The 57671-nt window shown below is 44.2% G+C and carries 42 protein-coding genes and 1 other RNA gene (2 of these 43 running past the window's edge); 15 read left to right on the top strand and 28 right to left on the bottom strand.

Annotated features, from left to right (window positions below):
* A protein-coding gene (locus tag ACXAGK_RS06870; protein WP_474855110.1) for a hypothetical protein crosses the window boundary here: on the top strand, positions 1-619 show its final stretch. Its footprint begins 755 nt before the window's first position; only the last 619 of its 1374 coding nucleotides appear in the window; its start codon lies beyond the left edge, outside the window; its stop codon occupies positions 617-619.
* Between the two features lie 1230 nt (positions 620-1849).
* On the opposite strand, the gene ACXAGK_RS06865 is transcribed toward ACXAGK_RS06870, so the two are convergent.
* The 7 genes from ACXAGK_RS06865 to ACXAGK_RS06835 form a co-directional block, all read right to left on the bottom strand.
* Entirely contained in the window at positions 1850-3538 is a 1689-nt protein-coding gene (locus ACXAGK_RS06865; RefSeq protein ID WP_474855108.1) for an AIPR family protein, read from the bottom strand.
* A gap of 679 nt (positions 3539-4217) precedes the next feature.
* Positions 4218-7115 carry an aminomethyl-transferring glycine dehydrogenase gene (gene gcvP / locus ACXAGK_RS06860; protein WP_474855106.1) on the bottom strand — a complete coding sequence of 966 codons (2898 nt, stop codon included), beginning with the start codon at positions 7113-7115 and terminating at the stop codon, positions 4218-4220.
* Positions 7116-7236: 121 nt separating this feature from the next.
* Positions 7237-7626 carry a glycine cleavage system protein GcvH gene (gcvH, locus tag ACXAGK_RS06855; RefSeq protein ID WP_014979989.1) on the bottom strand — a complete coding sequence of 130 codons (390 nt, stop codon included), beginning with the start codon at positions 7624-7626 and terminating at the stop codon, positions 7237-7239.
* Between the two features lie 26 nt (positions 7627-7652).
* The gene (gcvT, locus tag ACXAGK_RS06850) at positions 7653-8732 is read right to left on the bottom strand and encodes a glycine cleavage system aminomethyltransferase GcvT (RefSeq protein WP_474855105.1); all 1080 of its coding nucleotides are present in this window, start codon (positions 8730-8732) and stop codon (positions 7653-7655) included.
* A gap of 202 nt (positions 8733-8934) precedes the next feature.
* The gene (locus ACXAGK_RS06845; protein ID WP_474855103.1) at positions 8935-11157 is read right to left on the bottom strand and encodes an alpha-N-acetylglucosaminidase; all 2223 of its coding nucleotides are present in this window, start codon (positions 11155-11157) and stop codon (positions 8935-8937) included.
* Positions 11158-11216: 59 nt separating this feature from the next.
* Positions 11217-13862, bottom strand: a complete 2646-nt coding sequence (locus tag ACXAGK_RS06840) for a TonB-dependent receptor (protein ID WP_474855101.1) — start codon at positions 13860-13862, stop codon at positions 11217-11219.
* Between the two features lie 205 nt (positions 13863-14067).
* Entirely contained in the window at positions 14068-15102 is a 1035-nt protein-coding gene (locus ACXAGK_RS06835; RefSeq protein ID WP_474855100.1) for a LacI family DNA-binding transcriptional regulator, read from the bottom strand.
* Positions 15103-15303: 201 nt separating this feature from the next.
* Here ACXAGK_RS06835 and ACXAGK_RS06830 point away from each other — a divergent pair, with 201 nt between their 5' ends.
* From ACXAGK_RS06830 to ACXAGK_RS06805, 6 genes are all read left to right on the top strand, one after another.
* Positions 15304-16389: an acyltransferase family protein gene (locus tag ACXAGK_RS06830; RefSeq protein ID WP_474855098.1), complete on the top strand. Its 1086-nt coding sequence runs from the start codon at positions 15304-15306 to the stop codon at positions 16387-16389.
* Positions 16390-16399: 10 nt separating this feature from the next.
* On the top strand, positions 16400-17278 hold the full coding sequence (locus ACXAGK_RS06825; protein WP_474855096.1) for a glucosamine kinase nucleotide-binding domain-containing protein: 879 nt from the start codon (positions 16400-16402) through the stop codon (positions 17276-17278).
* A gap of 1 nt (position 17279) precedes the next feature.
* Positions 17280-18281 (top strand): glucosamine-6-phosphate deaminase NagB-II, encoded by a 1002-nt coding sequence (gene nagB-II, locus ACXAGK_RS06820; protein WP_474855094.1) that lies wholly within the window; start codon positions 17280-17282, stop codon positions 18279-18281.
* Between the two features lie 2 nt (positions 18282-18283).
* Entirely contained in the window at positions 18284-19411 is a 1128-nt protein-coding gene (gene nagA, locus ACXAGK_RS06815) for an N-acetylglucosamine-6-phosphate deacetylase (RefSeq protein ID WP_474855092.1), read from the top strand.
* A gap of 121 nt (positions 19412-19532) precedes the next feature.
* Positions 19533-20849 (top strand): sugar MFS transporter, encoded by a 1317-nt coding sequence (locus tag ACXAGK_RS06810; protein ID WP_474855091.1) that lies wholly within the window; start codon positions 19533-19535, stop codon positions 20847-20849.
* A 93-nt stretch (positions 20850-20942) separates the two neighbouring features.
* Positions 20943-21791, top strand: a complete 849-nt coding sequence (locus tag ACXAGK_RS06805) for a LysR family transcriptional regulator (protein WP_159117926.1) — start codon at positions 20943-20945, stop codon at positions 21789-21791.
* Positions 21792-21845: 54 nt separating this feature from the next.
* On the opposite strand, the gene ACXAGK_RS06800 is transcribed toward ACXAGK_RS06805, so the two are convergent.
* The 8 genes from ACXAGK_RS06800 to ACXAGK_RS06765 form a co-directional block, all read right to left on the bottom strand.
* Positions 21846-22778 carry an exopolyphosphatase gene (locus ACXAGK_RS06800; RefSeq protein WP_474855089.1) on the bottom strand — a complete coding sequence of 311 codons (933 nt, stop codon included), beginning with the start codon at positions 22776-22778 and terminating at the stop codon, positions 21846-21848.
* Positions 22779-22942: 164 nt separating this feature from the next.
* A complete protein-coding gene (locus ACXAGK_RS06795; protein WP_474855603.1) occupies positions 22943-23893 on the bottom strand; it encodes an MBL fold metallo-hydrolase in 951 nt (316 codons plus the stop codon).
* Positions 23894-24068: 175 nt separating this feature from the next.
* A complete protein-coding gene (locus ACXAGK_RS06790; protein WP_474855087.1) occupies positions 24069-24944 on the bottom strand; it encodes an EamA family transporter in 876 nt (291 codons plus the stop codon).
* Positions 24945-24996: 52 nt separating this feature from the next.
* Entirely contained in the window at positions 24997-26547 is a 1551-nt protein-coding gene (locus ACXAGK_RS06785; protein ID WP_474855601.1) for a M28 family metallopeptidase, read from the bottom strand.
* A 331-nt stretch (positions 26548-26878) separates the two neighbouring features.
* A complete protein-coding gene (locus tag ACXAGK_RS06780) occupies positions 26879-28051 on the bottom strand; it encodes an FAD-dependent monooxygenase (protein WP_474855085.1) in 1173 nt (390 codons plus the stop codon).
* Positions 28038-29429, bottom strand: coding sequence for an FAD-dependent monooxygenase (locus tag ACXAGK_RS06775; RefSeq protein WP_474855599.1), 1392 nt, complete (start codon positions 29427-29429; stop codon positions 28038-28040). The genes ACXAGK_RS06780 and ACXAGK_RS06775 overlap by 14 nt, the downstream gene beginning before the upstream one ends.
* Before the next feature lie 42 nt (positions 29430-29471).
* Positions 29472-30785 carry a Xaa-Pro aminopeptidase gene (gene pepP / locus ACXAGK_RS06770; protein ID WP_474855084.1) on the bottom strand — a complete coding sequence of 438 codons (1314 nt, stop codon included), beginning with the start codon at positions 30783-30785 and terminating at the stop codon, positions 29472-29474.
* A 75-nt stretch (positions 30786-30860) separates the two neighbouring features.
* Positions 30861-31427, bottom strand: coding sequence for a UPF0149 family protein (locus ACXAGK_RS06765; RefSeq protein WP_179984225.1), 567 nt, complete (start codon positions 31425-31427; stop codon positions 30861-30863).
* Positions 31428-31959: 532 nt separating this feature from the next.
* Here ACXAGK_RS06765 and ssrS point away from each other — a divergent pair.
* From ssrS to serA, 7 genes are all read left to right on the top strand, one after another.
* A non-coding RNA gene (ssrS, locus tag ACXAGK_RS06760) (6S RNA) lies at positions 31960-32142 on the top strand.
* A 21-nt stretch (positions 32143-32163) separates the two neighbouring features.
* Entirely contained in the window at positions 32164-33060 is an 897-nt protein-coding gene (locus ACXAGK_RS06755; RefSeq protein ID WP_179984226.1) for a ribokinase, read from the top strand.
* Between the two features lie 22 nt (positions 33061-33082).
* Positions 33083-34024: a nucleoside hydrolase gene (locus ACXAGK_RS06750; RefSeq protein ID WP_179984227.1), complete on the top strand. Its 942-nt coding sequence runs from the start codon at positions 33083-33085 to the stop codon at positions 34022-34024.
* 60 nt (positions 34025-34084) lie between these two features.
* Entirely contained in the window at positions 34085-35713 is a 1629-nt protein-coding gene (locus ACXAGK_RS06745) for an ATP-binding protein (protein WP_474855081.1), read from the top strand.
* A 31-nt stretch (positions 35714-35744) separates the two neighbouring features.
* Positions 35745-36389 (top strand): 5-formyltetrahydrofolate cyclo-ligase, encoded by a 645-nt coding sequence (locus tag ACXAGK_RS06740; RefSeq protein WP_474855080.1) that lies wholly within the window; start codon positions 35745-35747, stop codon positions 36387-36389.
* A gap of 89 nt (positions 36390-36478) precedes the next feature.
* A complete protein-coding gene (rpiA, locus tag ACXAGK_RS06735; protein WP_474855078.1) occupies positions 36479-37135 on the top strand; it encodes a ribose-5-phosphate isomerase RpiA in 657 nt (218 codons plus the stop codon).
* A gap of 336 nt (positions 37136-37471) precedes the next feature.
* The gene (gene serA / locus ACXAGK_RS06730) at positions 37472-38701 is read left to right on the top strand and encodes a phosphoglycerate dehydrogenase (protein WP_474855076.1); all 1230 of its coding nucleotides are present in this window, start codon (positions 37472-37474) and stop codon (positions 38699-38701) included.
* 219 nt (positions 38702-38920) lie between these two features.
* Here serA and ACXAGK_RS06725 read toward each other — a convergent pair whose 3' ends face one another.
* The 7 genes from ACXAGK_RS06725 to ACXAGK_RS06695 form a co-directional block, all read right to left on the bottom strand.
* Positions 38921-39667, bottom strand: a complete 747-nt coding sequence (locus ACXAGK_RS06725) for a DUF481 domain-containing protein (RefSeq protein ID WP_474855074.1) — start codon at positions 39665-39667, stop codon at positions 38921-38923.
* A 214-nt stretch (positions 39668-39881) separates the two neighbouring features.
* A complete protein-coding gene (locus tag ACXAGK_RS06720; RefSeq protein ID WP_474855072.1) occupies positions 39882-40685 on the bottom strand; it encodes a DUF481 domain-containing protein in 804 nt (267 codons plus the stop codon).
* A 124-nt stretch (positions 40686-40809) separates the two neighbouring features.
* Positions 40810-41634 (bottom strand): HDOD domain-containing protein, encoded by an 825-nt coding sequence (locus tag ACXAGK_RS06715; protein ID WP_474855070.1) that lies wholly within the window; start codon positions 41632-41634, stop codon positions 40810-40812.
* A gap of 21 nt (positions 41635-41655) precedes the next feature.
* On the bottom strand, positions 41656-41946 hold the full coding sequence (locus tag ACXAGK_RS06710) for a DUF1289 domain-containing protein (RefSeq protein ID WP_474805391.1): 291 nt from the start codon (positions 41944-41946) through the stop codon (positions 41656-41658).
* Positions 41947-42132: 186 nt separating this feature from the next.
* Positions 42133-42843 (bottom strand): SIMPL domain-containing protein, encoded by a 711-nt coding sequence (locus tag ACXAGK_RS06705; protein ID WP_474855068.1) that lies wholly within the window; start codon positions 42841-42843, stop codon positions 42133-42135.
* 176 nt (positions 42844-43019) lie between these two features.
* The gene (locus ACXAGK_RS06700; RefSeq protein WP_474855066.1) at positions 43020-46142 is read right to left on the bottom strand and encodes an efflux RND transporter permease subunit; all 3123 of its coding nucleotides are present in this window, start codon (positions 46140-46142) and stop codon (positions 43020-43022) included.
* The gene (locus ACXAGK_RS06695) at positions 46142-47419 is read right to left on the bottom strand and encodes an efflux RND transporter periplasmic adaptor subunit (protein ID WP_474855064.1); all 1278 of its coding nucleotides are present in this window, start codon (positions 47417-47419) and stop codon (positions 46142-46144) included. The genes ACXAGK_RS06700 and ACXAGK_RS06695 overlap by 1 nt, the downstream gene beginning before the upstream one ends.
* 392 nt (positions 47420-47811) lie before the next feature.
* Here ACXAGK_RS06695 and ACXAGK_RS06690 point away from each other — a divergent pair, with 392 nt between their 5' ends.
* Positions 47812-48882 (top strand): LysR family transcriptional regulator, encoded by a 1071-nt coding sequence (locus ACXAGK_RS06690; RefSeq protein ID WP_474855062.1) that lies wholly within the window; start codon positions 47812-47814, stop codon positions 48880-48882.
* A gap of 5 nt (positions 48883-48887) precedes the next feature.
* On the opposite strand, the gene ACXAGK_RS06685 is transcribed toward ACXAGK_RS06690, so the two are convergent.
* From ACXAGK_RS06685 to ampE, 6 genes are all read right to left on the bottom strand, one after another.
* Positions 48888-49325 (bottom strand): hypothetical protein, encoded by a 438-nt coding sequence (locus ACXAGK_RS06685; RefSeq protein WP_474855060.1) that lies wholly within the window; start codon positions 49323-49325, stop codon positions 48888-48890.
* A gap of 138 nt (positions 49326-49463) precedes the next feature.
* Complete coding sequence (gene lpdA, locus ACXAGK_RS06680; protein ID WP_474855058.1) at positions 49464-50885, bottom strand: dihydrolipoyl dehydrogenase; 1422 nt, start codon at positions 50883-50885, stop codon at positions 49464-49466.
* 132 nt (positions 50886-51017) lie between these two features.
* A complete protein-coding gene (gene aceF, locus ACXAGK_RS06675) occupies positions 51018-53057 on the bottom strand; it encodes a pyruvate dehydrogenase complex dihydrolipoyllysine-residue acetyltransferase (RefSeq protein ID WP_474855056.1) in 2040 nt (679 codons plus the stop codon).
* 21 nt (positions 53058-53078) lie between these two features.
* Positions 53079-55754: a pyruvate dehydrogenase (acetyl-transferring), homodimeric type gene (aceE, locus tag ACXAGK_RS06670; RefSeq protein ID WP_474855054.1), complete on the bottom strand. Its 2676-nt coding sequence runs from the start codon at positions 55752-55754 to the stop codon at positions 53079-53081.
* A gap of 206 nt (positions 55755-55960) precedes the next feature.
* Positions 55961-56707: a pyruvate dehydrogenase complex transcriptional repressor PdhR gene (pdhR, locus tag ACXAGK_RS06665; protein ID WP_474855052.1), complete on the bottom strand. Its 747-nt coding sequence runs from the start codon at positions 56705-56707 to the stop codon at positions 55961-55963.
* A gap of 351 nt (positions 56708-57058) precedes the next feature.
* Positions 57059-57671, bottom strand: the 3' portion of a protein-coding gene (gene ampE, locus ACXAGK_RS06660; protein ID WP_474855050.1) for a beta-lactamase regulator AmpE. 305 nt of this gene lie beyond the right edge of the window; only the last 613 of its 918 coding nucleotides appear in the window; its start codon lies beyond the right edge, outside the window; the stop codon is at positions 57059-57061.

The following is a 57671-nucleotide window of genomic DNA, read 5'->3' as shown; positions in this document are numbered from 1 at the left end:
CTCGGCATTTGAAGCGACATTTGGAAAAGAAATAATAGCTGTTGGGAGAAGAGAGCCGATTCAAGATGGGCATAGAATTTATTTAGGTGGCGGTCACTTTCAGCCTATTTTCCACATAGATATGTATATAACACCCACGGGTAAAAAAAGCATTAACGGGAAAGATATTGTCGTCGTTGGTAGCCCTAAGCTTGCACGAGAAGCAATAGGCGAACACTCCAAAGCAACGGATTTTGATTTTTACTTTGACGAATGCGCTGACCAAATGGCTCTGTATTTTGAAGTTGTGCGTATGCCGCTCCTCCCTACAAGAATTAAGTTTAGTGGTAACAAAGAGCGCTTTTATTATTTATCATTTAATAACGCACTTGTTGAAAACTATGGCGAAGTATCAAATGTATATCTTCCATCATTCTCGCAAGATGTAACTGAATATTTAGAAAGTAATAATGTTGAAAGTTATGAAGGCGACACAGTTAAACGAAAACTGCTCGATGATGCGGCTAGGTTAGCATGGGAAAACCTAGGCTATTGTGTTCATCAAATGGATGGATTAGAGGATTTAGCGATTGGATGGGGATCGGTTCACTGTATTACAAAAACTCTTAAACGTAACTAAAACAAGCATTAGAAGGATCTGTGAAGTTCCGAATTAAGACCAGAAGTGCGTGGCCACGACTATACTTATGTTACAAACGATTACAGTTATTAATTAAATCTATGATTAGAAGAACCAACATACCCGATAGCCAAGTTAATTCATTTTCTTCTTTGTTTAATGGAGCCAGCCTGAAGCCAGATTCAATATTTTCAGCGTGTATGAGTTTATTGCGAGCAAAATAAGCATATTTAATGCGTAACGTCGCTGCCAGGTGTGGATCATTTACCGTTCTTTCGTGCCTTTTCAAATGTTCAATGACATCTTCAAAATAGCCTTTTTCTTTGAGATTAGATTCGCGAACCCCGAGCGTGTCGCTAGCAATCTTAACAAGACGATGATCCTCATTCCACAGTACAAAATCTCTAAAAGCGTCAGTCTTTTTGATCGTCGAGAAGTTATTTTGAATGAATTTAATCCATCTAGTATTTTCCCGAATTTCGGATACTGAAGTCTTAGAAACTCTGTTTAGAATAAGTTAGTAGTAGGCCGAATTTTCGATTAAGTCCTTTTTGATGTATTTATGACATGAAAAGTCTGTCGTAGAACTACCAATCGCCTTATATATGGTATTAAAAGCCTTCCATTTATTTTCGAAAGTTGCATTTTTACTGCCAGCGTAAAGGGATTTGATAAGATACGTTATGCTGAAAAGATACCCGTGTGCTTTTTCTCCTTCAGAGAAAACCAGTTTAAGAGCCTCTAAATCTATCATTTTCAGCACAGACAAGTCTGCACTAGCGCTGACAGCCTGACGAATATCACTTTTCCGCAGAATTTTTCAGCTAACTTTTTTTACCAAATCTCTGTACTTTTATACTTTCAATCTGCCATGGCATTTGGGTGGCGCAGTAATAATACACAAGAGCCTTTGTTATTTGACGATACAGTGCACTTTGGGGATTAAGAAAAATCCCTTTCAAATCGATGATACTAGAACGTTTAGCAACGATCTCTATTTTGTTTTCTCTGATTGTAAGCTCATCAAAGTACGACCGAGATTGAGGATAAGGAACTTTTCCTTTTCCAACAGTAAATGTGATGAGTCAGAATTCATATCAATAGTAATCTGATAAATGTTGGTTCTTGTGTTTCTTACTGAAGTCATTTCCTATTCCGAAAGTCTTGACAATCTAAAAAACATAACTTTAAAAACCTGTCGACATAGTTCCCATTTAATAAATTTTATATTCAATGTTTTTTTTCAGGAAACAATGCTTTCAATTTCGCTATCATTTCTTGACCTTTTGCTAATTTATCGCCACCACCCATAGAATTGTACAAATCTAATACCTTTCTAAACGAATCTTGAATTGATTCTTGAGTTATGTCTTTCGGCTCAATATTTGAAAGTGCTCTAAATCCTGGATATTTATTGTCAGTTAACTCAGATGCAACTGCATAAGCTATGTAGAACTTTATATTATTTTTATCAGATGTAGTTAAATCGTCTTTAGACCTTAAAAAACTCTCAATCTTTTTACCCAGGAGCGCAGCAATGTAATATGCTTTTACATCGTTGGTTTTATTGTACAACTTTTCATACGAAGAATTATCCTCTAAAAGAGTTGAGGGTCTAGCACGAGCAAAGTCGGGCTTTTGCATAGTGATTGCCATTACACACTGAGCTAAAAACGGAAGACTGACTATATCAGCAGGCTTTTTACCATCGTTTTTGTAGAAGTTCTTTCGCCTATCATAAAATAGCCCTCTGGGCTTAAAATAGTCTTCTATATCACGATGAATCGCATCTGTAGCTCTTAAAGACGCTTTAGGTATTGGTGTCTGGCTGTTGGTTGCCCTAATAATTTTATCCCTACTCTCTTCATTTTCAGGAACAATCACACGAACCAGTAGACTTCTATTGTCATCATGAGATTTTTCACTGGCAAAAAATCTGTATAATTCTGTAGAAGTTTGTAAGCCGTTCACGATCTCTGGATTATGGATAATTAATTCCTTTCCACCAGGTGCTGAAACGTCATCGGCCAATATAGTTACTCCATTATTCAACCACCAAAAGTCTTCCTTTGAATCTTTAGTTTCTAAAGTCGACTTAATGTCTAAATTGACATTACTTTTTCCTTGGTAATCTCGAACATTAGCTTCAAATATATTGCGAATAATATTTCCTTCACTATCTGTAATAAATCTATTAAAGTCACTCAGTCTTACCAATGATATAAATACTTTCCCCTGAGATGATAGAGGGGTTTCTGCTAACTTAAGACTAAACACCTCATTTTCTTTTTTGCGATATATTTCTAATAACTCAGTCGCACCAACTGTTTCGAATGTTACTTCTGATTCAGTTAAGATTTCGGAAACATCAGATTTCAACTCATCTATCTGCGCTTGGACATTTGGGTGAACATCGACACCTTTTGAAGCATAAAAAAACTTAACTTTTAGCTTAGGCTTTTTTGTTATTAGTTGAAGATAAGTTTCCTTAAAATTCTGAAATTTTGACAATACCACGTCGTTGTAACGCCCTTTAAAACTTTCAGCTTTAAATTCTAGGTCTAGTAGGTTCTTGCTTAACTTAACGAGTTTCAAAATCACATCTTCTCGAAATGATTTCTCATTCTTACTTTGTATGATAACAAGTTCGATAACTGCATTTCTTTTATAATTATCTTCTATTTCGCTATCTTCATTTATTAAATCACCGTTAACAAATAAATATATAGAATCAGCGCCACCATCAAGAGATGAACCGCAAATACCATCCTCAATCTCATCATAGCTAAGATCATAATTCCTTAAAAGCTGAGAAGAGCTATAAAATTCAAAGAAACTATCTTCGGTCTTGTAATCAGCGTAATTCTTATGCTCTTGTTTAATGATTTGATCAATCAGTATTTGATCATTCTTTGACATGCTACGAATCCATCCCTTAAGTTGTAATATTGAAAGGTCGGCAACACCTTTATGGAAGACATTGTGGTTAACTATATTCTAATTTCCACATTTTCCACTCTCACATGAAAAGTTCTAAAAATCAAGTATCTACACAACAATAGAAGAAAGCTTGTACTAAAAGCAACTTTTCATTGCTCGTACTTAAATGTACTGATTACTAAGTTAAATAGTAAGAAGAATCAAATTCTAAGCCGAGAGTCTATCACCAGAAAAGACCTATAAAACCAAGCTAATTGAGGCGAATAAACTCGTTAACGAAGAAGAAGCCTCGGAAAAAGCGTTCAAAGTAGCGATATTTGCCCAGCATTTAAAATGCTAAAACAACAATCGCACGTTGAACCAATAAGCAAATCAATAAATTACCTCCCTAAGAATGGCTTGTGCCACTCAGAGCATATCTTAGTGCCATGCCAAGTGTCGTGACTCCTCAGGCGACCAGCCAAGAGCAAGAATTTGATAGGTAAGGCTTGAATGAACTCACAAATGATTAAACCTAGATCCCCTCAACTTCACCGATTTTAGGATAGATAGGAAATCAAAAAAGACTAGGCCTAGCGAAATAAAGTAACTAAAAGGCGAACCACTCGGTTCGCCTTTCAAATTAATAAAGCTCTAGCAGTAGCGCTGCTAACCCCCCCTACTCCTCAACATAGCTCTCAATGCTAGGGCAAGAACAGATCAGGTTACGGTCGCCGTAAACATCATCAATACGGTTAACCGTTGGCCAGAATTTGTTTCTGTGTACTTCTGGTGCTGGGTACGCCGCTAGCATGCGGTCGTAGCTGCGGTTCCAGTCGCTGTCACAGATGTCAGCCAATGTGTGCGGTGCATTGTGTAGCGGGTTGTCAGTGGCATCCCACTCACCGCTTTCTACTTTCGCAATTTCTTGGCGAATGCTAACCATGGCGTTGATGAAACGGTCTAGTTCGTACTTCGCTTCCGACTCGGTTGGCTCAATCATAAGCGTACCCGCTACTGGGAAGCTCATAGTTGGCGCGTGGAAACCGTAGTCGTTTAGGCGCTTCGCAATGTCTAGCTCTGTTACACCACTTGCTTCTTTAAGCGGGCGAAGGTCAATAATACACTCGTGGGCTACGCGGCCATTGTTGCCTTTGTAAAGCACTGGGAAGTGCCCTTCTAGTTTCTTAGCCACATAGTTAGCGTTAAGAATTGCTACTTCTGTTGCACGGCGAAGGCCAGCGCTACCCATCATTTTGATGTACATGTAGCTAATAGGCAGAATTGACGCACTGCCCCATGGCGCTGCCGATACTGCACCACAGTCTTTACCTGCGGTTTCTACGTTAACAACCGTGTGGTTTGGTAGGAATGGTGCAAGGTGCGATTTAACACCAATTGGCCCCATTCCTGGGCCACCGCCACCGTGTGGAATACAGAAGGTTTTGTGTAGGTTAAGGTGCGACACGTCTGAACCAATGAAGCCAGGTGACGTAATGCCCACCTGCGCGTTCATGTTCGCGCCGTCCATGTAAACCTGCCCGCCGTGTTCGTGAACAATGTCACAAATCTCGCGCACGGTTTCTTCATATACACCGTGGGTAGACGGATACGTGATCATGGCGCACGATAGGTTGTCACCCACTTCTTCTGCTTTCTTGCGAAGGTCGTCAAGATCTACGTTACCTTTGCTATCACACGCTACTACTACCACTTTAAGGCTAACCATTTGCGCAGACGCAGGGTTAGTACCGTGGGCAGAGCTTGGAATTAAGCACACGTTTCTGTGACCTTCGCCACGGCTTTCGTGGTAACGCTGAATAGCCAATAGGCCTGCGTATTCACCTTGAGCGCCTGAGTTAGGCTGCATTGAAAGCGCGTCGTAACCTGTTACGTTAATTAACCACTCGCTAAGCTCGGCAATCATTTCTTGATAGCCCGCTGCTTGGTCTAGTGGCGCAAACGGGTGAAGCTGACCGAATTCAGCCCATGTTACTGGGATCATTTCAGCCGTTGCGTTTAGCTTCATGGTGCACGAGCCCAATGAAATCATTGAGTGGTTAAGCGCCAAGTCTTTGTTTTCAAGGCTCTTGATGTAACGAAGCATCTCTGTTTCAGAGTGATACTTGTTAAACACTTCGTGGGTTAGGAAGTCGCTAGTACGTACTAAACCTTCTGGAATAGATTTTACGTCTTGCGTGGTTACTTCTGCATCTAAACCTTCAACAGTAAGGCCGTGCTCTTCACCAAGCAGTACGTCGAACAGCGCAACAATGTCTTCGCGTGTGGTGGTTTCGTCTAGCGACACACCTACCGCACCTTCAAGGTCAGCACGTAGGTTCATGCCTTTTGCGTAGGCTTTTGCTAGTACGTCTTCTTTGTTGTCTACCATTACGGTTAGCGTGTCGAAGTACGTGCTGTGCTTAAGGGCTACACCTTTCTGGTTCAAACCAGTAGCAAGAATGTCGGCGAAGCGGTGAATGCGCTCAGCAATAGTTTTAAGGCCTTGAGGGCCGTGGTACACCGCGTAGAAGCTTGCCATGTTGGCTAGCAGCACCTGCGCTGTACAAATGTTCGAGTTCGCTTTTTCACGGCGAATGTGCTGTTCACGGGTTTGTAGCGCCATGCGAAGTGCTGGGCGACCACGAGTGTCTTTACTTACACCAATAATACGGCCAGGTAGTGAACGCTTATAGCTGTCGCGTGTAGCAAAGAATGCCGCATGTGGGCCACCATAACCCATAGGTACACCAAAGCGCTGTGCACTACCAAGTGCAACGTCTGCACCTAGCTCGCCAGGCGACTTAAGCATTACTAAGCTCATTAGGTCAGCGGCTACTGCCACAATACCTTTTTTCGCTTGTACTGCAGCAATGATGTCGCTGATGTCTTTAACTTCACCGGTAGAGGTTGGATATTGAAGTAGCGCGCCGAAAACGTCGTGTTCAGCTGCTTCTTCTGCCGCACCTTTGATGATTTCAAAACCAAACATTTCAGCGCGAGTTTCAACCACATCAACCGTTTGCGGGTGAACGTCGTTAGCAACAAAGAACGCATTCGCTTTTTTGTTCTTAGATACACGCTTAGCAAGGCCCATGGCTTCTGCTGCCGCTGTACCTTCGTCAAGTAATGACGCCGAGGCTAGCTCTAAGCCAGTTAGGTCAATAGTTACTTGTTGGAAGTTAAGAATGGCTTCCAAACGACCTTGGGCAATTTCTGGCTGGTAAGGCGTGTACGCTGTGTACCAACCTGGATTTTCTAGTACGTTGCGAAGAATAACGTTTGGTACGTGAGTATCGTAGTAACCCATACCAATGAAAGAACGGTTAATTTTGTTCTTTTGTGCAACGGCTTTAAGTTCACTTAATGCTTCAACTTCTGTCGCCCCTTCACCACATTTTAGTGGCTCTGGTAGCGCAATACCTGCCGGTACAGTTTGCTCAATTAAGTCGTCTAGTGAGCTTGCACCAATAGCAGACAGCATTTCTTCAATTTCGCCTTTACCCGGGCCAATGTGACGGCGGATAAAAGTATCTTTTTGCTCTAGTTGAGCCAATGTAGGGGAAGTATTCGACATAACGTTGTTAAGCACTCGTAATGGTTGCCGCAAGGGCGCGTTAAATCTTTAAGTTAAAAAGGGGCTGAATTATCTTCATGCCCCTTTTCAAATTATGGTTCTTTTAAAACTGCGTAACGAATTACTCTTCGTCGATGCTGTTTTCGTAGCCTTCAGCGTCTAGTAGACCTTCTACTTCTGCCGCATCGTCAGCTTTAATTTTGAATAGCCAACCGTCGCCGTACGGGTCAGAATTAACTAGTTCAGGTGAATCTTCTAGGTCTTCGTTAATCGCTACAATTTCACCTGAAATTGGCGCGTAAACGTCAGACGCTGCTTTTACCGATTCAGCAACACATACGTCGTCGCCAGTGCTTACTGCGTCGCCAACATCTGGCAAATCAACGAAAACCATGTCGCCAAGTAAGCCTTGTGCGTGCTCAGAAATACCTACAGTGAAAACACCGTCTCCATCAGGGCGAACCCATTCGTGCGTAGCGGCATAGCGTAAATCAGTTGGGATGTTGCTCATAATCGTTCCTGTTATTCTCTGTTAACTTATAAAACACTTTTTCCATTGCGAACAAAGGAGGGCTTAACCACTTTTACTGTAACCCACTTTTTGCGCATTTCCACTTCTACTGTTTCACCAACATCACTTGGTACTCGTGCCATCGCAATCGAGTGACCTAGAGTTGGAGAGAACGTACCTGAAGTGATAACGCCTTCGCCGCTTTCTGTTTTCACTTTAAGACCGTGACGCAGCACGCCTTTTTCAGTCATCACCAAGCCTACTAGCTTGTCGGTACCCGCTTCGCGCTGCGCTTCTAGTGCTTTACGCCCTACGAAATCACGATCAGCCGGTTCCCATGTAATTGTCCAGCCCATGTTGGCGGCTAGTGGTGATACGGTTTCATCCATATCTTGGCCGTACAAGTTCATGCCTGCTTCTAGGCGAAGTGTGTCGCGAGCACCCAGGCCGCATGGCTTAACACCCGCGTCTAGTAGTGCTTGCCAGAAGCTTTCTGCTTGTTCAGTTGGCACCATAATTTCATAGCCTGCTTCACCGGTGTAACCTGTGGTAGCGATAAATAAATCTTCTGCTTGTACACCAAAGAATGGCTTCATGCCCGCTACCGCTTCTTTTTGCGCTGCGCTGAACAGGTTAGCGGCTTTTTCTTTTGCGTTAGGGCCTTGTACTGCAATCATGGCAAACTCAGGGCGCTCGGTGATGGTTACGTCAAAGCCTTCAGCTTTGCTCATTAACCAGTTCATGTCTTTTTCGCGCGTTGCTGAGTTAACCACTAAGCGATAGTTAGTTTCGTCGAAGTGATAAACGATAAGGTCGTCTACAACACCGCCTTCTTCGTTAAGCATGCCGCTGTATAGCGCTTTGCCTTTGTCTTTTAATTTTGACACGTCGTTGGCTAAAAGGTACTGAAGATACGCTTTGGCTTGTGCGCCTTTTACGTCAACAATGGTCATGTGAGACACATCAAACATACCGGCGTCTTGACGCACAGCGTGATGCTCTTCAATTTGTGAACCATAGTTAATTGGCATATCCCAGCCGAAGAAATCGACCATTTTCGCACCGGCTTCTAGGTGCTTTGCGTGTAGGGCGGTGGTACTAGACATTCCACTTACTCTTTTTAATTTGAAAGGTAGAAAACGAGATTGAGTATAGTGAGCTAGCGTTTATGCAACAAATTGGAAATTTTTATCAATACATTTAAAAAGCAAATGTATTAATGCAACTGGATTAGGAATACAAATATAAAAAGCCCCGTACACAAGTTGGTAACGGGGCTTCTGATAAGAGCGGAAACAACAATTTTTATTATAGCGAGATCGTATCCATAAGCGCTTGCGCATCTTCGATTGGTGTTTCTGGGGTATATTGCGTTGGAATTTCCGTTTGCTTTATCCAATCACGCTCCCAGTTTATCAGCGCTTCCTGCAGCGCAGCATCGTCAAACGGCGTTTGAGTTTCCTGGGAGATGCGGTACGCAGATAAGTACATTTTCCAGCGTGGCAGATAATAGTCTTTGTACATACCCTGCCAAGCTTTAGACGCATAATCTTTCAGCTTTGGTCCGCCCCATTGCGTTACTTGCAGGCGCGCATTATTTACGTAATAAGCAGACTCTTGCTCAGTCTCACCATAAGCTGAGGCGTCACTTAACCACGTGTGCAGGCTTTCTTGATGAAACCCTAGCAAGTTGTCTAGCTTAGTGATGGCAACGTCAATTGAGGCCATAAGTTCGTCGCCACGTTCGAAGTCTTTTGATGAATACGCGTTAACCACCTCTTGCAGCATAAGGTCAACATGCAAAGACACTGCATGCTTCACAAAATCGACAATATCGTACTGATATAGGTACGCATTATCCATCGACGGTGCCAGCTCAATTAGCTGTGAGATACCATCGTCTAAGGCCATTAAATTACCCGGGTGCCCATCAAAGTTTACAATGTCGATTGTTGGGCGCTTAAACAGCAAGTACGCGCCAGCTGAGCCTTCCCACCAGCGGCTTTTCCAATAGCTTACAGAGAACACTCCTTTTATCACCTTTTCCCATGCTGCGATAAGTTCGGGTGAAGTCTTTCCATAGCGCGCTTTAGTATAATTTGCTAGCCACTCTTTCATATCGGGCTTGGCGTTCCAAGGCAAATCGAACAGAAATTCATAGGCCACAGAATTGTTATGGAGCCCTTCGGGAAATACACCAAACCCGGTCAGCGCACCTTTTTTATCAGAGTTTGTCACCACGTCTAGCTGCTCGACATAGTCTGCGAAGTCAGCATAAACAGGATCTGAACCTCCATAGTTATGAATGAAGCCGAATACCCACGGCTTGCCTTTGAAACCTTCTGTTCGCTGCCATACATGATATCTATCGTTTCCGATATCGTGGATCATTGCTTTTTGATCAGGAACATCTTTTAAGAAGGCTTCGATAGATGCGAGGTCCCAGAATTCTTCGTCTGCGCCAAACATCCATCCTTGCATTACCCATACAGCATCTGGTGCAACCTGAGCAATAGATTCATAAATGCGTTTTCCATAAGATGCGAGCTCAGCGTGTCGGTTCTCTTCAGAAACCGGCGGTAGCATTTCATTAAATGCGTCTGATAGGTAATAGTCCTGTACACCATAAATTTCGGTATAAAGCTCAATAAATCGCTTAGCCACTGTTTTAAAGAGGGGGTCAGCAGGGTCTAACCAATAGGTAGCATTTTCAAATCCAGTCCAGCGTGGCATTTCATAAACCTTGGCGTCGGGAAAACGCTCAACAAACGCTTTAGGTACGTAGCCACTAAACGCAGGTACAACGGGCTGCATACCCAACGCTTTCATGCGCTTGAGGATTTGTTTTTGCAATTGATGTTTTTTGTTTATCCAACTTTGCGGGAGAGGCCCCTCGTGCCCTTCGATATTCCCCATGCGTTGCCATGGCGTGAATGCTGGGCCAGAAAAGTAATCGGCTAGTTCTTTATCGGTAACGTCGAAATCCTTCCATAATGCTTGCCATACAAATTCTTGCCCTTCCATTGCTACAGGATTGTTTACTCCGTGAAGCGCCATCCAGTCTATTTCTTTCTCCCAACGCTCCCAGTCCCACCACGGTGTTGTGTAGCCGTAAGCACAAACATTTAGGTAAGTGCGTTGTGCAAATGGGGTTGTTGTTTTTGCACCATCAAAGTCTTCAAACACGTCAGGGAACGCAACCCGCTTTCCTTCCCAACTTACTGACAAAGCGCCCTGTTCTCGTAAGTATTGATAAGCGCCATACGCTAGTGCAGTATGACTATTTGCCAGCACTTCCGCTTGCCCATCAATTACATTTACTTCAAACCACTCAGGCTCTTTATCAATTACTTTAATCGTTGATATATTTTTTACTTGTCCCTGTGTAACTCGCTCTAGAACAGCGCTCACCTGAGGGTCTAACGGTTTAGATGCAACTTCTGAGACTTCTTGCTGCTGTTCGCAGCCAGCTAATACAGCAGACAAGCATAGGCACAATGCGCTTATCGAGAGTGACCACGTTTTCTTCATTGCTTAATATCCTGATAAAATCGTAAAAAAATGCTGCGGTTGCCCGCAGCATAATTGACTTAAAATGAGTACATCGCACTCAGATAATAGCTAGTGCCTATAATACTTGTCGTTTGCCACACCGGCTTCTCTTCTGTGAAATAGGCTTCTTCGTTGTTACCATTGATATTCAGTGCTCCAAAACGAAGGTTAAGTGCTTCAGTAACGTTATAGCTCAATAGAATATCAACCTGATTTCTACCGTCGACTACCCTTCCCTCGCGTGCAAAGAATGCATCAGTGTTATCTTGAACGTAAGGGCTACGGTTGTTCACTGCGACCCTTGCACTAAAGGTGTCGTTTTCCCAGTATCCGATGAAATTCCAAGTCTCTTCTGACGAATTAGTTAGCACGAAGTCTTCGCTATCTTCTGCATCGATGAAAGTATAGTTTGCTGAGAAACCGAAACCATCGATAGGTAGCAGTGCATCAAGGCTCTGGTTCCAACCTAGTTCATACCCTTTGATAGTCGTACCACTATCATCGTTATAGGTGCTGGTGATTTCATAGATGTTACCTTCTGTGTCCACACAATCTTCCGGCGTTCCACTTAGCGCAACGTCATTGTAGCTATCAGGGCAAACAAACTCAGAAACCGAACCATTCTTAATTTCTTTCCAGAAAAGGGTAAGTGCTAAGCTATTACCCTCGCCGTAGTACCACTCTAGCCCTAAGTCGGCTTGATCGGCAGTCAGCGCTTTCATGTTAGGCTGGCCAAGATCTACAGTGTAAGTACGCGTACCGAAAGAATTATTTACCGACGTTTCAGAGGCAGCAATTTGTGTGCGCGATGTCAGTAATGGACGGACTAGCACCTTGGCAGCAGCAAATCGCGCTTGTACTTCGTCTGTCAATTCAAGCACAAGGTTTACGCTCGGTAAAAAATTGTTGTAATCGTAGTCAAATGCCGTTTCGCCAATCACCAAACTGATTTCAGAGTTAATCGGGTTATCTTCACCGGTCAGATAGGTATTGATCGTCCTGTCGGTAGTTTCATAACGACCACCAATATTTCCTCTCAACGTCATTTCACCGATGTAACTTTCGAAATCAACTTTTCCGTAAACCGATAGAATATCTCGCTCTATTGAATATGAAGATTGAGCAGCGAATAAAGTTGGAACTGTTACCCCTTCAGCCACAAGCGCATCTCGGTAAGCTTGAATATCTGGCGCGATCCAGCCATGCTCTATGGACATTTGGTTGTCCAAGAAGTCAGTTACCATATAGTTAAAGTCACTCATTAACGGAAGGTCACTTGGGTCAGCATCACCAATGGCGAATCTATCCGTACGAAAAACGTCTCTATTGAATTCTTCTTTACGGAATTTTCCTCCAAAAGCAAAACCAGTGAAGAAGTCGCCTTCAAGCACGCGAATTGCGTCAAATTGAAGTGCACTTTCAGAAGAGTCCATGTATCGAGTTGCTCCGTTTGGGTACTCGTTCCTTGGCATGTCAGCAGGGTATAAATACGGGTCGGTTAGATCTTCATCCACGTTGAAGATAACGTTATTGCGATCTGAAATATCCATGTTTGCAGATACCGTAGTCGCTAAGATTACCGCTTCTTCTGCATGCACAGCCTCGCCTTTCGTGTAATGAGCTACACCGACTAAAGTCCAGTTTTCTGTCTCGTACTTTGACTCAAGCGTAAACGCTTTACTGGTAGCCTGTTTGTCCTCAGCTTGGCGATTATTTTCAAGAGTAAAGTCGTCAATACGCACTTGGTTATAAACGCCATTTACCGGCTCACCAAGTAGCGTGATATCGTCGCGATCGAACAAGAAAACCTGCTGGTTCAAATCTTGTACCGTATCGTCATCAGCATAAATTGCGGTAAACGTTGTTTCGAAATTATCGCTAGGACGCCACTGTACTGCGCCGTTCATCAAATAGCGTTTGGTTTCGCGGTCAATACGGCGGTAACGCGGACGTCGAGGAATATCATTGCCTTCATCGTCGCTGAACCACCTACCCATCCAGAAGTTATCTACCCTGTCGTCAAGTTCCTGATAACCTGCGTTTAAAAATAATCCTACTGTGTCATCAGCAAATTGGTCGATATAGGTGATATTACCTTTGGGGGTCACATCATCTGTGGGTGAGAATTCCGAATATTGCCCCTTAACCGAAGCTACAACTTTACGCTCACTGTAGGAAAGTGGCTTCGTAGTATCGATATTAATAGTACCTGACAAACCACCAGTATCCATGTCTGCACTGGGAGATTTAATTACTGAAATACTTGAAGCTAGCTCAGACTGTATAATGTCGTAACGAAAGCCACCAGTAAAATCCGCACTCGCCATAGTTTGGCCATTCACGGTAGTTCTGGCATATTGCGAGCCTAAACCGCGAACACTGATTGTAGAACCTCTACCGTTAATATTTGATATCTGTACGCCAGGGATTCGCTGGATTGCTTCAGCAATGTTCTCTGTAGGAAACTTTCCGATATCTTCTGATGTAATAATGTCTGCAACTTTCGTTTCATCGCGTTTTAGTGCCGCAGCTTGGACCAAACTAGAACGATAAGTAATGTCAATACGTTCAACTTCACTGTCACTTACGTCTGGGGCAGCTTGAGCAAAAACCAGTGCAGGCGAGCTAAGAATGCCTACGATAGCACTGGCGAGTAACGTTTTCTTTGGACGAGCGTTATTCATGATGTGGTTCCCATCTTCTTTGTAGTGGTTGTTGTTCAGCTTTAGGCAACCAGCTGATTAATTTTATTTCTTATTATTAACGATGATTTTTTCATCACCTGCCATTGACGCTACCAACCAATGTCAACGTTGTCAACAAAAAATAAGGAATTATTACTACGATATTGGGTAGACCAAAATATGAACTTTCAGTAAGACGAAAACGCTAAACTACGCTTTCAAGCGAATAATTAGAAGCCGAGTCTCTTACAACCACATCAAGAGAAAACCCTTTTGAATCAACAGCATGAATATCATTGGATTTCATCATTTCAATAACCATTGCTGCAGCTGTTGCTGCAATATCAAAGTTAGGCTGGTCAATCGTAGTAAGATGAGGCCACGTTTGCATGGCGAAGGGACTGTTTTCGAAACCAACAATCGAGATGTCTTCTGGAACTTTAAGATTGTTAAGACGCGCCATAAATACAGCTCCCGCTGCAATTTCGTCGTTACATGCAAAAATGGCGGAAGGTCGTTTGGGCATGGCAAGTACTTGTTTAGTCATATCCATGCCGGATTCGAATGTAAACTCTCCATCAATGATAAAATTTTTATCAAAAGGTAATTTTGCTGCTTCATGTGCCTTTTTAAAACCTCTTACTCTCCCTAAACTAGACTCATGCGATGCATGAAAACCAAGAAAAGCAATATCTCTGTGGCCTAAATCCAGCAAATACTGCGTTATTTTAAATCCCGCATCCACGTCGTCTACATGCAACACCGGGGCTAGATTATCAGGGGGTTGCTCGCCAGATAAGATCCTGACTACTTTAGCATCTCTACTGAGTAAAAATGTAACAAGCTCTTTATTTTCGGACAATGGCGGGGTGAGAATAATTCCGCCAATCTGATTTGAACCAATCATAGCCGCAAGCTCATTGCCTACCTGATCAGAATGAGAATCGGTGGGATGAATAACTAATTCAAACCCTTTTTTTCTGCATTCAGAAATAATTCCATTTTGCATTTCAATCACATAATGGCTGTTGGGATTGTCATAAACAAACGCAAGAGAGAACGGTGCTTTACGCATTACCCTTGCTGTGTGGTTAGGCTGATAGTTCAACTGCTTTATTGACTCAAGCACTTTTTCCTTTACCGACTCACTAACATTTGGTTCTTGGTTAACCACTCGCGAAACCGTTTTAAACGATACTCCCGCTAATTTCGCGACATCCTTAATAGTTGGCTTTTTCATGAAACTCTTTTTCGGTGAAAGGTATTGAGTGTTAGAGAGAATAAAGTGAACCCCCTGTTTAAGCAAATTTCTTGGTCTTCGTAAACCAATGAATAACTAATACAATTTCATCAAGGTGCAAAAAAACAACAATGACAACGTTGACATAAGTTAAAGAAAAGGGTTAGGGTTAAACAACTGAATATAAAAAAAGCAAGAAACATGACAACAAACACGACATCTTCACGACTTCTGTCTCTCGATGTATTTCGAGGGCTCACCATAATCGCAATGATTGTAGTAAACAGTCCGAATACTTATGGAGAACTCGCGCACGCACATTGGATAGGCATCAACTTTGCCGATTTAGTGTTTCCTTTTTTCATTCTCATTGTGGGTGTAGCAATTAGTTTGGGGTTCAAGAATATTGATTCATCTTCACCACAATTGACCAGTATTTTGAAAAAAGTGTGGAGAAGAGGCTTTACGCTCATTGGGCTCGGGCTCGTTGTTAATTTGTTCTATACCCACTTCGAACAAATAAGGTTACTAGGCGTCTTACAGCGAATTGGCATTGTTTATATTGCCTGCTGTTATCTTGCAATTTACTGCAAACCAAAGAGCGTGGTTAAAGTGGGCATTGGTATCTTGCTTCTGTACTGGGTATTTATTCTATTGGTTCCTGCCCCGGGCCTCCCTAGCGGGCATCTTGCTCGTGGAGAAAACATTATAAACTGGTTCGATCAATTTGTACCGGGTATGCTGTGGCGTGGTACTTGGGATCCCGAAGGTCTGCTCAGTACTTTTCCTGCCATTGTTACCGGTATTATGGGTATGCTCATTGGCCAGATTATAGTTAAAGGCAAGGACAACTTACCTACCACGGTGATGAATTTATTTGTATTCGGCTTTGTTACTTTTTCTCTAGGATGTATTTGGAGCCTAGGTTTTCCTTTCATCAAACAGGCGTGGACCAGCTCATTTGTATTAGCCACCGGCGGCATAGGCGCCATGATATTGGCCTGTATGATGTGGTACACCGATATTAAAGGCTTCAGAAACGGTACTCAAATAGCCACCATCTTTGGGGCTAATGCGATCACCGCATATATCCTGCACGTAATCATAGAGAAGCTACTTGATTGGGAAATCGCCGGTGTATCCGTTCACAACAGCTACACCACATTTATGTCTGATATGGGAGCAAGTGATTTTATAAGTGCAACGTTGTGGGTCATTCTGTTTCTCAGCGTTTGTTTTATTCCTGTATATGTCCTCTATCGCAAACAAATTTTCGTAAAGATTTAAGGTGGAATCTGTGACTCAGAATTACTTTGTAGGCGTTGATGGCGGTGGCACTAAATGCAAAGCGCGACTTGAAAACGAACAAGGCGAATTGCTTGGCGAAGGATTGTCAGGTCCATGCAACCCTGCTCAATCAGCCGACACCGCGTTCGCATCAATTATCGAAGCTACGACACTGGCATTAGAGGCAGCCTCAATGTCAGCGACGAAAATAAGCAACCTTAATGTATGTCTAGGTCTTGCAGGTGTAAACGTTACGCGTTATCGAGAAATTGCACAGAGTTGGATATTTCCATTTAAACGTACACACATAACCACCGATCTACACATTGCTTGTTTAGGCGCTCATGCAGGTCAAGACGGCGCAATTATAATAACTGGAACCGGTAGTTCAGCACTTGCAAGCTTGAGTGGCAACTTAACAAGTATCGGTGGCCACGGTTTCCCTTTAGGCGACAAAGCGGGAGGCGCATGGCTTGGCCTGCAGGCCTTGCAATACACCCTTGAAGCACTCGATTCCTTAGTACCTTCGTCTCGGCTCGTTACTGATATGTGCGAAGCTCTTGGTACAGACGACCCTCAAGCGATAGTCGGTAAGTCGCTGCACTTCAAGTCGAGTGATTTCGGTAAGTTTGCGCCAATTGTTGTGAAGTGTGCTAATGGCAGTGACCCCATCGCTCTTAATATCGTGAACGGAGGAAAGCAATACCTTACAGGTGTCATTTCTCAACTTGAGGAACTCGGCGCTAAACGCATTTCAATGATTGGTGGCTTATCTTCGCAATGGGCAGAGTGGCTACCTGACAATATTCAGCAACGTTTACAACCCGCGAAGTGTTCACCTGAATTTGGTGCAATTTCATTAATAAAAGACCTGGTAAAGGAGTGTTAATATGGCTTATGTGACCAAAATGGCGTCTGAAGCAGCAGAAACGCCACAAGTGCTGAAACGACAGCTAGACAACAATAGCCATGTATATAACAAGTTATCTGAAGAGATAGAAAAGCACGATCCAGAATTTGTGTATATTATTGGCCGCGGTACCTCAGACCATGCCGGCGTGTTTGGAAAATATTTGATTGAAACTGAAATGGGGCTGCCTGTTGCTTCTGCCGCGCCATCGGTAAACAGCGTTTTCGGCAAGTCCCTTCGATTAAATAGAGCCCTGGTTTTTATCATTTCTCAATCGGGCAGAAGTCCAGATATACTTGCACAAGCCAAAATGGCAAAGGAAAAAGGTGCGCTTTGTGTTGCGCTGGTAAATGACGAGTCATCACCAGTTAAAGATATTGTAGACATATTTATACCACTTTGTGCCGGGCCAGAAATTGCCGTTGCCGCCACCAAAAGCTATCTGGCGACCTTGTATGCGTTATTAAGCATTGTTGCAAATTTCACTAAACGCAAAGATCTTCACGAAGCTTTACTTGCCCTACCTACACAATTAGAGTCGGTAATAACTTCCCCCTTTGTACTTACCGCAGAGCACTTAGCTCCGCTTGAACGATGCGTTGTACTAGGCCGCGCTTTCGGTTACGCCATATCCAGAGAAATAGCGCTTAAAATGAAAGAAGTCTGTGGAATACAGGCTGAGGCTTTCAGTAGCGCGGAATTTCTTCACGGGCCCATATCCCTTCTAAACCGCAAAACAGCTATTATCGATGCCCATATTCCTGACGCTTCAAGTGCTGTACATAAGTCACAAATTGAAGAAGTGATCCGCAGAGGAGCACAAGTTTTCCCTTTATTTGAGGTACCATTGGATGTGCATCCTCTCACATCGGCGCTCATTGTTATGCAACGTTTTTACTTAGATATTGAAAAAGCTGCGCGCGAGATGGATATGGACCCTGACAGTCCTATCGGACTTAAAAAAGTAACGGAAACCCTCTAGCAATGAAATCTTATTTTGCCAAACTCCTTTTTGACGGCTTTTCATTTCATTCGAACGTGCGCTTTGAAGTGATTAACAGCCGAGTGACCGCTATCTGTTCGAACAGTGTGGATGATAGCAATGCTGAGGTCATCCATGAGCTAGTCATACCCGCCATGGTAGATGTTCAAGTAAACGGTGGAGGCGGCGTTCAGTTTAACGAAACGCCCACACTGTCTACGCTTCAGCAAATGGCAGAGGCCTTTTTAAAAGTGGGTACGGGCAGCTTAATGCCAACCATTATCACTGACGACATCGACGTTATGAATAAAGGCGCTGATGCTATAGCGTTAGGTCACAAAAGGGATCCAGGCGCTATCCCAGGTGTCCACTTTGAAGGGCCTCACCTCAGCACAACCAAAAAGGGCATGCATAGTTCAAAGCACATCCGCTCACTGAGCGACAAAGAGTTGGCCTTATTTACTCGAAATGATCTTGGTAAAGTAATTGTCACGCTAGCACCAGAAACGGTCTCGCCCTCAGATATTGAGACGCTAACCAATGCAGGCGTAATTGTGTCTATAGGCCACACTAACGCCACCTCTGACGATTGCTTTGCCGCTTTTGATGCGGGGGCTACCGGTGCTACACATCTTTTCAATGCCATGTCACCGTTTACCAGCAGAGAGCCTGGTGTGGTTGGGGCCTCACTTTACAGAGATGACGTCTATTGCGGACTAATCGTTGACCATCATCACGTTCATCCTGTGTCAGCGTCATTAGCAATAAAGCTCAAAGGTGATGAACGCTTAATGTTGGTAACTGACGCTATGGCGCCGGCCGCGAGTGACGTCGACCACTTCGTCTACCAAGGCGTAAAAGTCATACGTAAAAATGATACGTTACGTCTTGATGACGGTACGTTAGCGGGTTCGCTATTAACGATGGAGAAAGCTATCCAGCATACGCATTTCGACCTAAGCATTGATCTGCAAGCAACACTGAAAATGGCAACGTCTACCCCTGCTTCATTTATAAAAAGCGAAGCGAACATTGGAACGTTACGCACAGGCTCTTTCGCTAATTTCATAACGCTAAATAAAGACTTAAGGGTGACACGCTGTTGGCGCAATGGCGAAGTCGTCCGGTAGGTATGCAGCTAATGTGCATAGCCAGGTATTCTTTTGAACAACAGATAATACGTACTCACAAAAAATTAAAATATTAAGTAAGCAATACAGTGAAATAAAAACATTATAAAAAGGAAACGTGATGCAAACTGCAGTTAAATCCCCCCCGTCGACGATACTCCCTATGGCAATAATCGGCACATTGTTTTTCGTTTTTGGTTTTATCACATGGTTAAATGGAGCACTCATCCCCTTTTTGCAAATTGTTTGCAATTTGAACGGAACAGAGGCACTGCTAATCGCGTTTAGTTTTTATATTGCGTATGTTGTTATGGCACTTCCTATGTCATTCGTGCTCAATCAATTGGGCTATAAAAACGCCATGACTTTCGGGCTTTTATTAATTGCTGCAGGATGCTGCTTATTTGTTCCTGCCGCTAAAACGCAAACATTCATATTATTCATTACAGCTCAGTTCGTCGTCGGTTCCGGTTTAACTATCTTACAAACCGCATCAAACCCATATTTAGTAAAAATTGGGCCGTCAGAAAGTGCAGCAGCAAGAATATCAATTATGGGGCTACTGAATAAAGGAGCTGGCTGGCTCGCACCAATGGTGTTTATTGCTCTTGTACTCGGAGACTTATCAGGTATCACCGAACAAAGTATCGCTGCATTGCCAGAAGCTGAGCGTAGTGCACAAATACAACAATTAGCACAAAGCCTTGTATTGCCCTACTTAGGTATGGCCGCAGCGTTAGTATTACTTGCTGTTGCGCTAAGTTTTTCTGGCTTGCCTGAATTGGACCTTGATGTTGAGGATAAAAAACTCGCTGAACACGGAAAAGGTAAAGGCTCAGTATTACAATTCCCTCAGCTAGTATTAGGTGTAATTGCACTTTTTTGTTATGTAGGCGTAGAAGTTGTTGCCGGAGATACAATTGGCCTAGCGGGCTCGCAACTTGGCGTTCCGGGAGCACTAGGGCTCACGTCATACACCATGTTTTTTATGGTCATTGGGTACAGCCTTGGTTTAGCGCTTGTGCCCCGAATTTGCACTCAGCACCAATTACTTACTCTCTCTTCAGTTTTAGGTATTGTTTTGTCAATCGGTATACCGTTCACTAACGCTGAAAGCCACGTCTTTGCAGGTTTTCTGTGGGGTTGGACAGGTATTGCAACGCTTCCTGATCCTATTACTCTTATTGCACTTTTGGGACTTGCTAACGCCATTGTTTGGCCTGCAGTTTGGCCTCTAGCATTAGAAGGGCTAGGTAAATTCACTGCTCGCGGTTCTGCACTTTTGATAATGGGTATAGCTGGGGGGGCAATTATCCCCTTACTTTTCGGATTTGCGGCTGATCACTTCGGAGTGTTGAACGCTTACTGGACAACGATACCTTGCTATGCATTTATTCTTTTCTACGCATTGAAAGGGTGGCGTCTAAGAGAATGGTAATTTAGGCGACGACTTGGTGGGTTTAACATACGCATAAGTGGTATTCTTGAGTGATGTGTTTAATAACGGTGATATCGGAACCCATCTTTAACAATGAAGCAGCTTTCTCTAGATACTTTACGCACCTTTGTTAGCGTTATTGAGCTTGGTGGCTATGCAAAGGCGGGCGACTTTTTAGGTCGTTCTCAGCCTGCTATTAGTTTGCAAATCAAAAAGCTTGAATCGCAGCTAGACCGAAAGCTGTTCACCAAAGTAGGTCAACGCCATGTACCTAGCGCCGATGGAAACTGGTTGTACCCAAAAGCGAAAGAACTGTTAGAACTTAACGACAACATTTTTAGAAGCCTCACTCCTGCACCACTTAGCGGCAGATTACGTTTAGGCATCCCCAACGAGTTTGCCTCTACCCTATTGCCTGGCCTAATTGGTGAGTTTTCAAAGCGCTACCCTGATGTATCGTTAGAGGTAACGTCTGCGCTAAGTCGCGATCTGCTTCATCCGTCTCAACGAGATCACTTCGATTTAATTCTGGCACTGGTCAATCCAGATGAAGAAACTGAGGGCGAAGTTGTTTTAGAAGATGACGTGGTGTGGGTTGGTGATACGTCTCACCCGTTAGTGGGGAATAACATTCCGCTAGTGCTAGCGCCAGATGGCTGCATGTATAGAAGCCGGGTAATTGAACAGCTAAAACAGCAAACGTTTGCTTGGAAAATCAGCTACACCAACGCCGACTTAGGCGGTTTGGTTGCCGCCATTCAACAAGGCCTTGGCGTGACTGCACTAGCAAAGTCGAGCCTACCGGCTAATTTAGCCGTACTGAACCACCCGCATCTGCCTAAGTTAGGCAAGGTCAATATTTGCCTGTTTAACCAAGACACCCAGCATCCAGTTATCAGCAAAACACTCGCCGAATTCTTCAAAGTGCGGCTAACTCAATAAAAATTGGGGGGTCAGAGTACTTTTTCTGCCCCTCGAACAGTATGCTAATTTGCGTTACCCGTCGCTTGTGATGATGTCGATAAGCTCAGCAAGCACAGTCTCTGCTTTACTGGTTTCAACTTGGCACGTGCCTGCGTTCATATGACCGCCGCCACCATATTTCAAACACAGTTCACCCACATTGGTGTTAGAGCTACGATTAGTAATGGACTTACCTATCGCAAACACCACGTTCTGCTTTTTAAGCCCCCACATTTTGTGGATAGAGATATTACAGTCTGGGTACATGGCGTAAATAACGAAGCGGTTTGTGGCGTAAATGGTCTCTTCTTCGGTTAAATCGAGTACCACAAGGTTGTCGTGTACAGTAGAGCACTTAGCTATTTGTGCCTTCGCCATTTCATTGTGCTCGTGATACAAACTTACGCGCTCAGCCACATCTTCCATTTGCAGTATTTCTTCAATACTGTGGTCTTTACACGCATCTATTAGCTTCATCATTAGCTGGTAGTTAGAGATCTTAAAATCTCTGAAACGGCCAAGCCCAGTACGCGCGTCCATAATGAAATTCATAAGCACCCAGTCGGTAGGCTCTAAAATTTCTTCTTTTGAAAACTGCGCAGAATCACCTTTATCTACCGCGTCCATCATATCTACTGAGATATTTGGGAATTTCTCAGCTCCGCCATAATAGTCATATACGACGCGCGCAGCAGAGGGCGCTTTCGGGTCGATAATGTGATTTTCGATATCGCTGGCGTTTCGCACGGTTTCGCTAAGGTGATGGTCAAAGGCTAAATGGCAGCCTTCAACGTAAGGCAAGTTAGTTGTAATGTCGTTCTCAGTGATATCTATTTTGCCGTCCTGCATGTCTTTAGGGTGCACAAACAAAATATCATCAATCATGTCTAAGTCTTTCAGTAAGACTGCGCATACTAACCCGTCAAAATCACTTCGGGTAACTAATCTAAACTTTCGCTCTGACATCACTTAATTCCTTTATTAACGATTATTCAGTAAGTGTAACAGCTAGCAAAATTTTTGAGAGATTACCTATACAAATTTTGATTATAAAGTCGTAAAACGCGACAAAAGTATAACTAAAGACCTGATTACTCGGCTGTTTACTACTTTTCTATTCCCAAAAGCATTTAGAAGATAAGCGATTGGCCTTGTGTTGCTAGTATAAAATTAAAGCCTAATTTATTATCCTGCTGTAGCTCTTTTGATATGACAGAACGTGGATTTTCTCCTGCTTTTAAGCTGTACTTGATATGGCTTATCACGATGTTTATGTCTGAAACCTGGCTTTTATCTTCAACTAGTTCGTAAAAGCGAGTAAGTTCTTGCATCAACCACTTAGGCGTAAGGTGTCCGAACAGCAGATTATCAGGGCGACTGTTATCAAACGACACCTCAATAACCATACCTCTTAGCGTCTTGTTTCGCATTTGCTGTCCAAGGTAGCGCCATATTACGCCCAACTTGCCTTCTTTCTCGACATCGTCCGGGCCAGTATCACCAAAATAAACAAACATATCGTCGTCACTTTCAATAACAAAAGCCGTCGACTCTAGAGGGTGACTTAAACTAAAGGGCGTTACAGTTAAATTAGTGCCTTTAATTGCAGTGGCTTGTTGCGGAGCCAAGTCGACAACATCGTATTTGTTGAGCTTTGGCTCTATTCCTCGATTGGTAAAGTTTGCCCATGCCTGCCAGTTAAAGTAAGTCGCCCCCATGGTGTCATTTACTGACTTTAAGGCGTAGATGGGTTTATTGTTGTCATCTGGTGAAGCAATGAGTAACCCTGCTACATGGTCTAGGTGACCATGGCTAATCAAATATGCCGCAACATGGTTATGCAATACGTTACCGTTAGCTTGCAGGTTATCGTCGGGCTTACTCTGTAAGCCGCTAAAAGCCCCCTCTTTCAACGCAACATCAATACCATTAACTATGCTTCCTGCGTCTAGAGCAACATAGCGCTCCTCTTCTAAACTTCGCAGTAGAAATGCGCTCAAATTACCGTCTTTAATACCGCCAGTATCGCCCAATGTAACAAGTTGAAATGCCGGTTCTACACCGCTTTTTCTTGCTTTAATGGCAGTATTATATTCCGTTTCCCTATCACTCACTGAAGCAGTGCTGCAAGCGGTTAGTACTGAGAAAATCAAAAGACCCAATAGATGTTTCAAAATTTTTTTATTCCCATTAAAAATATCTGTTTCTTACCTTCTTAAAGCTAAGCAAAAAACAAAAAAGACAAGCTACATAACATCAAGCCCACATCACCATAATAGCGGCAGCACCGATTAAGAGCAGCCCAGTAATTTCGCGTTTTGTAACTGCGTTTTTTAGCCAGAAATGTGAGAGCAATAAAGTGAGTAAAACCTCTAGTTGCCCAAGCGTTTTCACTAGCGCCACATGTTGTAGCGCCATAGCTGTAAACCAGCATATTGAGCCTAAACAGCTTACTGTACTTATCGCTAGCACCTGCTTTTTAGCGCTCACTAGTTGCTTAAAGACTAAGGGTTTGGTTAATGCTATGTATGAACTTAAAGCAACCGTCTGAACGCACAGCACCCATAATAAAACCCATGCTGCGGCTACTGTATGCTGAATATTAAGCATGTGGCTAGCTTCGCGCACTAGAAGTGATGTCAGCGCAAAGCAAGTACCGCAAGCTAGACCGATAGCCATGGTTTTCACACTAATACCATGAAGTCGGTTACCGCTGCTAAGCACGAATACAGCTATTCCACCTATGACTATGCCAGCCCACCCAAGAGGTGTTAGGTAACTACCAAAAAACAGCATGCCTACCACACCCGCCACTAAAGCTTCACTTTTAGCCAAGCCTGCTCCAATAGCAAAGTTCTTTTGCTTAAACAAAATCACCATTAAAGAAGTGGCCGCTATTTGAAGCAGTGAAGCACACAAGATCACTGTGATAAATGGGCCCGTAAATTGCGGCATCTGGCTGGCACTAGTGCTGTAGAGCGTAAGCAAATAAATAAGGGCTATGGGCGGAGCCAAGATAAAACGAGATAGCGTAACGCCCGAGGTGTTAACTGAACCACTTAGTCTGCTTTGCAGCGCATTACGCACGGTTTGCATGATAACCGCGCCCAATGTAAATAAAACCCAACTCATTAGCGTTGCTTTACCTTTAAAGTCATTTTACTAGCTGCCATTCAAGCGTGTTTTATTTAGCGTTAGTTTCGCTACCAGATAACGCCTGTAGACGCTTTGCTTTGAAGTCACTTTCGCGCTTCCAATAAGGCCATACATCACCTTGAGCATAATGAGTAAGCATGGTTCCAATAAGAGATAGGTCTTGTTTAACGCCACCTAATGTCCAGCTTTGAAGATAATCGTCATCTGCTTTGTGATAGCGTTTAGCGATAAAGCTTGGGTCGGTATCACCTAAGCTCATGAACAAAATAGAGGGCACGCCCTGTTTGGCAAGCGCGAAGTGGTCTGAGCGGAAGAACAGGCCATTTTGAGGGCGCGGGTCCATTTTAACCGTTCGACCTTGTAGTGAAGCAGCCTTTGCCAAATCCTCTTCAATAGATAAATAACCTTCACCGTACTGCAAGATGTAATCAACATCATCATTTACATTCATGCCGTCGATATTTAAAAAGGCTACCATGTTCTTGGTAGGTACAGGTGGGTTATTTGCAAAATAATCAGCACCCAACAGCCCTGTTTCCTCTGCGGTAAATGCGCTAAACATTAGCGTACGCGCAAAGCCTTCTTTGTGCTTTGAGAGCGCATCTGCCAGCGTTAGCACTCCAGCTGTGCCAGACGCATTATCCACCGCACCATTGTAAATAGTAGTTTTGCCATTCTTTTCAACTTTACCAAGGTGGTCCCAATGAGCGTGCAGCATTACCCACTCTTCTGGCTTTGAGGTGCCTTCTAAAATACCGGCAACATTCTGCGATTCAGCATGCTCGATAGAGTTAGCGAAACTTAACGATGCTGTAGTGTTTAACGGGATAGGCGTAAAGCCGGGCGTAGATGCTTTTCTTTTAAGCTCGCCGTAATCTAAACCTGCTTTTTCGAAAAGCTGCCTAGCGGCATTTAGATGAAGCCACCCCATTACGCCTACTTGTGACGCATTACCATTGTCATCGACTAGGCTAAACTTGGTATTAGAATTTGAGTTTTCGACAACGCCCCAGCCGTAACCCGCAGGCATGGTTTCATGAACAATGAAAACAGCTTCTGCGCCTTGCCTAGCGGCCTCTTCGTATTTGTATGTCCAACGACCATAATAGGTCATCGCATTGCCTTGAAATAAATTTGGATCTTTAGATGCAAAGCCCGGGTCGTTTACCAGCATTACCACCGTTTTTCCTTTTACATCAAGGCCAGCGTAATCATTCCAGTTATACTCGGGCGCATTTATACCGTACCCCACGAAAATCAAGTCACTATCAGTTAGTGAGTATTCATTTACTATACGTTGTGTTCGAGCAGTAAACTCGCTTCCCCCTTCAAAAGAAAGGTCGCCAATGTTTAATGTGCTCATGTTGCTGGGTGTAATTTTTGCGAGCGGCACAGCTTGCGTATAGCTGTCACCAAAAGCCGGTTTTAGCCCTAACTTCTTATACTCTGCCACCAAGTATTCTACGGTTTTTTCTTCCCCTTTTGATAAAGGTCCTCGCCCTTCGAACTCGTCACTAGCCAATGTTTTAACGTGCTGACGATACACTTCTAAATCGATAGAAGCGTTACTCAGCGACATCTCTACGTTTTTTGCTTTCGCCGACGAAGGCTCAACCGAGGTCAAGCTGGAAGTAGTGACGTCAGCATTCGCTGAACCAGTAAGTAAAGTAGAAGTAAGTAGAGACGCTGCGCATGCAAAGGAAAAGGCGCGATAAGGTTTGCACAAGAATGTAAACATAAGCCATTGGTAGAAATAAAAAAGGATACCGAAGAGTATCCTTTACCGCCGACTATCTCAACGCCAAGAATGGGGTCAGAGTACATTATTGGCATTCCCTACTTCAAAACTAGAGAAATATACCCTGACCCCATTATTCATGAGAAATGTACTCTGACCCTATTATTTGGGTTTAAAGGCCCATGGCGTGGCTGACGAAAGCGTTTTTGATGGTTGTGAGTTTATCTGTAGCTGAAAGTCCTATACCGCGTACTAGTTTTTTGAGCGGGTCGTTGCCGTCGAATAGGAATTTGAAGCCATCCATTGCTGCTATCATTTTTGTGGCTTCTGTTTTACGGCTTCGCTCGTAGCTGCGCAGGTGCTTGTACAAACCTATCTCTTTGCCCGACACTTTTAAGTCATTTAGAGTTTCCGCCAGTGCCAGTGCATCTTGCATTCCTAAGTTAGCCCCCTGCCCGGCTAGAGGATGAATCGTATGCGCGGCATCGCCCACCAGCACTACCCCATCTTTAGCCCATTGTCTTGCATAGCGCATGGTTAATGGAAACGCGGCGCGCTCGGTTTCAAGCACTATAGTGCCTAGAACACTATTACTTGCGGCAGTTAACGCATGGCAGAATGCAGCATCATCCAACGCCATTAATGAGTTCGCTTGCTCTGGCGTTTGCGACCACACAATTGAACAGACATTTGGTTCGGCCATTGGAAGTAACGCAAGTGGCCCTGTGGGCGTAAACGCTTGGCGCGCTACATTGTTGTGTGGCTCTTCGGTTTTGATATTAGCAACTATGGCCGTATGCTCATAATCTTTAAAGGTAATTGGCAGGCCAGCCTGCTTTCTTACAAAAGAATTAGCGCCGTCTGCGCCAACAAGCAACCTGCAGCTTAGCACGTCGTCGTTGTCTAACATCAGCATGGTTTGATTAGGGCCAGCGAGCACCCTTTCAATACCTGCAGTAATCAACTCTACATTAGGCTGCGATTCCACAGCTTTAGACAGTGCATTAACTAAAGCTTGGTTTTCTACAATCACGCCAAGTGTATCGCTTCCCATTTCGTCACACGAAAAATGTATATCACCAAAACTGTCTTTGTCCCACACATGCATAGCGGTGTACGGGTTGGCGCGATCTAGCTGTAAATGAGGCCACACATCAAACTGTTGCAATGCTTTAATATTTGCCTGATTTATTGCGCTAACACGCGCCGTTGGCTTATCTGCAAGCACCTGATAACAAGGCGACTTATCAATAACTGCTATATTTAGTTCACTGTTTTTTAGCGCTGCGGCTAGGGTTAACCCCACAATTCCACCGCCCACTATTGCTATATCAACATGCTGCATTGTTATCTCTATTTCCGTGTGGTGTTACGCCATAACCTGTTGTGTGCTTTACGAAGGTTTTCTTCACTTGCGGCATCATACTTAATGCTAGTAAGGAAACGTTTCGGCCTATGACGGTAGGAAAATACTGGTTGGAGAAAGTTCGCACTAGGGTATCGGTAAGCGCAATCGTGTTATCTCGGTCTTTCTTACGTTCGTTCGCATAGCGCTGAACGATATTAAATGCCCCAGCGTCAAAGTGGCCAGCACCGCTTTCCACTTGCGTTTTTTGATTGCTCTCTTGCTTCGAAATTGGCGACATAGAGTGCTTAGGTACAGCACTTTTTAACACAGACTCTCTTTTTAATACGGACACGAGTGCACTCAAATCTCGCAAACCCAAATTGAACCCCTGCCCCGCTATAGGATGTAGCGCCTGCGCAGCATTCCCAACCACTACCGTTCGGTGACTGGTAACTTGCTGGGCTTTAGTAAGTGCCAAAGGATAGCTAGCGGTATCACTCACCCTTAATACTTTGCCCTGACGATAGCCGAAAGCTTGTTGAAGCGCGTTAATAAACGACGCTTTATCCATTTTCATAAGTGCTTCAGCGGCTTGAGTTTCTAACGTCCATACCACTGAAAAACCATTGCCATTTGCCTTTACGCCGTCAATTTCACTATCAAAGGGGAGAAAAGCAAGAGGGCCAGAATCGGTAAAGCGTTCGTACGCTTTATTTTCATGGGGCATTTGCGTATGCACGTTAAATACAATGGCAGTTTGGTGATAGTCACTAACTGTTTTAGCAATACCCACCTGCTCGGCCAAACCCGAACGCCCGCCATCTGCAAGTATTAGCAGCTTAGTGGTTAGCACCTCCCCGCTATCTAGCAACACGTCTACATTGTCACGGTGCTGCTCAACACCGGTTACTTTTGCTGGCGCTATGTGCTGATAAGCAATACTCGCATTTGCTGCTAAGCGCGTTAGCGCGCTTAAACTTACCACCTGGCCAAACGCGTCGATGTGATAATCTTGGCTATGCAGATTTAAAAGACCAAGGTGGCCCTTATCGCTCACTTCTATCTGCTTTATTTTAGGAGGTAGTTCGCCGTTGTGCTGCTTGGCTAAGTCGTCAAGGCTTAAACCAACATCGGCTAGTTCGTTAACCGTACGTCTTGCTAACGCAATAACTCGTGTATCGGTAAACGGGTTGAAATCATTGTAGGAGGGTGAGGTTTCTTTTGGGTCTGCAGCGTCAATAAGTGCAACACTTAATCCGCTTTTTTTACCTTCGGGCGTTTCAAAAGCAATGTCTTCGCAAAGTGCTTTAGCAAGCACGGTTCCTACAATCCCACCACCGATAATAACTACATCAACCGCTGCCGATTCCACTATATTTGTCTTCCCGTCGCTCTAACTTTTGCGCTTTTTATTGTTTTAGTTTTTCGCCATTAGTGATTCGATTTCGTCAATCTCTTTAGGCACGTCGGATGTCAAAATTTCAACACCCGATGCTGTGATGACCACATCATCTTCTATGCGAACACCTATACCCTTGTACTTATCGGGTGCCACACTTTCTTGACTGATATAAATACCCGGCTCTACCGTTATCACCATTCCTGGCTTTAATGGTCGGTCTTGGCCGTCTATTTTGTAGTTACCTACGTCGTGCACATCTAGCCCTAAAAAGTGACCTAACCCGTGCATGTAGAACTGGCGCCAGCTTTCGTTCTCTAAGTTTTCTGCCACACTACCTTCTAATATACCAAGGTCAACTAAACCTTCGGTAATAATTTCTGCGCTGTGTAGCATTGCCTCGGAAAGCGTGACGCCGGGCGCTAGCATATCCAATACGCTTTTTTGCGCCTTCAATACAACGCTGTAAATTTCACGCTGAGCATGACTAAACTTACCATTTGCAGGAAATGTTCGAGTAATGTCTGCAGCATAGCCTTGATATTCTGCGCCTGCGTCGATCAAGATCAAATCACCATCATTTACCTGTGCGCTATTTTGCGTGTAATGCAAAATACAGGCATTGTCACCGCTTCCTACAATCGTGCTGTACGCAGGCGAACGTGCGCCAGCCATAGCAAACTCATGGTGAATTTCAGCTTCTAACTGATATTCAAAACAACCAGGAGAAGCAAATTGCATAGCGCGCTTGTGAGCTCGGGCACTGATTTCCCCCGCCGCTTTCATCATTGCTACTTCGCAGGCTGATTTAAACAATCGCATTTCATGAAGCTGTGGGCGAAAATCGTGTATCGCGCCAGGCGCTAATGATTCTTTTGGCGCTTCACGCAAAGTATTTAGGGCTTCGGTAAATAATCGGTCGTGACGTTTACTGTGACCTAAAGCGAAGTAAACATTGTCTTGCCCTTGAATAGACGCCAATAAGGCTTCTTCTAATTCATGTGTTTCAAACGCTTCATCTAAGCTAAATCGGGAAAGCGCAGCCTCAGCACCAAGGCGCTTACCATGCCAAATTTCAGCGCTTTTGTCTTTTTCCTGAACCACCATTGCGCGATAGCTCTCGCCGTAGCGAGGATGATTAGACAATATCAACCATGCATCAGGCTCTTCAAACCCCGTTAAATACCAAAAGTCGCTGTCTTGCCTGAAGGTATACTCGGTATCTCGGCTTCGCGTTACCAGTCCAGCGGCAGGTACTATACATACACTGTTAGGTTGGCACTGCGCCAACAGCCTGTCTTGTCTGGCAATAAACTCTTGAGCGCTAATCATAAACTAGAAAACCCCAACTAATTCACTGTAATGTACGCCGATTAAACAGCTGCTACTTTTAACTTTCCCTAAGTACTAGTGTACGGATGGTGTGTCTTGTTGATCATCAAGAAGTGATTGACCCAGTTCACTGAAGCATAAAATAGCTGAGATTTTCACGTATTCTTCCACTTCAAAGAGCGCTTTCTCAGATTCTTCATCGGCATCCATTGGCTCTTCCATACGAGAGATATCTGAGAAGTCTTCAAGGGCTTCTTTAACATCGTCAGAACACTGCACAAGGTCCTGCTGGTGTAAACCGAAACCAAGCATAAAACCTTGCACCCAGTTGATAAGCGCTGCGCCGCGGTCGTTGATAGGCGCTTGGTCTTCTGGAAGCAACAAGCTAAGCGCGAATTCAGGCTCTAATAACTGCTGACAGGTTTGATTGAAAAGCGTATTAAGAAGATGTTGAGTTTGGTCGCTGAACGCATCACCTTGATTGATGGTTTCGCTAAGGGCTTCAAGCCACTTTTGATCGGTAAGCGACATGCCACCACAAAGCATTCCAGTTAGAATGCCGTGCACTTCTGCCGCATCTACAATGATACCTTGCTGTGACAATTTATTAGTTACGCTATCGTAATCGAGCTGTTTTTCCACGATTCGTTCTCTTTATTTAAGATGAGTTGAGTTTTCACAGCCCTTTTTGATTTCGGCCGTTACTCCGTGATGGCGTTAATACTAGCAAAAATCAATATACAAAGCCCACTTTTGACAATTTTGCGTGCAGTGTTTGAACAGTGCATTTATAGTAAAGATTATACTTTGTACAACAAACTCATACATTGTTTACTGACTGTTCAAACAACCGCGAATTGGCGTTAATTTAACGAAATGCACGCTGTTATCCCTAGTAACGAACGCATAATTAATCTAAGATCATCATTGCTGGATACGGAATTCCTCTCGCAGCAGTATTTAAAAGACTTTTAAGTTTGTAACTAAATTACCTGTTTGGTTATTATTGAGCTTATCTTGTATGCGTGTATAATTGCTGACCAATTGGTCAAGAAAATAGTATTTTTTTACCGCTTTTATATTCACCACGCAAAAATAGTTATAAAGCGCTTTAGGTGATCCTCTTCACTGGATCTCGCGTTTGTTATACCCTGTTGCGTTAATACAACAACAATGTTTCCTGGGATGTTTGCTAGTTCATTCATGTCCCTGGCCGATGCTTTAAACCTAGGAAGTTGAAACAGCTGCTATTGTGCAAGCTCGACGCGTATCGAGAAGCCTACGGCAATTGTGATTCTTCCGCCCTGAACTTTTCGGTTCACGGGCGAAACATGGACAGCGGCATTCTGGGAAGCGCCCTCTTTCGACGGAAGAAGAAATGGCAATAATAAATTTTGGCTCTATAAATATTGACCACGTTTATCAGGTAGACCACTTTGTGCAACCTGGAGAAACGTTGGCCTCAACCCATTACCAAACATTACTAGGTGGTAAGGGTGCAAACCAGTCGATTGCTTTAGCGCAAGCAGGTGCAGACGTACGTCACGTTGGCAGCATTCACGAAAACGACGCCTCTTTCAAGCAAGCCCTTATCAAAAAAGGGGTAGATTGCCGTGGTGTTAAGTGTTCAGAAGTTCCTTCTGGTCACGCTATCATTCAAGTTACGCCTAGCGGCGAAAATGCCATTGTGCTTTTTGGTGGTGCTAACCAAACCATTACAGCAAAAACGGTAATGCAAGCGCTAGACGATACACGCCCTTCAGATTGGGTATTAACCCAAAACGAAACCAGCAGCATTGAAGAAGTACTTCGCCAAGCGAAAGAAAAACAGTTGAAGGTTGCCTTTAATCCTGCGCCTATGAGCGAGTCGGTTAAACAGCTACCACTGGAATGCGTCGATTTGCTTATTGTTAATGAAACAGAAGCGGCAGCTATAACTGGCAAAGAAGAATTTGAAGATATTGTGACAGTGTTCAAAGAACAATGGTCACACTGCGAAGTTATCATTACACTGGGTAAAGCAGGTGTAATGATGCTGCGTAAAGACGACGTCATAGAAGTAAACGCTTTTTCTGTAGATGCAGTTGATACAACTGCGGCAGGCGATACCTTTATCGGTTATTTCTTATCTGCCTACAGTAACCACACCGATGCTAAACAGGCGTTGCGTCGTGGCTGTGCAGCTTCAGCGATTGCAGTAACTCGTGAAGGCGCAGCACAGAGTATTCCAACACAAAAAGAAGTGGATCGTTTCTTAGCGAAACACGCCAACTAGCAAGACGCACTGAGAAAATTTGATGGCACATAAGATCATATTAGATACGGATCCGGGGATTGATGATGCAATGGCGATTTTTTTCGCTTTCCAATCACCAGACATTGAAGTACTTGGTTTAACCACAGTTTACGGGAACGTTCCGGTAACAATGGCAGCGCAAAATGCGCTTACCCTTTGTGAAATTGCCGGTAAAGACATTCCTGTAACCAAAGGCGTAGGCATGCCGTGGGTTGGCCCTGAGTCTACCTATGCACACTTTGTGCACGGCGAACACGGTTTTGGTCATATAAAACCTGAAGCACCTAAGACGGAACTAGACCCTCGCAGCTCTGCGCAGTTTATCGTTGATATGGCGCGTAAGTACCCGGGCGAAATCACATTAGTGGCAATTGGTCCATTGGGCAACTTAGCCCTAGCCCTTCGTCTTGAACCTGAGCTACCTAAGCTGGTTAAAGGTGTTAGCATCATGGGTGGCGCTGCGTTTGTACCTGGCAACGTTACGCCCGTAGCAGAAGCAAACATTTGGAATGACGCCCACGCGGCAGAAATCGTATTTGCGGCAGATTGGGAACTAACGATGTTTGGTTTGGACGTGACGAACTTCACGCCATTCTCGCCAGCTTTTGTTGAAAAACTTGAAGAGAAAAACAATACCCTTGGTGGCTTTGTGAAGGAAAGTGCTCAGTTCTACATGGACTTCTACTCACAAAACCGTGAAGACCGTGTATGTTTCTTCCACGATGCATTCCCAATTGCTCACCTTCGTCACCCAGAGTTATTTGAACTGACTGAAGGCCACGTTCGCGTTGGTACTGGCACGCTGGACAGAGGCCAAACGGTGGTTGCGCCAACTGGTACAACACCTAGCCCACTTTGGAACGAAGCTAATACCATTAAGGTAGCGACTAAAGTTGACCATCAAAAACTGGAACAACTATTCGTAGACACCTACGCTCTGTGATATGTTTAAGGGATTGTGAATATACAGTCCCTTTTTTATTTCTGCGTTAGGTTTATATAGATGGAAGCTGCTGCACTCCCTGAAAATGAAGATGAACGTCTTGCCGAACTACTCAGCTACGATGTTCTTGATACTGAAGCAGAGCAGCTTTTCGATGACCTTACCACGTTAGCTTCTCAAATATGCGAAACCCCTATTGCACTTATTAGCTTAATAGACCCTGACCGCCAGTGGTTTAAGTCACGAGTGGGTTTGGATGCTGAAGAGACCTCCCGTGAAATTGCTTTTTGCTCTCATGCTATTTTGCAAGAAGAAGTGCTTGAAGTCCCTAACGCCACCTTAGACCCGCGATTCCATGACAACCCTTTAGTAACTGGTTCGCCAGATATACGGTTTTATGCAGGTGCGCCACTCATTACACCATCAGGCCACGCTATTGGTACGCTTTGCGCTATCGACCGCAAGCCTAGAACGCTAACTGAAGCACAAAAGACGTCATTGCAGACGTTAAGTAAATCAGTGGTAGCACATTTAGAGCTGAAGCGGAAAAACCGAGAACTGGAGCGTACTAGTCAATTCAAGTCTGATTTCCTGTCCTACGTTAGCCACGAAATCAGAACGCCACTTAACGCTATAAACACGTTCAGCCGCCTTCTTGAAGGCGAAGCTAAAAAGTTAGATTTACCCCCGTCTTTTACCACCCCGCTTTCACATGTAAGCCAAAGCGGCGAAAGGCTTCTAGAAATTGTAAATTCGGTGTTAGATATCAAGCAAATAGAAGCCGGCAAAATGCGCGTAATGGCGCGAGCAGTGAATACAAGCGACTTCTTTACACATCTGTTTTCGTTAACTAAGGTTCGTGCCGAAGACAGCGGTATTACATTTTTCACCAGCATTGATAAATCAGTGCCCGACTCGCTATTTTTTGACGATACCAAGTTTGGACAGGTTGCACTGAACTTGCTGTCTAACGCCATCAAATTTACCAATAAGGGTAAGTCGGTAAAAGCGCAAGTAAAATACAAAAATGGAAAAGTTATATTCAATGTCATAGATGAAGGCATTGGCATTAGCGAAGATGATCAAAAGCGACTCTTTGAGCCTTTCGAACGGATGGGTAACGCCCAAGAGATTAGTGGAACTGGCTTAGGCTTAAATATATCTAGGCGTCTTATCGATCTTATGGATGGAACGATTAAAGTTAGCAGTAAATTAAATCACGGTACCCGCTTAAGCGTAACCTTGCCCGCCGATGCGCTAAGTGCAAATCAGTTCGTTGAGGCACAGCCACAAAGCTTTGTAGCACAAGTTAACATTGATAAATCTGCAAATGTGTTAGTGGTTGAAGACCACTATATAAACCAAGTGGTTATTCAAACCTTGTTTGAAAAATTAGGCGTGGCGCTTTCTGTGGTAAGCACAGGTGAGGAAGGGGTTGAATACGCTAGATCTAATCCTGTCGACTTAGTGCTAATGGACCTTAACTTACCCGGCATTCAAGGAGACGAAGCGACGGCACAGATAAAAGCTCACAAGCCAAGCTTACCTGTTGTAGCATTAACCGCTGACGTGATAACTGAGTCTGAGTATTTGCGAGAACGAGGCCTTGATGACGTGCTAACCAAACCTATAGACAATAGTGAGTTAGTTCGCGTACTTAATCACTATTTAGGGCAGAATAACCACTAACCGCCATTCACGCCAAGCACGGTTGCCTAATATGCAAGTAAGCGTTTCACCAGAAAAACAGAAAGCTAGAGCCCTACTTCGCAAAAAGCTTCGCGAAGCGCGTCGTAGTTTACCTGATGGACAGCATGAAGACGCTGCCCAGTGCATCACGACTCAGCTAAACACCCTTCCCTTTGTTAAAAGCGCAACTACTGTAGCCGGGTACTTGGTTAACGATGGCGAAGTAAACTTAAAATACTACATCGAATCAACTTGGCAGCTCTCGCACAAAAAGTTCGCATTGCCTGTGCTACATCCTGTATGCAAAGGGCATTTGCTTTTTTTATCTTATACCCCCAATTCTTTGTTAATTAATAACAAATACAATATAGAAGAGCCTGTATTGTCCTGTGAAGCCGTCATACCTGTTACACAATGCGATGTTATTCTTATGCCGCTAGTGGGGTTTGATACAAGCGGTAACCGCTTAGGTATGGGTGGGGGCTATTACGACCGCACCTTAAGCTTTACGCAACGCAAGCTGAATACTCAATCGGCCTTAAACCAGCACACGCCAAAATTGGTAGGTATCGCTCACGATGTGCAAGAAGTTGATGCCCTGCCCGTTGCCCCGTGGGATGTGCCGCTGGATGCTATCGTGACCCCTTCTCGCACACTTATATTCACTAAACCGTAATTTCACTATATCAAATTGAACCTATGAACTTATGGGTTCATGTGCACTTATAAGTTACACTTGCAAGCATAATAAGTTGGAGAGTAACCATGGATCAGAACGAAAAAAAGCAAGCCGTAGCCAAAGCAGCCATCGACTATGTTGAAGCAGACAGTATTGTCGGTGTGGGTACGGGCTCTACTGTTAATTTTTTCATAGAAGAACTGGGCAAAATTAAGCACAAAATTGAAGGCGCGGTTTCAAGTTCAGAGGCATCTACCGAGCGTTTGAAAGCCTTGGGCATCGAAGTCTTCGAGTTGAATGAAGTTAGTAATCTTTCAGTTTACATTGACGGTGCCGACGAAGTCACTGAACACAAACATATGATTAAAGGCGGCGGCGCCGCTCTGACCCGCGAGAAGATTGTTGCGGGTGCCGCTACCACGTTCGTTTGTATTGTAGATGAAAGTAAGCGCGTGCCTGTTTTAGGTGACTTCCCACTTCCTGTAGAAGTTATTCCTATGGCTCGCTCTTTTGTCGCTCGCGAACTGGTAAAACTGGGTGGCGACCCCGAGTACAGACAAGGCGTTGTGACAGATAACGGTAACGTTATTTTAGATGTTCACAATCTTGAAATACTAAACCCACGTGAGTTAGAGCAAAAAATCAATAATATTCCGGGGGTAGTAACTAACGGTATTTTTGCGCTACGTGGCGCTGATTTAGTGTTAAGTGCAACCGACAGTGGTGTTGAAACCTTTAAGTGATTCGGGCGGCTTAACCGCCCCTATTTCTAGAGTTTTGTTGAAAAGCTAAGCAAAATACTGCTTTTAACTTAGCGCGTTTTCTGTTAATTTCCGTTTAGACGTCTAGATGTCTTAATTAATAATATTTTTGCAGCTAGATGTTTATGTTGCTTAAGGTTATGAACCTTTTTTATTAGAGCAATTAGCGTAACTAAAACGCTAGATAGCAGGCGCTAAACCAAGGCTCTGTTGCAAATAAGGTAGTGCATCTTTAAATGTTAGCTACCCAGAATTTATGAGATCCTATGGTTGGCACTGCCAGCAACCCCAATTAAATCAGCGAGAGATAGCGAGTTCATGAGCAAAGTTTCATTAGAGAAGGATAAAATCCGCATTTTGTTGTTGGAAGGTGTTCACCAAAGTGCTTTGGAAACACTACAAAACAATGGGTATAGCAACATTGAATTTCTTAAAACCTCTCTTCCTGAAGATGAGTTAATTGAGAAGATTAAAGACGCCCACTTTGTTGGTATTCGTTCACGTACACAGATTACCGAGAAAGTAGTTGATGCGGCGCAAAAACTTGTTGCTATTGGTTGTTTCTGCATTGGTACCAACCAGGTTAACCTTGAAGCCACGCAGCGCCGTGGTATTCCCGTTTTTAACGCGCCTTTTTCTAATACTCGCTCGGTTGCAGAACTTGTTCTTGGGCAAATTATTCTTTTGCTTCGCCAAGTGCCTAGCAAAAACGCCAAAGCTCACCGCGGTGAATGGGAGAAGACCGCAGTTGGCTCTTATGAAGCTCGCGGAAAAACCTTAGGCATTATCGGCTATGGCCACATAGGTACACAGCTTAGTATTCTTGCTGAACACCTTGGTATGCGCGTTCAATTCTTCGATATTGAAGATAAGCTAGTGCTGGGTAACTCAGCTCAGGTGAAATCGCTTGAAAAGCTACTTAATACCTCTGATGTGGTATCGTTACACGTTCCCGAAACGCCGCAAACCCAAGATATGATTGGCGAAAAAGAGCTGTCTCAAATGAAGAAAGGCAGCATTCTTATTAACGCATCTCGCGGTACTGTGGTTGATATTGACGCACTTGCCAAAGCACTGGAAAGCGGTCACCTTAATGGCGCAGCAATTGATGTATTCCCAGTAGAGCCTAAGTCTAATACTGAAGAATTTGAATCGCCGCTTCGCGCGTTCGACAACGTTATTCTTACGCCACACGTTGGCGGAAGCACGCAGGAAGCGCAAGAAAACATTGGTATTGAAGTAGCGGGTAAGTTAGCAAAGTACAGCGATAACGGCTCTACGTTGTCGGCGGTTAACTTCCCTGAAGTATCACTGCCTGAGCACACCGGTCGTTCGCGCTTACTTCACGTACACAAAAACCAGCCAGGTATTCTTACGCAAATCAACAAAGCTTTTGCGGAAAAAGACATCAATATTGAAGCTCAGTATCTACAAACTAATGCTGAAATTGGTTATGTAGTAGTAGATGTTAAAGAAGACCGCGGCTATGAAGCGCTAGCAGAACTTCAACAAATTGACGGCACTATTAAGACCAGAATCCTTCATTAAACAAAACGTTTAATAAAACGCTTGCTTGATATTTAGTTAAAAAAAACGCTGCAAATTTGCAGCGTTTTTTTGTATCTGTACTTTTGTTTTACTTAGCAATGCACTGGTTCTAGCGCCTATTCCAACAACACTATGGCATCAGTGTATAAAGGAATTACCTACGTAAAGCATTAAACCACCTCAACGTACAACTGAGCAGTCAAGGCGCTTCAGTAAAGTTTAGAAGAAGTTGTAAACTAAGCTTACTGCAGTTTCTGTATCAAGTTTTTCTACGTCTTCATCAACGTTAGTGTTGTGATCTAATTTGAACGAAAGACGCATAGAAAGGTTCCCGCTGATCGTAGCAGTAAGTGCAGATTCAGCACGTGACTTCGTGTTGTCAGAGCCCACTTCAGTACTCACGGTTTGCGTGAATTTAGCAGTGTCAGAAATTTTCCAAGAATACGCTGTTGATGCACGAACAATCATGCTATCAAGATTTTCATCTTCTTGTGTTTCGATGAACGAGTAACCAGGACCTATTGAATATTCTAGAGTGTGGCGATCATTCTCTAGCACTTTTTGGTTCCAACCCGCTGCTACCGTTGCTTGGTAGTTAAAGTTGCTAAAGCGGTCGTCTTCATATGATGCGAAGGCAAATAGACGGTTATCAGGGTTTTCTAGCTTATAGTTACCCTGCGCCGAGCCGAAGAACTTTTGCGCAGATGTGTACTCAACGTCTTCGCCATTATCATCTTCTGTAGTTTCTTTTTTGTATAGACCTTCAAGGGCGTAGTCATTGCTCCAATTTTCTAACTCTTGGTGTGCGGTAATACCCGCGCTGATTGAAGTCGTCTCAGTGTTACCTGATGTAGATATGAAGCCAAGCTCACCTTCCATTGTGAAAGGTTTTACTTCTTTACCTTGAGCGAATACGGCAGGAGAAAGAGAAATTGCAACTAGAGATGCAAGCACTTGCTTTTTCATTGAACAATCCTATTGATTATCGGTCCATTCGTTGTACACGACACCTTAAGTACTGCAAGGCGGTACAACACGAGTTTTAAAAGAGGTCAGCTAAATAGCGTCGAAAAATAAACCAACGCTACAAACAATGGTGCGCAGTGTACATTTTCAACGCTCTCAGTCAATCCACCCGCGGTAAAAAGCCGGTTTTAAGCCTTAAATTTACACTAATTGACTAAAAAAACTGATAGACCAATGCTACAGATGTCTCTGTGCTTAACGCCGCGACATCTTCAGGGGTGTCGGTTTCATGATTTAGTATAAACGACAGCTTCATCGCTAATGAACCGAATACATTTGCTGAAAGCGAGGTTTCAGAACGGGACTTGGTATTTTCTTCACCAGCTTCTGTGCTCACAAATTGACGCAGTTTGGCACCCGAGCTCCAGTGATATTTGTACTCGGCTGACGCGCGTACTATTACCCCGTCGTTAACAAGATTATCGCTGTCTTCTTCTGCTTCGATAAAGGTGTAACCTGGCCCTACACTATAACGAAACTCACTGTCTTCGTTTCGCCAAACGCGTTGTGACCAACCCGCGGCTAATGAAGCTCGGTGCTCATACCCTGTAAATTTATCATCTTCATAATCGCCGTACATAAAAAGGCGGCGGCCTGGCGTAAGTAGCTTATAGTCAAATTGAGCGCTGGTAAAAAAGCGCTGTGCGCTTATGTCGCGCTCTGTGGTAGGCGTGCCGCTTTCTTTGTAGAGCAGCTCAGCAAAATAAACACTGCTCCAATTTTCGGTTTCATGATCGGCATTCACTGCCGCTTTCACACTCGCAGCAGACGTATTGCCTGTATTGAGAAGAACACCCAGTTCTCCATCCATTGTAAAACGGGGAATTTCGTCATCAGCGTCTGGAGTAAAATCGGCGTGATAAAGGGTCTCAATAAGGTCTCTTGCATGTGCTGAGAAACACATACCAATACAAATAGCACCTACAACAACGTGCGGCCGGAAGGTTTTTGTGAACATAATCTGATTTTACGTCGAGCTTTTTAGTTATTAGATTACGTCTAAATAAGACGCTTATAATACCAATCCTCTGGAAGAACTTTACTGTTTATCAGTGCTATAACAGAATTGAGGCACTGAAAGCTCAGTGAATAAGCGAGACAATTTTTGCTGTTTCTTGCTCAGCATATTCAATTGAATTACTTATCACTTCCATATCGAGACTTACTGTATTGGCTATCTCAGGCGTAAAAAGTTCAATGTCAGCATAACTTTCTTTATCAAGTTGACTAAGCGTTATTCGACTAGCAAGAGCAAGGACGCAGATATCAACGTCAGAAGCGTACTTTGCTTCTTCGTTCATAAATGATATCGGATAGTACAAACCAATAGGCAAGTGCCATTTTTCCAATATGATACCGCTACAATGTGCAAACGTAAAACCGAAATGAGCTAACTGTTCAGTATGTGGCAACTCGCTTTTTTGTGCGTGACGATAATCGTCATAACGCTTAGGTTCTTTTTTAGCGACAATGAGCTCACTTAGATTCTGAAGAATTCCCATTACAAAAAAACGTTCAGCGCCGCGAATGTTCAGTCGCATCGCTAGGCTCTTAGCGACCATGCCACAATAAACAGAGGCATGCCAATGCTTGTCTAAATCAATTAGCAATGTATCGAAGTGCTTAAAGGCAGTGGTTGCCGTTTCAGCAATCACTAAATTATAAAGCGCTTCGCCCCCTATTACGTTAATCGCTTTTGTCAGAGACGCAATTTGAGAGGGAAAACGAAAAAGTGAACTATTGGCTAGCCGTAAAACTTTAGCAGTAAGAGAAGGGTCGGCACTAACTAATACAGCAATCTCTTCGATACTAGAACGAGGATCATCTAGCGTTGAACGCAAGCGAACGCATATATCGGGTAACGTAAACGATTTTGTAGCATACGAAACATACTTATCTAACGGCATCAAAAAATTCTCTAACTCTTTTTAACTTCTTTCAGGCGGCTCATTGAAAAGAGAAAATTGTTCGGCTGACTCTTCACTTTTTAGCTCTTGCGCTTTGCGTAACTTCGCCAATACTGCTTTTTCACGCCTTACACACGCACTGATTATTTTTCGTTTTGTCGCATCATCAACTTTGAGCCAATAAAGGCGTTCATCCCTACTTCTGTAACAGCCTTTACAAAACCCTCTTGGACCAGACTCGCAGACACCAATACAAGGGCTTGGAATTTCAAAAAACTCAAGCTGTTGGGACTGCGCTTTAGGGTCCTTCATTTCAGGCTTGCCACCTTAATTAATAAGCGTTAAGCGCTGAAGTACACAGCACTTCTTTAAATTAAAACGTATACCCGCAAATCTAGCCACTAGACATTAGCAGTAATCTAATACATAAAGTGCACAAATGCGTGAACTCGCCGTGTCTAGTCAATTCACGTTGCCAGTCTTAGCATAGCATGAATATCAATCTACAAGAGTATATTCAATGGTAGACACTACCCGCACCTTCTTAATGTGAGGATGGTGACTATCGCGGCTTGAAATACTGAACTGCCCTTGGTTGGCCCGCTTAATTTTACCCAACGTACTGTTTGAGTCTGAGGCAAACTTTTCTGCTACCTCTCGTGCGTTAAGCGTAGCCTCTTCAATCATTTCCGGCTTTACTTCATTTAAGCGGGTGAACACATAGTCAGGCTGTGCGCGATAACTTTGGTCTGATAATACAATACCGGTTTTAATTAATTCCCCAATTTGCTGCATGAGCGCTCGCACTTTTTCAACATCATTTGAAAAGACAGTAACGGTTTGAATGGCGCTGTAGCGAAATGGTGCTTTTTCACTACTTCCATATTGTTGTGCCAATTTGTCATTTATTTCAGGCTTTCCAATAGTAATGCTTTCTGCTGAAATGCCCTTCTCTTCTAAAAAGTTAGCCACCTGAAGGCTATTCTTTTCGATATGTTCATACAGTTGAGGTAAGTCATTGCCCGCGTCGACAAATTGAATAGGCCAAATAACCTGATCTGCTATGTACTCTCGCTCCGACAGTCCTTTTACGGTAACTACCCTATCCCACGTTTGCATATCGTTCATTGACGATGATACCTGAACACCAAGCAAAGCCACCGCAACCACCATGCCCAAGGCCATTACTATAGCCGCACCTATTTTCATTTAACGCTCCGTTCTGTCTACTGTGCTTTTCACTAACCCTTATGGTATAAGCGAATATAAGCTTTTCAATTTTACAAAACGAGATAAATGCTGACCAAAGGTGGCAAAAAAAAGGCCACTCAAATGAGTGGCCTAAAAAGCCCCTTAAGAGGGCAACGCTTGGGTAGACGGGAGAGTTAACCTTTACGTTTTAGTAAATAGTAAAATACGGGAGTAAGAATTAAGCCGAAGAAAGTGACGCCTATCATTCCAGAGAATACGGCCACGCCCATGGCTTGACGCATTTCTGCCCCAGCTCCAGTAGAGATAACCATAGGTAATACCCCCATGATAAAGGCAATTGATGTCATCAAAATTGGACGTAAACGTAAGCGGCTTGCCTCTTTAATTGCCGAAAGCGCATCCATGCCGCTGTCCTGCAGCTCTTTAGCAAACTCGACAATAAGAATGGCGTTCTTTGTAGCAAGGCCGACCAATACAATTAGACCAATTTGAGTGAAGATATTATTGTCACCACCGTAAATCTGAACACCAATAAGGGCGCTCAATAAGGTCATAGGAACTATCAGTATAATTGCCAGTGGTAAACGAAGGCTTTCATACTGCGCAGCCAGTACTAAGAACACGAGAAGCACAACCAGTGGGAATACGAACGCTGATGCATTACCGGCTAATATTTGCTGGTAGGTCAACTCTGTCCACTCATAGGTCATCCCTAGCGGCAAGGTTTCAGCTAAAATTTCTTCTATTGCCGCTTTTGCTTGGTCTGACGAGTAGCCAGGCGCTGGGGCACCGTTGATTTCGGCGGTAACGTAGCCATTGTAGTGCATCACTCGGTCTGGACCGGCGCTATGTTGAACGTCTAGGAATGAACCTAGTGGTATCATTTCACCTTGGCTATTTCTGATTTTAAACTGGGTTATGTCCCCTATTTCTTGACGATATTGAGCATCAGCCTGCACGTTCACTTGGTATGTACGACCAAACAAGTTGAAGTCATTTACATAAAGCGAACCTAAGTAAGCTTGCATCGTGGTAAATAACGTATCGATGTTTACCCCTTGGCTTACAGCTTTTTCACGATCTATGTCTACATCAAGTTGCGGTACGGCTACGGTGAAGCTTGTGAATGAACCCGTTAGCGCTGGGTGCGCCCACGCTTTACCAATTACTTCTTGGGTTAAACGCTCTAGCTCTTCAAAGCCCAAATTCCCTCTATCTTCCACTTGCAAGCGGAAGCCACCTATAGTGCCTAGCCCCATCACCGGAGGTGGCGGGAAAATAGCGACATAAGCCCCTTTAATCGAACCAAACTGCTGATTAAGTTTTGCAGCAATGGCGCCTGCAGATAACTCTGGTGACTGTCTTTCACTAAAAGGCTTAAGCGGCGTAAATAAAATTCCAGAACTTGGACTATTAGTAAAACCGTTAATATTTAAGCCAGGAAACGCTACGGCATCTGACACGCCTGGGTGTTCCATCGCAATTCGAGACATTTCGCGGATTACTTCTTCCGTTCTATCTAAACTCGCTGCATTAGGAAGTTGCGCGAAAGCCACCAAATATTGCTTATCTTGCCCTGGAACATAACCCGTAGGTGTAGTGGCAAACTGGTTATAAGTGAGCGCAATAAGGCCTGCATATAACACCAGTACAATGCCGCTTTTGCGAATTAAGCCGCCAACCGCACCTGTGTATTGTTTCGAACCACGATCAAATACTCGGTTAAATGGCGCAAATACAAAGCGACCAAACACCTTGTCCATACCGCGAGTAAGCCAATCGTTTGCTTTACCGTGAGGCTTCAATAGTAGAGCAGATAAAGCAGGGCTTAGTGTTAACGAGTTAATTGCAGATATTACCGTTGAAATAGTGATAGTAAGTGCAAACTGTTTATAGAATTGCCCGGTTAGGCCGCTCATGAAAGCCGTTGGTATAAATACGGCAGCCAAAACCAGCGTGGTAGCAATAATCGGCCCAGTCACTTCTTTCATTGCTTGGACAGTAGCGTCAAATGGTGATTTACCTTCGGCAATATTTCGCTCTACGTTTTCCACTACAACGATGGCATCGTCTACAACAATACCAATCGCTAACACTAAGCCAAATAAAGACAGCGCATTAAGAGAAAAGCCCATTAGCTGCATAAAGGCGAATGTTCCTACCAGTGAAATAGGTACTGCCACTAATGGAATAATGGATGCTCGCCAAGTTTGAAGAAATAGCACAACTACGAGAACAACAAGTAATACCGCTTCTAAAAGCGTGTTTACCACAGCTTCAATCGAGCCTCTTACAAACACAGTAGGGTCGTAAACAATGTCGTACTCTAAGCCATCGGGAAACACCTTTGAAAGCTCTGCCATGCGCGAACGCACGTCATCCGATATCTGAATAGCGTTAGAGCCTGGGGCTTGGAATATTGGAATTGCCGCAGCTGGGTTATTATTTAATAGCGAACGTAACGCGTAATTGTTCGCCCCTAGCTCAACGCGAGCCACGTCTTTAAGTCGGGTAATCTCTCCATTTTCGCCTGACTTAACGATGATATTTTCAAATTCCGCTTCGTCTTTTAGACGACCACGAACATTAATAAGTAGCTGAAATTCGCTGGTGCCTGTTGGCTGCGCACCAAGACTACCTGCCGCAGCCTGCTGGTTCTGATCGGCAATAGCTGCTGCCACATCGCCAGGGTTTAATTGAAGCGCTGCAAGCTTGTTAGGGTCTAGCCATACTCGCATGCTGAACTCGCCTGCACCGAACAGGCGTACCTGCCCTACTCCATTTATTCGAGCTAGTTCGTCTTTAACAAACTGGTCGGCATAGTTTGAAAGATACAGCATGTCATAACGATTATCGGGCGACGTTAGATGCACCACCATGGTTAAATCTGGTGATGATTTTTCGGTAACCACGCCTAAGCGCTGCACTTCTTGAGGTAAACGTGGCGTAGCGCGATTCACACGATTTTGTACCAGCGTTGTTGCTTCATCTGGGTCGGTGCCAATCGCAAACGTAACTGTTAAGGTCATGCGGCCGTCGCTGGTAGCTTGAGAAGACATATACAACATATCTTCAACACCGTTAATTTCTTGTTCTAACGGCGTAGCGACTGTTTCAGCAATAACTTCAGGGTTAGCGCCAGGATAATTCGCGGTTACCACAACAGTAGGCGGCACCACTTCAGGATATTCAGTGATGGGCAGTTGCCAAACTGCGATGGCACCACCGATAAAAATAAGTAGGGAAAGCACGCCCGCAAAAATCGGGCGGCTTATGAAAAACTGCGAGATATTCATTACTTAAGACCTGCCGTTGCTGTACCCGAAGTAAATGAACCACCAGATAAAACATCTTCATACTGCGCCATGTTTTGGGTTACTTGGGTAGCGTTATCAACACGTGACTGCCAGTTGGATAAGTTTGCAAGCGCATCTTCATCACCCATGGGGACTTTATTTGCGGCAACTTGTGCACCAGGGCGCACGCGCTGTAGACCATCAACTACAATAGTATCGTTAGCATTTAAGCCACTTGTGATAATGCGCATGCTTCCCACTTTATCACCCAGCTTAACTGCACGATATTCCACTTTGTTTTCGTCGTTAACCACTAACACGAATTTGTTATTAAGGTCTGTACCTATGGCTTTTTCTTTAATTAGAATGCCTTGTTCATCTGTATCACCCGCCAATTTTAGATGCGCAAACAAGCCAGGGATTAAACGACCTTTTTCGTTATTAAACACAGCTCGAACGCGAAGCGTGCCAGTGCTACCGTTAACCTGGTTGTCGATAAAATCAATTTGACCCCAGTGGTTATAATCAGACTCGTTAGCAAGGCGCATCGCTACTGGCTGCTCGCTTACCGCCGTTGACACAGTTTTATCGCTGTTGACGTAATTAAGATAGGTCTGCTCATCTATATCGAAATACGCATACAAACGGTCAGTGGATACAATACGGGTTAGCTCTGTTTGCCCCGCAGTAACAAAGTTACCTTCTGTAATATTGGCACGGGATACACGCCCAGAGATTGGCGCTTCAACTCGGGCAAAGCCACGATTTAAGCGCGCGACTTCAAGTGCGGCTTGTGTTTGGTTTAAGCTTGCTAGCGCTTGATTTTTTTCTGCTAGGCGAGCGTCAAGCACTTCTTCAGATACCGCTTGGGTTTTGCGCAATTTAAAGGCGCGGTTAAAGTTTTGCTCAGCCAGTTTCACGCGGCTCTTCGCTTCTTCAAGCTGTGCGGTTAAACGGTCAACTTCCGCTTTAAATGTGCGATTATCGATTAAGAATAAGGTTTGCCCTTGTTCAACGTATTCACCTTCATCAAACGCGACAAAATCGATATAGCCCGACACGCGAGGTCGAAGTGCAACGATGTGCGGCGATTCTAAACGCCCTGTGAAATTATCCCACTCGGTTAAACGCTGAGTCACCACAGTAGCCACATCAACAGGAACGCCTGCATTTGCATTTGCGCCCATTGATTGACTTGGATCTTGCTCGTCACCACCGCATGCAGCGACAAGCGCAGTTAAGCTGACTATTGCCAATAAACGGGTAAAAGTTTTCATTGCAAGATTCTCTAAAAAGTTAAACTAAAGTTTGATGCCGCGCATTATGCACATGCGAAAAGAATAAAAATAATTATATTTTTATATGCAACACATCACATTGCGTTATATGTTGATATTATATGCCGAAGGAGTGGAACGCTCTTTTAAAATAAAGAAGGGTTTTAATATAGAGCAAATCCAAAAATTCGTAAGAAAAGCCGAAGCTTAGGTAAATAAAGGGCTACGGCGCCGTAATATACAGGCGTCGCTCGTCGTATTCATATAGAAAATTAATACGTTTAGCTATAACCTATAACTAAATAATGTCATTCACGTTAAACCTATTATTATATTGATTCATTAATTGATAGATGAATGTAGGTGATATGTAATAAGCGCCGGAGAGAACAATGCGTCCACATGATTTAAATTTATTGATGATTTTTGATGCCATCATGACTGAGGGTGCCATTACCCGAGCAGCTGACAGGTTATCAATGACGCAGCCGGCGGTCTCTAATGCGCTATCTCGTATGCGCACCGCTTGGAACGATGAATTGTTTGTTAAAGATGGGCGTGGTATTCAGCCTACATCTTTCGCTAAAAATCTTTGGAGTCAAATACAAGGCCCTCTAGGCGAGCTTGAAGTTGCCGTTAACCCGAGTGATTTCAACCCCGCGACGGCAAAGCGTACTTTTCGTATTGCAGCAACTGATAGCATTGTGTCTATGGTGTGGGGCCCGCTGCGCAAAGTTATTGAGAACGAGGCGCCTGGTATTAATATCCATGCCATTCCTAATTACGATATGGAAACGGACAAAATACTTAAAGATGCCGAAGCCGAACTGACTTTCTCTAAATACCAAGAGCCTGGCTCAGTTATTCGTGCTGAACATGTCCTAGACCCAAGCTGGGTGGTGGTAATGCGTCCCGACCATCCTTTAGCCAAATCTCAACTAACGTTAGAAGACTTTGTCGCGGCCGATCACCTTCTGGTTTCTGTTACTGGCGATGTGACGGGTCCCACAGATCAAGTGCTGGCGAATTTAGGCCTTAAGCGCCGTGTAGCCATGTCCGTAAACCAATTTTATAACGCCACATCGCTATTAAAAGAAAGCAACCTTATTTGTGTTGCGCCTTCATTGGTCATGGAAAAGGAAATCTTCTCTGGAGAGCTAGCGGTATTTGAAACACCTGTAGAAATTATTAGCTCTCCTCTATCTATCATGTGGCATAAACGCCAAGACCAAGATGCAGGCCTACAGTGGCTTAGAGGCTTAGTGGTTAAATTTATACGTGAGCGTGTTCAGCGCCATGAAATGCTGCTGTCTCAATGTTGCCGTAAAGCATACTGTGCTGATACCGTTAAGCGCTTTATGGACCAGCGCAATATGGATTGTGAAGAGTTTACGCCCGCTCATTTAAATACGCCTAGTAACGATGAAGAAGCGAAAGTCATAGCGGGAAAAGAGACGGCCTAAGTCTTTTAGTCAGTCTCAAAAAAACAGCCTAGGGTAGCTAACCATGCAAGCGCTTCACTTTCAGAATCACTGAAATAGCATGCTAAGTTGGCCGCTGCATATACGCGTTCAAACTGACTTTTAACCAAAGCGGGTATGTCAGCATCGCTAGTAACAAAAGCACAACCTTGCATACCATATTGCTTTCTTAGGCGAACGGACTCAATTAAAGCTTGCTCGGCGTCTGGTGTTAAAATTCCCACACCTTGTACAAAAATCAAAAATCCCCAAGGTTGACCACCTAGAGGTAAGGCGAGCTTTTTGACATCTTCGTGATAGTGTTGAAAAAGCGCTTTTGTTACTACTCCCTTTCCATCTAGGCGAATAATGTTGCCTTTAAGTTCAACGCTGTATTCCCCAAACTTCGATTGTACTTTTATTGGATCTTTAATTTTTGCTGACATCTACTACCGCTTAGTATTTCTCTCACCCAACATGGATATTTGAAATTAAATTCGAAATAAAAGTGTAGTACAAAAAAACCCGCTTAGAAGCGGGTTTTCAAATAATCTAAAAAGAAAGTATTTTGAAAAGAAGCTAATTTACTTCTTTTTCTTCGCTTTAGGGTTTGGCAGGTCAGTAATGCTTCCTTCGAAGATTTCAGACGCAAGACCAATTGATTCGTTAAGCGTTGGGTGTGCGTGGATAGTCAATGCTACGTCTTCAGCGTCAGCACCCATCTCAATAGCTAGGCCGATTTCGCCAAGCATTTCACCCGCGTTAGTACCTACCATAGCACCACCGATTACGCGGCCCGTTTCTTTTTCGAAGATCATTTTGGTCATACCGTTAGTTGCATCAGATGCAATGGCACGGCCTGAAGCTGCCCACGGGAACGTTGCTGTTTCGTAGCTTACGCCCTGCTCTTTCGCTTCTTTTTCAGTTAGACCAACCCAAGCTACTTCTGGCTCAGTATACGCTACTGAAGGAATAGCACGTGGGTCGAAGTAGTGCTTCTGCCCAGCAATAACTTCTGCAGCAACGTGACCTTCGTGAACCGCTTTGTGCGCAAGCATTGGCTGACCTACAAGGTCACCAATTGCGAAAATGTGGTCAACGTTAGTACGCATTTGCTTATCAACATTAATAAAGCCACGCTCGTCAACGTTTACGCCAGCTGCATCTGCGCCAACCATCTTGCCATTTGGCTTACGACCAACAGCGACAAGTACTTTGTCGTAGCGTACTGGCTCAGCAGGTGCGTTCTTGCCTTCAAAGGTTACGTACAAGCCATCGTCTTTAGCTTCAACCGCAGTCACTTTGGTCTCAAGCATAATGTTAAACTTGTCTTTGTAGTCTTTCATGAATACTTTCATGATGTCTTTGTCAGCAGCAGGAATTAGCTGATCTAAGAATTCAACTACATCAATGTTCGAGCCAAGTGCTTCGTATACTGTACCCATTTCCAGACCGATGATACCACCGCCTAGTACTAGCATTTTCTCTGGAATGTCTTTCATTTCCAGCGCGCCAGTTGAGTCGATTACGCGGTCATCTTCTGGGATGAACGGTAGGCTTACAGGCTCAGAACCCGCAGCGATAATCGCTTTCTCGAAAGTAATAGTAGTAACGTCGTCACCATTTTTTACTTCTAGGGTATTTGCGCCAGTGAATTTGCCGTAGCCTTTTACATGCTTGGTTTTACGCATTTTAGACATACCGCCAAGACCGTTTGTTAGTTGGCTAACAACACTGTCTTTATATTCGCGGATTTTATCTAAATCGATGGTAGGCTCGCCAAACGTAACACCATGGCTTGCAAGATGCTTCGCTTCTTTCATCACTTTTGCTACGTGAAGAAGGGCTTTTGAAGGGATACAGCCAACGTTAAGACAAACACCACCAAGCGTGTCGCGTGAGTCTACGATAACTGTTTCAATACCTAAGTCAGCCGCACGGAATGCTGCTGAATAACCGCCAGGGCCGCCGCCCAATACCACCAATTGCGTTTTAATTTCGCTCATTGTGAACCTCAATCCTGTTCTTGTAGGGTCATGCTATTACTTTTGTGTAATAGCATAACCTAAATGCCGTCAAAAAGGCTGATAAAATCATCGAAAATGTTACTGATATTGTAAACTTTTTCGGCCTTTTATTTAAAGTATGATTCTGCGTAAGTCAGTTAGGTTTGCAGCAACCTCAGTAGAGAATCTTGCACCTACCGCACCATCGATTACTCGGTGGTCGTAAGATAGGCTTAGCGGCACCATTAAGCGCGGCTCGAACTCTTTACCATTCCACTTAGGCTTCATCTCAGACTTAGATACACCTAATATGGCGACTTCTGGTGCATTTACAATAGGCGTAAATGCCGTACCGCCAATACCACCTAGGCTAGAGATAGTGAACGTACCGCCCTGCATGTCAGCCGCTTTAAGCTTGCCTTCACGGGCTTTCTTAGATGTTTCGATAAGCTCTTGAGACAGCTGCTCAATACCTTTCTTATTCACGTCACGAATAACAGGTACAACAAGGCCTCCCGGTGTTTCAACCGCAATACCAATGTTGATAAACTTCTTAATGATTAAGCTCTCGCCATCATCAGACAGTGATGAGTTGAATACTTCGTATTTCTCAAGGGCTTTCGCTACCGCTTTCATGACGAATACTAAAGGCGTGATCTTAAGACCAGACTTGATCTTCGCATGGTAAGCGTTTTGCTCTTTACGGAAGTCTTCCACTTCAGTGATATCGGCTTCGTCGAACTGCGTAACGTGCGGAATAGTCGCCCAGTTACGGTGTAAGAACGGTCCAGAAATCTTCTGAATACGAGAAAGCTTTTGTTCTTCAATCTCGCCAAACTTGCTGTGATCAACAGGTTTAACTGGCACGATTTGAAGTACGTTGTCGCCTACTGGCGCGTTGCCAGTAGCCGCTACTGTGCGAGGTTTCGCAAGCTCAGCTTTCACATAAGCCTGAACGTCTTCTTTCAAGATACGGTTTTTAGGGCCAGAGCCGTTAACTTGAGTCAGGTCTACACCAAATTCGCGCGCGATACGGCGAACCGAAGGAGAAGCATGTGCTTTACCTGTATTCTTGGCTTCTGGCGCTGGCGGCACAGGAGAACGGCCTTGCGAGGCTTCTTGCTGTGACGCTTGCTTGGGTTCTTCTTTTTTAGCTGCTTCCTGTTTAGGTGCTTCTTGCTTAGGAGCTTCAGCTGCACTTGAAGACGAACCGCCGCTGGTCTCAAGCTTAACAACCAACGTACCTTGCTTAACCTTATCACCCGTCTTGATAAAGACTTCCTTGATAGTACCTGCGTGGGTTGAAGGTACATCCATGGTGGCTTTATCAGTTTCTAGCGTAATTAAGCCGTCTTCTTTTTCAACGGTATCGCCAGCTGATACAAGTACGTCGATAACGTCAACTTCACCGTCTTCACCAATGTCTGGTACAGCAACTTCGATAGTCTCGCTACCTGCAGACGCCGCTGGCGCTGATTCTTGCTTTTCGCTTTCCTGCGCAGCCGGTGCAGACGCTTCAGAAGAAGCATCGCTAGAAGCCGATTCACTTGAAGACGAGCCTGACCCCGCTACTTCAAGCTTAATAACGACTGTGCCTTCTTTCACTTTATCGCCAGTACTGATGAATACTTCTTTCACTGTACCTGCGTGTGTTGAAGGAACGTCCATGGTGGCTTTATCGGTTTCAAGCGTAATTAATCCATCTTCTTTTTCGATGGTGTCGCCCACAGAAACCAATACATCGATAACGTCAACTTCGTCGTCAGAACCAATGTCCGGTACTGAGACTTCAATCACTTCGCTGCCGCCAGACGCAGCGGGTGCTGCCTCTGACTTGCGTTCTTCTTTCGGTGCTTCATCTTGCTTAGGCGCTTCTTGTGAAGCGTCGTCTGAAGATGATTCTTCAGCGGTGCTCTCATCAGAACTTTCACCACCTGCAACTTTCATTTCACCAATCACATCGCCTTCTTTGATTTTATCGCCTACTGATACAGACAGGCTTACAATCTCACCTTCAAATGGTGCTGGGATGTCCATTGACGCCTTGTCACTTTCAACAGTAACAACGCCTTCATCGGCTTCGATGTTGTCGCCTACGGCAACACATAGCTCGATAACTTCAACTTCGTCACCGCCTACGTCGGGTACGATAATCTTTTGAATATCTGACATATGTAAAATACCTTATCTGGCTTACGCGTAAAGTGGGTTAAGTTTTTCAGCGTTAATATCAAAACGCTTAATGGCTTCTGCTACCACTTTCTTCTCAACGTCGCCGCGCTGAGCCAATTCGTAAAGTGATGCAACCACAATATATGACGCATTAACTTCAAAGTGAGTACGCAAGTTTTCACGGCTATCACTTCGACCGAAACCGTCTGTACCTAGGCAGCGGTATTCAGTTTCAATGAACGCGCGTACTTGGTCTGAGTAGTTCTTCACATAGTCAGTGGCAGAAATCGCAGGACCTGCATCTTTCGTAATTACCTGACCAATGTAAGGTACTTTTTGCTCAGCTTCAGGGTTAAGCATGTTCCAGCGCGCAACGTCTTGACCTTCACGGGCTAGCTCGTTGAATGAGGTCACAGAGTAAACGTCAGAAGATACGTTGTAGTCTTCACACAGAATCTGTGCCGCTTTACGCACTTCGTTCAAGATAGTACCAGAGCCCATTAGCTGTACGTTAAGCTTAGACTTGTCGTTTTCAACGCGCTCAAGCTTGTAAATACCTTTAATGATTTGCTCAGCAACATCATCACCTTCTGGCATTGCAGGGTGCTGATAGTTCTCGTTCATCAATGTTAGGTAATAGAAAATATTTTCATTGTTACCGTACATGCGACGCAGACCGTCTTGAACAATAACCGCTACTTCGTAACCGTACGTTGGATCGTAAGTAATACAGTTAGGAATTAGGTTCGCCTGAACGTGTGAATGACCGTCTTGGTGCTGTAGACCTTCACCATTAAGCGTGGTTCTACCTGCTGTTGCACCTAGTAGGAAACCACGTGCTTGGCTATCACCCGCTGCCCATGCAAGGTCACCAACACGTTGGAAACCAAACATTGAGTAGTAAATATAGAACGGAATAGTCGTAGCGTTACACGTTGAGTAAGACGTACCTGACGCTACCCACGATGCCATTGCACCTAGCTCGTTAATACCTTCCTGAAGTACCTGACCTTTCTTATCTTCGCGATAGTAAGCTACCTGGTCGGCATCTTGAGGTACGTATTTCTGGCCTTCGTTGGCATAAATACCTACCTGACGGAATAAGCCTTCCATACCGAAAGTACGAGCTTCATCAGGAATAATTGGTACTACACGCTTACCAATTTTCTTATCTTTCAACAATGCGTTAAGTACACGTACAAACGTCATCGTTGACGATACTTGACGGTCACCAGAACCTTTTAAGATAGCGTCGAATGCGCTTAGTTCTGGAACTTCAAGCTGTTCTTCAGCCTGTTCACGGCGAGAAGGCAGGTAGCCACCTAACGCTTCACGACGTGCGCGAAGGTACTTCATTTCTTCACTGTCTTCGTCGAACTTGAAGTAAGGCAGGTCAGCAATCTTCTCGTCTGCTACTGGAATATTGAAACGGTCGCGGAACGCTTTGATTGAATCAACGTCCATTTTCTTAACGTTGTGCGCTACGTTTTGTGCTTCGCCTGATGCACCAAGACCGAAACCTTTAACCGTTTTAGCAAGAATTACTGTTGGACGACCTTTCGTATCAATCGCTTTTTGGTAAGCTGCGAATACTTTTACTGGATCGTGACCACCACGGTTTAAGCGCCAGATGTCATCATCAGACATATTCGCTACAAGTGCCGCTGTTTCAGGGTACTTGTTGAAGAAGTTTTCACGGGTGTACTTGCCGCCCTTGGCTTTACAGTTCTGGTATTCACCGTCTACCGTTTCACCCATAAGCTGGATTAGCTTGCCAGATTTATCACGCGCTAGAAGCTCATCCCAGTAGCTACCCCAAATTACTTTCACTACTTCCCAGCCTGCGCCGCGGAACGTACCTTCAAGTTCTTGGATAATTTTGCCGTTACCACGTACCGGGCCGTCTAGGCGCTGTAGGTTACAGTTGATAACGAACGTTAGGTTATCTAGGCCTTCACGAGACGCAAGACCGATTGCACCCAAGCTCTCTGGCTCATCACATTCACCGTCACCCATGTAGCAGTATACGCGCTGACCTGAACAGTCTTTAATACCACGGTTAGTTAGGTACTTAAGGAAACGTGCTGTATAGATAGCTTGAAGTGGACCAAGGCCCATAGATACGGTTGGGAACTGCCAGTAATCTTTCATCAAGTGAGGGTGTGGGTAAGATGATAGACCATCGCCCGCACACTCTTGACGGAAGTTATTTAACTGCTCTTCAGTTAGGTTACCTTCCATGAAAGAACGCGCATAAATACCTGGAGAAATATGGCCCTGTGCAAAAATAAAGTCGCCGCCTTGATTTTCATTAGGCGCTTTAAAGAAGTGGTTAAAGCCTACATCGTAAAGCATAGCCGATGATGCGAAGCTACCAATGTGGCCACCAAGCTCTAAGTCTTTTTTCGATGCACGCAATACAATCATTAGTGCGTTCCAACGAATAGCGGCACGGATGCGCGCTTCGATGGTCAAGTCGCCAGGCATTTTTGGCTCTTGCGCTGCAGGGATAGTATTGATGTAGGCAGTAGTAGCGTCATACGGTAAATGCGCTCCGCTGCGACGTGCTTTATCAATAAGTTTTTCGAGTAAATAGTGGGCGCGTTCTACGCCTTCCTCTTCTAAAACCGACTCAAGCGCATCAATCCACTCTTTAGTTTCTTGAGGATCTACATCTTGGTGCATCATATCAGACATGGTGCCATCCTATTTTTTGCTTATATAGAAAATCCTCCCTTAGCATTGCCTCTATCTTAAAGGCGCTAAAAGAAGGAAAACTAAATTACGTTGTACTCACAGTGACCCAATCTGGCTCACCTGCTTTTGCAGTGGCACAGGAAAAACCTGACCGGCCTCTGCGAATGTATAGCTATCCAGCCCTTGTTACAGGTAATGCTAGGTAACTAAATCTCTAATCGACGCAATGCGCGCTGTACGCGGGTATCGCGTTGATTAATGGTTAAAAGCGTTTTTTCAATAAACGCTAAATGCGTGTTACATGCCTGGCGGGCAGCTTCAGGGTCGCGAGAAGCAATAGCTTCTACAATTTCACGACGCTGCTTCGCGATGTCTTCCACCGCTTCAGGGTGCGCTGCCAGCATGTCAAAGTTTCGTTCAATGTTGTCCACCAGCATGCTTTGCATGGTGCTCATTACGTGCAACAGCACCATATTGTGTGATGCTCTTGCCATAATGATATAAAACTGTCCTAGCGCCTCAGCTTGGGCACGCTTGCTTTCGTGCGCTTTGGGCGTAGGCACGTCGTTTAATGCTTGCTTCAATGCTTCATAGTCTTCAGGTTGACCACGAAGTGCCGCGTAGTACGCCGCCATCCCTTCAAGGGCATGACGAAATTCAAGCAAATCGAATTGAGTTTCAGGACGCTGGCTTACAAGGTCCATGAGCGGATCTTTCATGGCTGAATTCAGGTTGCGATTAACGAACGTACCGCCGCCCTGCTTGCGCTCTACCAGACCGCGCGCTTGCAAATTACCAATAGCTTCTCTTAATGAAGGACGTGATACATCAAACTCAAGCGCAAGCTCTCTTTCTGGCGGTAACTTTTGACCGGCCAATAGCGAACCGTCGAGTATCATTGACTCGAGTTGCTCGGTAATTACATCAGAGAGTTTTTTTCGCTGCTGACGCATGCGTTCAACATATCCTTCTATCTATAACCAACTCTGTTATAACAGCGGTGAATGTAAAAAATAATCATGGAAAATTTAAACACAAACACAATTGGTAATACCATTTTACCTATCTAGTTTAAGGCAGATCGAATTCGAGGTAAATACTCCCAAGCATAGCAAAGCCTATGCTATTTGCCGGGTGTTAAGCTTTATTGTTGAATTTGTTAAGAAAAGTATTTATGTCCGAACTGGTCTGATGAGAAGCAAGGTGGGATATTAGTTATGCGAAGCGTCTGATCTACATACAATTAATAAATAGACCAAACGCCTTTCTAAACCATGTAGCTTAGTAAATGTTAAAAATATTGATTATGCCAAGCTGCCTACAAGGGTTAGCGCTGCCGTTATAACAAGTAGAAAAATAACATTACGTTTTGCTAACTTTACCAGCACTTGTGGCTCAACTGCTGCATTTTTAGCCTGTAACTGCTGTTCGTCTGGAGTTAGCACCTCGGCTTTCGAGGAAATTTGCGTCAGCACGTCGTAAGCAGGTACATCGAACTGGAGCGCGTGTTTTAACCATTCAGGTAACGCTCTTGAGAAGTGACCCATCATCAACATGCCGAAGGCGGTCACGCGAACAGGAATATAGTCGAGAGCAAACATCAACCTACCAGCAGTTGCTTTTAATGGGTGATTAGCGTTACACAAAGCCTCGGTGGCGCTTCTACTCAGGCAGTAAAACAGTGCGCCCGGGGCGCTAAATGCAATGAACCATAGCATCACTGCTGCATAGTGCTGGTAGTTTAGCCAAGTAAGGTGCTGGCCAAAACTCTTACCTTCTGTGCCCGCACTGCCGTCGCTTTCAGTTTGACTTGCACAATGGCCCAGCTGGTCGGTATACATACTACAAGCCTGAAGATCTCCTCGGTCGGCGGCGTTCAGAAAGTTTTTATAAATGACTCTTAACACCGGACAGCCA

This window comes from Alteromonas sp. ABM1_013 (assembly GCF_056160505.1).
Note: the sequence above shows the minus strand (reverse complement) of the source record. Positions and strands in the feature narration are given on the sequence as shown.

Coding starts and splice junctions, on each gene's coding strand:
- ACXAGK_RS06865 (WP_474855108.1), bottom strand. CDS start 3,538: ATGTCAAAGAATGATCAAATACTGATTGATCAAATCATTAAACAAGAG.
- gcvP (WP_474855106.1), bottom strand. CDS start 7,115: ATGTCGAATACTTCCCCTACATTGGCTCAACTAGAGCAAAAAGATACT.
- gcvH (WP_014979989.1), bottom strand. CDS start 7,626: ATGAGCAACATCCCAACTGATTTACGCTATGCCGCTACGCACGAATGG.
- gcvT (WP_474855105.1), bottom strand. CDS start 8,732: ATGTCTAGTACCACCGCCCTACACGCAAAGCACCTAGAAGCCGGTGCG.
- ACXAGK_RS06845 (WP_474855103.1), bottom strand. CDS start 11,157: ATGAAGAAAACGTGGTCACTCTCGATAAGCGCATTGTGCCTATGCTTG.
- ACXAGK_RS06840 (WP_474855101.1), bottom strand. CDS start 13,862: ATGAATAACGCTCGTCCAAAGAAAACGTTACTCGCCAGTGCTATCGTA.
- ACXAGK_RS06835 (WP_474855100.1), bottom strand. CDS start 15,102: ATGAAAAAGCCAACTATTAAGGATGTCGCGAAATTAGCGGGAGTATCG.
- ACXAGK_RS06830 (WP_474855098.1), top strand. CDS start 15,304: ATGACAACAAACACGACATCTTCACGACTTCTGTCTCTCGATGTATTT.
- nagB-II (WP_474855094.1), top strand. CDS start 17,280: ATGGCTTATGTGACCAAAATGGCGTCTGAAGCAGCAGAAACGCCACAA.
- nagA (WP_474855092.1), top strand. CDS start 18,284: ATGAAATCTTATTTTGCCAAACTCCTTTTTGACGGCTTTTCATTTCAT.
- ACXAGK_RS06810 (WP_474855091.1), top strand. CDS start 19,533: ATGCAAACTGCAGTTAAATCCCCCCCGTCGACGATACTCCCTATGGCA.
- ACXAGK_RS06805 (WP_159117926.1), top strand. CDS start 20,943: ATGAAGCAGCTTTCTCTAGATACTTTACGCACCTTTGTTAGCGTTATT.
- ACXAGK_RS06800 (WP_474855089.1), bottom strand. CDS start 22,778: ATGTCAGAGCGAAAGTTTAGATTAGTTACCCGAAGTGATTTTGACGGG.
- ACXAGK_RS06790 (WP_474855087.1), bottom strand. CDS start 24,944: ATGAGTTGGGTTTTATTTACATTGGGCGCGGTTATCATGCAAACCGTG.
- ACXAGK_RS06785 (WP_474855601.1), bottom strand. CDS start 26,547: ATGTCGCTGAGTAACGCTTCTATCGATTTAGAAGTGTATCGTCAGCAC.
- ACXAGK_RS06780 (WP_474855085.1), bottom strand. CDS start 28,051: ATGCAGCATGTTGATATAGCAATAGTGGGCGGTGGAATTGTGGGGTTA.
- pepP (WP_474855084.1), bottom strand. CDS start 30,785: ATGATTAGCGCTCAAGAGTTTATTGCCAGACAAGACAGGCTGTTGGCG.
- ACXAGK_RS06755 (WP_179984226.1), top strand. CDS start 32,164: ATGGCAATAATAAATTTTGGCTCTATAAATATTGACCACGTTTATCAG.
- ACXAGK_RS06750 (WP_179984227.1), top strand. CDS start 33,083: ATGGCACATAAGATCATATTAGATACGGATCCGGGGATTGATGATGCA.
- ACXAGK_RS06745 (WP_474855081.1), top strand. CDS start 34,085: ATGGAAGCTGCTGCACTCCCTGAAAATGAAGATGAACGTCTTGCCGAA.
- ACXAGK_RS06740 (WP_474855080.1), top strand. CDS start 35,745: ATGCAAGTAAGCGTTTCACCAGAAAAACAGAAAGCTAGAGCCCTACTT.
- rpiA (WP_474855078.1), top strand. CDS start 36,479: ATGGATCAGAACGAAAAAAAGCAAGCCGTAGCCAAAGCAGCCATCGAC.
- serA (WP_474855076.1), top strand. CDS start 37,472: ATGAGCAAAGTTTCATTAGAGAAGGATAAAATCCGCATTTTGTTGTTG.
- ACXAGK_RS06725 (WP_474855074.1), bottom strand. CDS start 39,667: ATGAAAAAGCAAGTGCTTGCATCTCTAGTTGCAATTTCTCTTTCTCCT.
- ACXAGK_RS06720 (WP_474855072.1), bottom strand. CDS start 40,685: ATGTTCACAAAAACCTTCCGGCCGCACGTTGTTGTAGGTGCTATTTGT.
- ACXAGK_RS06715 (WP_474855070.1), bottom strand. CDS start 41,634: ATGCCGTTAGATAAGTATGTTTCGTATGCTACAAAATCGTTTACGTTA.
- ACXAGK_RS06710 (WP_474805391.1), bottom strand. CDS start 41,946: ATGAAGGACCCTAAAGCGCAGTCCCAACAGCTTGAGTTTTTTGAAATT.
- ACXAGK_RS06705 (WP_474855068.1), bottom strand. CDS start 42,843: ATGAAAATAGGTGCGGCTATAGTAATGGCCTTGGGCATGGTGGTTGCG.
- ACXAGK_RS06700 (WP_474855066.1), bottom strand. CDS start 46,142: ATGAATATCTCGCAGTTTTTCATAAGCCGCCCGATTTTTGCGGGCGTG.
- ACXAGK_RS06695 (WP_474855064.1), bottom strand. CDS start 47,419: ATGAAAACTTTTACCCGTTTATTGGCAATAGTCAGCTTAACTGCGCTT.
- ACXAGK_RS06690 (WP_474855062.1), top strand. CDS start 47,812: ATGCGTCCACATGATTTAAATTTATTGATGATTTTTGATGCCATCATG.
- ACXAGK_RS06685 (WP_474855060.1), bottom strand. CDS start 49,325: ATGTCAGCAAAAATTAAAGATCCAATAAAAGTACAATCGAAGTTTGGG.
- lpdA (WP_474855058.1), bottom strand. CDS start 50,885: ATGAGCGAAATTAAAACGCAATTGGTGGTATTGGGCGGCGGCCCTGGC.
- aceF (WP_474855056.1), bottom strand. CDS start 53,057: ATGTCAGATATTCAAAAGATTATCGTACCCGACGTAGGCGGTGACGAA.
- aceE (WP_474855054.1), bottom strand. CDS start 55,754: ATGTCTGATATGATGCACCAAGATGTAGATCCTCAAGAAACTAAAGAG.
- pdhR (WP_474855052.1), bottom strand. CDS start 56,707: ATGCGTCAGCAGCGAAAAAAACTCTCTGATGTAATTACCGAGCAACTC.